The sequence below is a fragment of the Pseudomonas sp. Marseille-Q5117 genome, from assembly GCF_946901175.1.
Lineage (GTDB): Bacteria > Pseudomonadota > Gammaproteobacteria > Pseudomonadales > Pseudomonadaceae > Aquipseudomonas > Aquipseudomonas iranensis.
Genome location: NZ_CAMPPP010000002.1, coordinates 399,775 through 442,500, shown reverse-complemented (window position 1 = coordinate 442,500; position 42,726 = coordinate 399,775). Strand labels below are relative to the sequence as shown.

Genomic DNA, 42,726 nt, shown 5'->3' with positions numbered 1-42,726 from the left:
GCGTGGACGCCAGTTCGCGTGGAGCCATCCTTGAAATACCACCCTGGCAACTTTGAGGTTCTAACTCAGGTCCGTTATCCGGATCGAGGACAGTGTATGGTGGGTAGTTTGACTGGGGCGGTCTCCTCCTAAAGAGTAACGGAGGAGTACGAAGGTGCGCTCAGACCGGTCGGAAATCGGTCGTAGAGTATAAAGGCAAAAGCGCGCTTGACTGCGAGACAGACACGTCGAGCAGGTACGAAAGTAGGTCTTAGTGATCCGGTGGTTCTGTATGGAAGGGCCATCGCTCAACGGATAAAAGGTACTCCGGGGATAACAGGCTGATACCGCCCAAGAGTTCATATCGACGGCGGTGTTTGGCACCTCGATGTCGGCTCATCACATCCTGGGGCTGAAGCCGGTCCCAAGGGTATGGCTGTTCGCCATTTAAAGTGGTACGCGAGCTGGGTTTAGAACGTCGTGAGACAGTTCGGTCCCTATCTGCCGTGGACGTTTGAGATTTGAGAGGGGCTGCTCCTAGTACGAGAGGACCGGAGTGGACGAACCTCTGGTGTTCCGGTTGTCACGCCAGTGGCATTGCCGGGTAGCTATGTTCGGGAAAGATAACCGCTGAAAGCATCTAAGCGGGAAACTTGCCTCAAGATGAGATCTCACTGGAACCTTGAGTTCCCTGAAGGGCCGTCGAAGACTACGACGTTGATAGGTTGGGTGTGTAAGCGCTGTGAGGCGTTGAGCTAACCAATACTAATTGCCCGTGAGGCTTGACCATATAACACCCAAGCAATTTGCTGACCTGAAAAGGCACCAGATTGCGGTGTGTGAAGACGAAACGAACCGAAAGTTCGAAACGCACAAACACCAGCTGTCACATACCCAATTTGCTGAAGCGAGGCCATCTGGTCACGAGTCAGTACCCGAATTTCTTGACGACCATAGAGCGTTGGAACCACCTGATCCCATCCCGAACTCAGCAGTGAAACGATGCATCGCCGATGGTAGTGTGGGGTTTCCCCATGTGAGAGTAGGTCATCGTCAAGATTAAATTCCGAAACCCCAATTGCGAAAGCAGTTGGGGTTTTGTTTTGCCTGCGAGAAATGTGTCCGCTTGATTTCTATGCAACGGCCCGGGGCATGGCTATTATGCGGGCCTCATTGTGAGGCGATACCTGCATGCTGACGTTGTTGAATCTACTGAAGGATGGACGATTCCATTCCGGACAGGACTTGGGCGTTGCCCTGGGAATAAGCCGAAGTGCTGTATGGAAGCAGCTACAACAGCTTGAAGCTGAACTTGGCCTGTCGATCCATAAAGTTCGCGGTCGCGGATATCAATTGTCGACGCCTCTGACGCTCCTTGATCCTCTGGAAATAACCAGGAAGATGCCTCAATGGCCGGTGCGTGTGTTCGACTCTGTTGACTCGACAAATGCCGAAGCTCTGCGCTCCATCAGTGACGGCGCCGCCGCGCCGTTTTTGGTGCTCGCGGAGCGACAATTGGCAGGCCGTGGTCGTCGAGGTCGTAAGTGGGTAAGCCCATTTGCAGAAAATCTTTATTACAGCCTTGTACTCCGCATCGAAGGCGGCATGCGTCAGCTTGAGGGATTGAGCCTTGTTGTTGGCTTGGCGGTGATGCAGGCCTTGCGAAACACCGGTGTGCCCAATGCCGGTTTGAAGTGGCCCAATGATGTTTTGGTGGGTAACAAGAAAATAGCTGGCATTCTGCTCGAGCTCGTCGGCGATCCGGCGGATGTGTGTCATGTTGTATTGGGTATAGGAATCAACGTGAATATGCAGGTTGCCGATGAGGTCGACCAGCAATGGACTTCTATAAAACTGGAGTCAGGCAAAGCCTGCGATCGCAATGCTCTGGTGGTTGAATTGAGTAATCAACTCAAGACTTATATCCATAAACACCAGCTCAACGGGTTCGCAAGTCTGCAGGCAGAATGGGCGGAAAATCATCTGTGGCAGGGGCGCTCCGTGTCGTTGATCGCGGGTAACAGCCGTATCGATGGAGTAGTGCTCGGGATTGATAACCAGGGCGGGTTGCGCTTGATTGTAGATGGTGTCGAAAAGGCTTTTAGTGGCGGAGAGCTCAGCCTGAGGTTGCGTGATGATTCTTGAGCTTGACTGCGGCAATAGCTTTATAAAATGGCGCGTGCTGGATGCGTCGGCGAGCGAGCTGGTCTCGGAAGGAGTTGTAGATTCCAATCAGGCTTTGCTTGAGAGCCTACGCATCATAAAGTCACTCTCGCTGCGCAAGTGTCGTTTGGTAAGCGTCAGGACCAGCGAGGAAACCAGCGCTTTAACCGAAATGCTTGAGCGCGAGTTCAGTATTCCTATCGTGTGTGCGAAGCCCGCTCGCAAGATGTCCGGTGTTCGAAACGGTTATGAAGACTATGAGCGCTTAGGGCTTGATCGGTGGCTGGCGGTGCTTGGTGGATTTCACCTGGCAGCCGGCTACGCTTGCCTGGTTCTGGACTTCGGTACGGCAGTCACTGCTGATTTTGTTGCGGCTGACGGTGAGCATCTTGGTGGGTTCATTTGTCCTGGCATGCCTTTGATGCGAAACCAGCTGCGCACCCATACGCGTAAAATTCGCTATGGTGATGAGGCGGCGGAGTGGGCCCTATCCAGTCATGTGCCGGGACGGACCACCGTTGAAGCGGTGGAGCGCGGTTGTTCTCTGATGCTGAGGGGCTTCGTACTCACTCAATTAGAGCTGGCTCGAGCATATTGGGGCGAAAACTTCATGGTCTTCATTACAGGAGGGGATGCCGAGTTGGTGGATGGCGTCGTGCCTGAGGCCAGGGTTGTGCCCGACCTGGTGTTTGTCGGCCTGGCCATGGCGTGTCCTTTGTCTTGAGGTTTCTATGCGTTGGTTGTTTATCCTGCTCGTCGTTCTCAATGTTTTCTATTATGTCTGGCATCAGCAGGAAGCGCCCTTGCGAGCCAAAGACGTGACGCCTTTGAATTTATATCGTGGTCCGCAGCAGGATATTCGTCTGCTGAGCGAAACAGCCGGTGATGGGCGCAGAGTAGAGGCTGCTCCGCGTCAGCAGTGTCTGTTCCTTGGTGGGTTTTCTGATGAGGATTCGATTGCCAAGTTGCAGCAGCGTCTGTTGGCAATGAAGGTCAATGTGCAATCCGCGCCAAAAGATGCTGCTGGAAGCGGATACTGGCTGGCAGTTGCGCCCGACAGCCAGCGTTTGTTAGGCGATCAGCAGTTGCAAAACCTTTCCAAGGAATTCAATGAGTTAAAACATAAAATAATGCTGTGCGAAGGGGTTGCACCTGCTCAATAGTTTGCATAGAATGGCGCCCGCTCCACAGCGAAGACCTTAAACGGGATTCGAAGTGAAGCGTGTCAACGCAGCTAACCTCAGGTTTTTAAATGAGAAAATGCTTGACAGGGGTTTGGCATGATATAGAATGCCGGCCTGATTAGGAGGGGTTCCCGAGCGGCCAAAGGGATCAGACTGTAAATCTGACGTCTACGACTTCGAAGGTTCGAATCCTTCTCCCTCCACCAGATTTAAGCGTGAGCTGCAGGCTCCGCGGGTATAGTTTAGTGGTAGAACCTCAGCCTTCCAAGCTGATGATGCGGGTTCGATTCCCGCTACCCGCTCCAAGTTTGCAGGTTGTGCAAAAGGGTTTTGCTCTTGTAGCTCAGTTGGTAGAGCACACCCTTGGTAAGGGTGAGGTCAGCGGTTCAAATCCGCTCAAGAGCTCCATATAACAAGGCAGATATGAAAATATCTGCCTTTGTTTTAATGGTTGATATTGTTTGTCTAATTTCTTCTGTAGAGGGTGATATCGATGGCTAAGGAAAAATTTGATCGTTCCCTGCCCCACGTCAACGTTGGGACCATTGGTCACGTTGACCACGGTAAAACCACTCTGACTGCTGCTCTGACTCGCGTCTGCTCCGAAGTTTTCGGTTCGGCCGTCGTTGAATTCGACAAGATCGACAGCGCACCAGAAGAAAAAGCTCGCGGTATCACCATCAACACCGCTCACGTTGAGTACAACTCGACTATTCGTCACTACGCTCACGTTGACTGCCCAGGTCACGCTGACTATGTGAAGAACATGATCACCGGTGCTGCCCAGATGGACGGCGCGATCCTGGTTTGCTCGGCCGCTGATGGTCCGATGCCGCAAACCCGTGAGCACATCCTGCTGTCCCGTCAGGTAGGCGTTCCGTACATCGTGGTTTTCCTGAACAAGGCTGACTTGGTAGACGACGCTGAGCTGCTCGAGCTGGTTGAGATGGAAGTTCGTGACCTGCTGTCGACCTACGACTTCCCGGGCGACGACACTCCGATCATCATCGGTTCGGCTCGTATGGCGCTGGAAGGCAAAGACGACAACGAAATGGGCACCACTGCCGTTCGTAAACTGGTTGAAACTCTGGATACCTACATCCCAGAACCAGTTCGTATGATCGACAAGCCATTCCTGATGCCAATCGAAGACGTATTCTCGATCTCGGGTCGCGGTACTGTTGTGACTGGTCGTATCGAGCGCGGTATCGTTCGCGTTCAGGATGCTCTGGAAATCGTTGGTCTGCGTGACACCACCACCACCACCTGCACCGGTGTTGAGATGTTCCGCAAGCTGCTCGACGAAGGTCGTGCTGGCGAGAACTGCGGCGTTCTGCTGCGTGGTACCAAGCGTGACGACGTTGAGCGTGGCCAGGTTCTGGTCAAGCCAGGTTCGGTCAAGCCGCACACCAAGTTCACCGCAGAAGTTTACGTTCTGAGCAAGGAGGAAGGCGGTCGTCACACTCCGTTCTTCAAAGGCTACCGTCCACAGTTCTACTTCCGTACTACTGACGTGACTGGTAACTGCGAGCTGCCAGAAGGCGTTGAAATGGTAATGCCAGGTGACAACATTCAGATGACTGTTACCCTGATCAAAACCATCGCGATGGAAGATGGTCTGCGTTTCGCTATCCGTGAAGGCGGTCGTACCGTCGGCGCTGGCGTCGTAGCCAAAATCATCGAATAAGCGGTTGTAATGTATTTTTCGGGCCGGCATAATGGTCGGCCTGATTTTGTTTTAGGTCAGTAGCTCAATTGGCAGAGCGACGGTCTCCAAAACCGTAGGTTGGGGGTTCGATTCCCTCCTGACCTGCCAGATTCACTCGGTGTGTCTGGCTTTCTTTTCACAGGATCTTCATAGATGACTCCTAAAGCTGAAGCTCAAGGCTCTCGCTTCGATCTGCTCAAGTGGCTTGTAGTAGTTGCTTTGGTAGTTGTTGGCGTTGTTGGCAATCAGTATTACGCTGCGTCGCCGATCCTGTACCGTGTACTCGCTTTGCTTGCCATTGCTGCTGTAGCTGCCTTTGTAGGTCTGCAGACCGCGAAGGGCAAGTCTTTCTTTGTACTGGTTAAGGAAGCTCGCACCGAGATTCGTAAAGTCGTGTGGCCAACTCGCCAAGAAACCACGCAGACCACGCTGATTGTCGTGGCTGTTGTTCTGGTTATGGCGTTGCTGTTGTGGGGTCTTGATTCCCTGCTCGGCTGGCTTGTTTCCTTGATTGTCGGCTAAGGGTGTCCCGTGGCTAAGCGTTGGTATGTTGTGCATGCTTACTCGGGTTACGAGAAGCATGTGATGCGCTCGCTGATCGAGCGCGTAAAGCTGGCTGGCATGGAAGATGGCTTCGGCGAGATTCTGGTTCCCACTGAAGAAGTGGTAGAGATGCGTAACGGCCAGAAGCGCAAAAGCGAACGGAAGTTCTTCCCAGGCTATGTGCTGGTCCAGATGGATATGAACGAGGGTACTTGGCACTTGGTCAAGGATACTCCTCGGGTGATGGGGTTCATCGGCGGTACCGCTGACAAGCCTGCACCGATCACCGATAAAGAGGCGGAAGCGATTCTGCGTCGCGTTGCTGATGGTAGCGACAAGCCGAAGCCGAAGACGTTGTTCGAGCCAGGCGAGACGGTACGTGTCAATGACGGTCCATTCGCTGATTTCAATGGCGTTGTGGAAGAAGTTAACTACGAAAAGAGCCGGATCCAAGTGGCAGTGCTCATTTTCGGTCGCTCTACTCCGGTGGAGCTCGAGTTCAGTCAGGTCGAGAAGGTCTAACTGGACAAGCAATCCCAACCCCGCAGCCTTAGGCTGTGGGGTTTTGTCGTCACTGGGATAAACGCGCAAGTAACCGGGGAGCCTTTCGAGGCGTTCGAACCCGTAATTGGAGTGCCTCATGGCCAAGAAGATTACCGCTTACATCAAGCTGCAAGTGAAGGCCGCTCAGGCTAACCCAAGTCCACCGGTTGGTCCTGCTCTGGGTCAGCACGGCGTGAACATCATGGAATTCTGCAAGGCTTTCAACGCCCGTACTCAGGGTCTTGAGCCAGGTCTGCCGACTCCAGTGATCATCACTGTCTACAGCGACCGTAGCTTCACTTTCGAAACCAAATCCACCCCTGCTTCGGTTCTGCTGAAGAAGGCGGCCGGTCTGACCAGCGGTTCCGCTCGTCCGAACACCGTTAAGGTTGGCACCGTTACCCGTGCTCAGCTGGAAGAGATCGCGAAAACCAAAAACGCGGATCTGACTGCAGCTGATATGGATGCAGCCGTGCGTACTATCGCCGGTTCTGCTCGTAGCATGGGCCTTAACGTGGAGGGTGTGTAATGGCTAAGCTGACCAAGCGTCAAAAGGCTATCGCCGGCAAAATCGAAGCAGGCAAGGCCTACAACATTGTAGACGCCGCTGCTCTGCTGGCCGAGCTGTCGACTGTCAAGTTCAGCGAGTCGTTCGACGTTGCTGTAAATCTGGGTGTAGACCCGCGTAAATCCGACCAGGTTGTTCGTAGCGCTACTGTGCTGCCACACGGCACTGGTAAGACCGTTCGCGTTGCTGTGTTCACCCAGGGTCCAGCTGCTGAGGCCGCTCTGGCTGCCGGCGCTGACCGTGTAGGTATGGACGACCTGGCTGCCGAAATGAAAGGCGGCGACCTGAATTATGACGTAGTGATCGCATCCCCGGATGCCATGCGCGTTGTAGGTCAGCTGGGTCAGATCCTCGGTCCACGCGGCCTGATGCCTAACCCTAAAGTCGGCACAGTAACTCCAGACGTAGCCAACGCGGTCAAGAACGCCAAGGCTGGTCAGGTTCGTTATCGCACCGACAAAAACGGCATCATCCACACTTCCGTTGGCAAGATGGGCTTCGACGCCGTCAAGCTGAAGGAAAACGTTGAAGCCCTGATCGCTGATCTGAAGCGTATCAAGCCAGCTTCCTCGAAAGGCATTTACGTCAAGCGCGTTACCCTGAGCACCACTATGGGCCCAGGTCTGGTTATCGATCAGAGCTCGCTCGACGCGTAAGACAAAGGTTGGCGCGGATTGTCGCGCCAATTGAAAGATTGGGGTCCCTGCCTGGCGGGGGCTATCCAAGACCGTAGGCGGCGCAAGCCTTAAACCTCAAGCCTACGCAGATGGTGCTCCCGGTTCCTTACCGAATCAGACACCAAAACGACATTCGGTTCCGATCGAATGAAACGGTAACAAGCAGGAGTTAAACCCGTGGCAATTAATCTCGAAGACAAGAAGGCCATCGTCGCTGAAGTCAACGAGGCTGCCAAAGTCGCTCTGTCCGCTGTCGTGGTTGATGCACGTGGCGTAACAGTAGGCGCAATGACCGGACTCCGTAAAGAGGCTCGTGAAGCTGGCGTTTACGTACGTGTTGTACGTAACACCCTGCTCAAGCGCGCTGTTGCTGACACTCAATACAGTGTCCTCAACGACGTGTTCACCGGCCCGACCCTGATTGCATTCTCCAACGAACATCCGGGCGCTGCTGCCCGTATCTTCAAAGAGTTTGCCAAGGGTCAGGACAAGTTCGAGATCAAGGCAGCTGCGTTCGAGGGCAAGTTCCTCGCAGCTAATCAGATCGACGTACTGGCAACTCTGCCGACCCGTGACGAAGCAATTTCCCAGCTGATGAGCGTGATTCAAGGCGCTACCAGCAAATTGGCTCGTACTCTGGCGGCAATTCGCGACCAGAAAGAAGCTGCCGCAGCCTAAGGCTCGTCACTTCTCGCGTTTTTTGTTTATTTCGATGGTCGCGTAGGCCGTCCCCCAATTCAGGAATTGAGTCATGTCTCTGACTAACGAACAAATCATCGAAGCAATCGGCCAGAAATCCGTAGTGGAAATCGTTGAGCTGATCAAAGCGATGGAAGAAACCTTCGGTGTTACCGCTGCTGCCGCTTCGGCTGGCCCAGCTGTAGCTGCTGCTGCTGTTGAAGAGCAAACCGAGTTCAACGTTGTTCTGCTGGAAGCTGGCGAGAAGAAGGTTAACGTGATCAAGGCAGTTCGTGAACTGACCGGTCTGGGCCTGAAAGAAGCCAAAGAGAAAGTAGACGGCGCTCCTCAGGTTGTAGCTGAAGGCGTTTCGAAAGAAGCGGCTGAAGACGCCAAGAAGAAGCTGGAAGAAGCAGGCGCTAAAGTCGAGCTGAAGTAAGCATCGACTTTGCTCCTCCAGCCCGAGCGTCAAGCGACAGGCTGATGGCTGGTGGCTCTTGCCACCGGCCTTTTTCCGTTATTGGCAGCCGACTGGGTCGGTGCCGGTAAAGGCGCTGTAACCACCCGATGCGGTGGCGCAAACCATGGGGTTTGCACGATTTTCTGGCTGCTCCCGTCGGGAGGGGCCAAACAAGCAGGTGACCAAGCTGGGGAACGCTGATGGCTTACTCATATACTGAGAAAAAACGTATCCGCAAGGACTTTAGCAAGTTGCCGGACGTCATGGATGTGCCTTACCTCCTGGCCATCCAGCTGGATTCGTATCGTGAATTCTTGCAAGCGGGAGCGACTAAAGATCAGTTCCGCGACGTGGGCCTGCATGCGGCCTTCAAATCCGTTTTCCCGATCATCAGCTACTCCGGCAATGCTGCGCTGGAGTACGTCGGTTATCGCCTGGGCGAACCGGCATTTGATGTCAAAGAATGCGTATTGCGCGGTGTAACTTTCGCCGTACCTTTGCGGGTAAAAGTGCGCCTGATCATTTTCGACAAAGAATCGTCGAACAAAGCGATCAAGGACATCAAAGAGCAAGAAGTCTACATGGGTGAAATCCCCCTGATGACTGAGAACGGTACCTTCGTAATCAACGGTACCGAGCGTGTTATCGTTTCCCAGCTGCACCGTTCCCCGGGCGTGTTCTTCGACCACGACCGCGGCAAGACGCACAGCTCCGGCAAACTGCTGTACTCGGCTCGCATCATTCCTTACCGCGGTTCGTGGCTGGACTTCGAATTCGACCCGAAAGACTGCGTCTTCGTGCGTATCGACCGTCGTCGCAAACTGCCGGCTTCGGTACTGCTGCGCGCACTCGGTTACACCACCGAAGAAGTGCTGGACGCGTTCTACACCACCAACGTATTCCACCTGAGCGGCGAAACCCTCAGCCTGGAACTGGTGCCATCGCGCCTGCGTGGTGAAGTTGCAGTTCTGGACATCCAGGACGAGAAGGGCAAGGTCATCGTTGAGCAAGGCCGCCGTATTACCGCGCGCCACATCAACCAGATCGAGAAAGCCGGTATCAAGACGCTGGACGTGCCACTGGACTACGTCCTCGGCCGCACCACCGCCAAGGCTATCGTGCACCCGGCTACCGGCGAAATCCTGGCTGAATGCAACACCGAGCTGAACACTGAAGTCCTGGCAAAGATTGCCAAGGCCCAGGTTGTTCGCATCGAGACCCTGTACACCAACGACATCGACTGCGGTCCGTTCGTCTCCGACACGCTGAAGATCGACTCCACCAGCAACCAATTGGAAGCGCTGGTCGAGATCTATCGCATGATGCGTCCAGGCGAGCCGCCAACCAAAGACGCTGCCGAGACCCTGTTCAACAACCTGTTCTTCAGCCCTGAGCGCTATGACCTGTCTGCGGTCGGCCGGATGAAGTTCAACCGTCGTATCGGTCGTACCGAGATCGAAGGTTCGGGCGTGCTGTGCAAGGAAGACATCGTCGCGGTCCTGAAGACTCTGGTCGACATCCGCAACGGTAAAGGCATCGTCGATGACATCGACCACCTGGGTAACCGTCGTGTTCGCTGCGTAGGCGAAATGGCCGAGAACCAGTTCCGCGTTGGCCTGGTACGTGTTGAACGTGCGGTCAAAGAGCGTCTGTCGATGGCTGAAAGCGAAGGCCTGATGCCGCAAGACCTGATCAACGCCAAGCCAGTGGCTGCGGCGGTGAAAGAGTTCTTCGGTTCCAGCCAGCTGTCGCAGTTCATGGACCAGAACAACCCGCTGTCCGAGATCACCCACAAGCGTCGTGTCTCTGCACTCGGCCCTGGCGGTCTGACTCGTGAGCGCGCGGGCTTCGAAGTTCGTGACGTACACCCGACTCACTACGGTCGTGTCTGCCCGATTGAAACGCCGGAAGGTCCGAACATCGGTCTGATCAACTCCCTGGCTGCGTACGCTCGCACCAACCAGTACGGCTTCCTGGAGAGCCCGTACCGCGTGGTGAAAGAGGGTGTCGTCACCGACGAGATCGTGTTCCTGTCCGCTATTGAAGAAGCCGATCACGTGATCGCGCAGGCTTCGGCGACCATGAACGAGCAGAAAGTTCTGATCGACGAACTGGTTGCGGTGCGTCACCTGAACGAATTCACCGTCAAGGCGCCGGAAGACGTCACCCTGATGGACGTCTCGCCGAAGCAGGTTGTGTCGGTTGCAGCGTCGCTGATTCCGTTCCTCGAGCACGACGACGCCAACCGTGCGTTGATGGGTTCGAACATGCAGCGTCAGGCTGTACCGACTCTGCGCGCTGACAAGCCGCTGGTAGGTACCGGCATGGAGCGTAACGTAGCCCGTGACTCCGGCGTTTGCGTCGTGGCTCGTCGTGGTGGCGTGATCGATTCCGTCGATGCCAGCCGTATCGTGGTTCGTGTTGCCGATGACGAAGTTGAAACCGGTGAAGCCGGTGTCGACATCTACAACCTGACCAAATACACCCGCTCGAACCAGAACACCTGCATCAACCAGCGTCCGCTGGTGCGTAAGGGTGATCGTGTTCAGCGTAGCGACATCATGGCCGACGGCCCGTCCACCGACATGGGTGAACTGGCACTGGGTCAGAACATGCGCATCGCGTTCATGGCATGGAACGGCTTCAACTTCGAAGACTCCATCTGCCTGTCCGAGCGTGTGGTTCAGGAAGACCGTTTCACCACGATCCACATTCAGGAACTGACCTGTGTGGCCCGTGACACCAAGCTTGGCCCAGAGGAAATCACTGCGGACATCCCGAACGTGGGTGAAGCTGCACTGAACAAGCTGGACGAAGCCGGTATCGTTTACGTAGGTGCTGAAGTAGGCGCAGGCGACATCCTGGTTGGCAAGGTCACTCCGAAAGGCGAGACCCAACTGACTCCGGAAGAAAAACTGCTGCGTGCAATCTTCGGTGAAAAAGCCAGCGACGTTAAAGACACCTCCCTGCGCGTGCCAACCGGCACCAAAGGTACTGTCATCGACGTACAGGTCTTCACCCGTGACGGCGTTGAGCGTGATGCGCGTGCACTGTCGATCGAGAAGTCCCAGCTGGACGAGATCCGCAAGGATCTGAACGAAGAGTTCCGCATCGTTGAAGGCGCGACTTTCGAGCGTCTGCGTTCCGCACTGGTAGGCCACAAGGCCGAAGGCGGCGCCGGCCTGAAGAAGGGTCAGGACATCACCGACGAAGTACTCGACGGTCTTGAGCACGGCCAGTGGTTCAAACTGCGCATGGCTGAAGATGCTCTGAACGAGCAGCTCGAGAAGGCTCAGGCCTACATCGTTGATCGTCGCCGTCTGCTGGACGACAAGTTCGAAGACAAGAAGCGCAAACTGCAGCAGGGCGATGACCTGGCTCCAGGCGTGCTGAAAATCGTCAAGGTTTACCTGGCAATCCGTCGCCGCATCCAGCCGGGCGACAAGATGGCCGGTCGTCACGGTAACAAGGGTGTGGTCTCCGTGATCATGCCGGTTGAAGACATGCCGCACGATGCCAATGGCACCCCGGTCGACGTGGTCCTCAACCCGCTGGGCGTACCTTCGCGTATGAACGTTGGTCAGATCCTCGAAACCCACCTGGGCCTCGCGGCCAAAGGTCTGGGCGAGAAGATCAACCGGATGGTCGAAGAGCAGCGTAAAGTCGCTGAACTGCGCACTTTCCTGGACGAGATCTACAACCAGATCGGCGGTCGTAACGAAGATCTGGACAGCTTCTCCGATCAGGAAATCCTCGATCTGGCGAACAACCTGCGTGGCGGCGTTCCAATGGCCACTCCAGTGTTCGACGGCGCCAAGGAAAGCGAAATCAAGGCCATGCTGAAACTGGCAGACCTGCCGGAAAGCGGCCAGATGCAGCTGACCGACGGCCGTACCGGCAACAAGTTCGAGCGTCCAGTTACCGTTGGCTACATGTACATGCTGAAGCTGAACCACTTGGTAGACGACAAGATGCACGCGCGTTCTACCGGTTCTTACAGCCTGGTTACCCAGCAGCCGCTGGGTGGTAAGGCGCAGTTCGGTGGTCAGCGTTTCGGGGAGATGGAGGTCTGGGCACTGGAAGCATACGGTGCTGCTTACACTCTGCAAGAAATGCTCACAGTGAAGTCGGACGATGTGAACGGCCGTACCAAGATGTACAAGAACATCGTGGATGGCGATCACCGTATGGAGCCGGGCATGCCCGAGTCCTTCAACGTGTTGATCAAGGAAATTCGTTCCCTCGGCATCGATATCGATCTGGAAACCGAATAACACGTGACGCGAATCGAGAGCGGGGCAGGATTGCCCGCTCTCTGCTCCGCCAGGAGGAAAGGCCTTGAAAGACCTACTGAATTTGCTGAAAAACCAGGGTCAAGTCGAAGAGTTCGACGCCATCCGTATCGGATTGGCCTCGCCGGAGATGATCCGTTCGTGGTCGTTCGGTGAAGTTAAAAAGCCGGAAACCATCAACTACCGTACGTTCAAACCCGAGCGTGACGGCCTGTTCTGCGCCAAGATCTTTGGCCCGGTAAAGGATTACGAGTGCCTGTGCGGTAAGTACAAGCGCTTGAAGCACCGTGGTGTGATCTGCGAGAAGTGCGGCGTTGAAGTTGCACTGGCCAAGGTTCGTCGTGAGCGCATGGCGCACATCGAACTGGCTTCTCCGGTTGCCCACATCTGGTTCCTGAAATCGCTGCCGTCGCGTATCGGCCTGCTGATGGACATGACCCTGCGTGATATCGAGCGCGTTCTCTACTTCGAGAGCTATGTCGTTATCGATCCAGGCATGACCACCCTTGAAAAAGGTCAGCTGCTGAACGACGAGCAGTATTTCGAAGCGCTGGAAGAGTTCGGTGACGATTTCGACGCCCGCATGGGTGCCGAAGCTGTCCGTGAACTGCTGCACGCTATCGACCTGGAACACGAGATTGGCCGTCTGCGCGAAGAGATTCCGCAAACCAACTCGGAAACCAAGATCAAGAAGCTGTCCAAGCGTCTGAAGTTGATGGAAGCCTTCCAGGGTTCCGGCAACCTGCCAGAGTGGATGGTGCTGACCGTTCTGCCGGTTCTGCCGCCAGATCTGCGTCCACTGGTCCCGCTGGATGGCGGTCGTTTCGCGACCTCCGACCTCAACGATCTGTATCGTCGAGTGATCAACCGTAACAACCGTTTGAAGCGCCTGCTGGATCTGTCCGCGCCGGACATCATCGTGCGCAACGAAAAGCGTATGTTGCAGGAAGCGGTCGATGCACTGCTCGACAACGGTCGTCGTGGCCGCGCAATCACTGGTTCCAACAAGCGTCCTCTGAAATCCTTGGCTGACATGATCAAGGGTAAGCAAGGTCGGTTCCGTCAGAACTTGCTCGGTAAGCGTGTTGACTACTCCGGTCGTTCGGTAATTACCGTAGGCCCGACCCTGCGTCTGCACCAGTGCGGTCTGCCGAAGAAGATGGCTCTCGAGCTGTTCAAGCCGTTCATTTTCGGCAAGCTGGAAATGCGTGGTCTGGCGACCACCATCAAAGCGGCCAAGAAAATGGTCGAGCGCGAGTTGCCAGAGGTTTGGGACGTTCTCGCTGAAGTGATTCGCGAACACCCGGTTCTGCTCAACCGTGCGCCGACCCTTCACCGTCTGGGTATCCAGGCGTTTGAACCGGTACTGATCGAAGGTAAGGCTATCCAGCTGCACCCTCTGGTCTGCGCCGCGTACAACGCCGACTTCGACGGCGACCAAATGGCCGTGCACGTACCGCTGACGCTGGAAGCCCAGCTCGAAGCGCGTGCGTTGATGATGTCGACCAACAACATTCTGTCGCCAGCCAACGGTGAGCCAATCATCGTTCCGTCGCAGGACGTTGTATTGGGTCTGTACTACATGACTCGTGAAGCGATCAACGCCAAGGGCGAAGGTCGTGTGTTCGCGGATCTGCAGGAAGTCGACCGTGTGTTCCGTGCCGGCGAAGCCGCACTGCACGCCAAGGTCAAGGTTCGTATCAACGAAACCGTCAACGACCGTGACGGCAACAGCGTGAGCGGTACCCGTATCGTCGACACCACTGTCGGCCGTGCGCTGCTGTTCCAGGTTGTGCCAAAAGGTCTGTCGTTCGACGTCGTCAACCTGCCGATGAAGAAAAAGGCGATCTCCAAGCTGATCAACCAGTGCTACCGCGTGGTTGGTCTGAAAGAGACCGTGATCTTCGCTGACCAGTTGATGTACACCGGTTTCGCTTACTCCACCATCTCCGGCGTTTCCATCGGTGTTAACGACTTCGTTATCCCGGATGAAAAAGCCCGCATCATCGGTGCAGCCACCGACGAAGTGAAAGAGATCGAGAGCCAGTACGCCTCCGGCCTGGTAACCCAGGGCGAGAAGTACAACAAAGTGATCGACCTCTGGTCGAAAGCGAACGACGAAGTTTCCAAGGCGATGATGGCCAACCTCTCGAAAGAGAAAGTCATCGACCGTCACGGCGACGAAGTCGACCAAGAGTCTTTCAACTCGATGTACATGATGGCCGACTCGGGTGCGCGGGGTTCCGCAGCACAGATTCGTCAGCTGGCCGGTATGCGTGGTCTGATGGCCAAGCCGGACGGTTCCATCATTGAAACGCCGATTACTGCGAACTTCCGTGAAGGTCTGAGCGTACTTCAGTACTTCATCTCGACTCACGGTGCTCGTAAAGGTCTGGCGGATACCGCGTTGAAAACCGCTAACTCCGGTTACCTGACTCGTCGTCTGGTAGACGTGGCGCAGGATCTGGTAGTAACCGAGATCGATTGCGGCACCGAACACGGTCTGCTGATGACTCCGCACATTGAAGGCGGTGACGTTGTAGAGCCGTTGGGTGAGCGCGTATTGGGTCGTGTCATTGCCCGTGACGTATTCAAGCCAGGTACCGAGGACGTTATCGTTCCTGCCGGCACTCTCGTTGACGAGAAGTGGGTCGAGTTCATCGAGCTGAACAGCATCGACGAAGTGATCGTGCGTTCGCCGATCAGCTGCGAAACCCGCTACGGCATCTGCGCCAAGTGCTACGGCCGTGATCTGGCTCGTGGTCACCAGGTGAACATCGGTGAAGCGGTCGGCGTTATCGCTGCCCAGTCCATTGGTGAGCCGGGTACTCAGCTGACCATGCGTACGTTCCACATCGGTGGTGCGGCAAGCCGTACTTCCGCAGCCGACAGCGTTCAGGTGAAGAATGGCGGTACCGTCCGTCTGCACAACCTGAAGCACGTTGAGCGAGTGGATGGCCATCTGGTTGCTGTGTCCCGTTCCGGTGAGCTGGCAATCGCGGACGACTTCGGTCGTGAGCGCGAGCGTTACAAGCTGCCGTACGGTGCTGTGATTTCGGTTAAGGAAGGTGACAAGGTCGACGCTGGCGCAATCGTCGCCAAGTGGGATCCGCACACTCACCCGATCGTTACCGAAATGAAAGGTACCGTGACCTACGTGGGCATGGAAGAAGGCATCACGATCAAGCGTCAGACTGACGAATTGACCGGTATGACCAACATTGAAGTACTTGACGCGAAAGATCGTCCAGCTGCCGGTAAGGAAATCCGTCCAGCAGTGAAGATGGTCGACGACAACGGCAAGGATCTGTTGCTGCCAGGCACTGACGTTATCGCTCAGTACTTCCTGCCAGCCAACGCCCTGGTCGGTGTGGCTGACGGTGCGAAGATTGCGATCGGTGACGTTATCGCTCGTATCCCGCAGGAAACTTCGAAGACCCGTGACATCACCGGTGGTCTGCCGCGTGTTGCCGACCTGTTCGAAGCCCGTCGTCCGAAAGAAGCGTCGATTCTGGCTGAAGTCAGCGGCACCATCGCGTTCGGTAAAGAGACCAAAGGCAAGCGCCGTCTGGTCATTACCCCGAACGACGGTAGCGATCCGTACGAAGAGCTGATTCCGAAGTGGCGTCACCTGAACGTCTTCGAAGGCGAACAGGTAAACCGCGGCGAAGTTATCTCCGACGGTCCAAGCGATCCGCACGACATCCTGCGTCTGCTGGGTGTAAGCGCGCTGGCCAAGTACATCGTCAACGAGATCCAGGACGTTTATCGTCTGCAAGGCGTGAAGATCAACGACAAGCACATCGAGACCATCCTGCGTCAGATGCTGCGTAAAGTTGAGATCTCCGAGTCCGGCGATTCCAGCTTCATCAAGGGCGACCAGATGGAACTGACTCACGTTCTGGTAGAGAACGAGCGTCTGAGCGCGGAAGACAAGTTTGTCTCCAAGTTCACTCGCGTTCTGCTGGGTATCACCAAGGCGTCGTTGTCCACCGAATCGTTCATCTCGGCGGCTTCCTTCCAGGAAACCACCCGCGTACTGACCGAAGCGGCAGTCACCGGCAAGCGCGATTACCTGCGCGGCCTGAAAGAAAACGTAGTCGTGGGTCGTCTGATCCCGGCCGGTACCGGTCTTGCCTATCACAGCGAGCGCAAGCGTCGCCGTGATGCCGACAAGCCGTTGCGCGTAAGCGCCAGTGAAGTGGAAGCTGCACTGACCGAAGCGCTGAACTCGAGCGGTAACTGAGTTCTGCGATAAACGAGAGTGAGGCCCTGATCGCTCCGTTCGTCGAATCGAGACATCAAGTCAAGGTTCGATGGGCGGGGAGGTCGGGGCCTTGCCTTGACTGGAATCAAGATCCTCTTTAGACTCTTGATCCCCTAAATTTGGCGGGAATTCGTTCCTGCCATTTTGCTTTTCTTGCAAGACAATAGCGTCGCAAGACAACAGTGGAGCTAGTAGATGGCAACTATCAACCAGCTGGTACGTCAGCCGCGTAAGCGTATCGTCGAGAAATCCGACGTACCTGCGCTGCAGAACTGCCCGCAACGTCGTGGCGTGTGCACCCGTGTGTACACCACCACGCCGAAAAAACCTAACTCGGCACTGCGTAAAGTATGCCGTGTGCGTCTGACCAACGGTTTCGAGGTTTCCTCGTACATCGGCGGTGAAGGCCACAACCTGCAAGAGCACAGCGTGGTACTGATCCGCGGCGGTCGTGTAAAAGACTTGCCAGGTGTTCGTTACCACACCGTTCGCGGCTCCTTGGATACTTCCGGCGTTAAAGGCCGTAACCAGGGTCGTTCGAAGTACGGTACCAAGCGTCCGAAGTAATCGGCCGTTTTGCAGATTTTTATTTTATTGAGTCGATAAGAGTAAGGTCGGGCACGCATCCTCTGGATCTGTCCCGAGCTAACCTGAAGACCGCTTGAGGGCTTATCATGCCAAGACGTCGCGTAGCAGCAAAGCGTGAGATTCTGGACGATCCGAAATACGGAAGCCAGATCCTCGCCAAATTCATGAACCACGTTATGGAAAGCGGCAAGAAAGCCGTTGCCGAGCGTATCGTTTATGGTGCCCTGGAAACCGTTGCGGCCCGTAAGGCTGGCACCGATCCCCTGGAACTCTTCGAAAAAGCACTCGACGCCATCGCTCCGCTGGTCGAAGTGAAGTCGCGCCGCGTTGGTGGTGCTACTTACCAGGTTCCGGTCGAGGTTCGTCCTTCCCGTCGTAACGCTCTGGCAATGCGCTGGTTGGTAGACTTCGCCCGTAAGCGCGGCGAGAAGTCTATGGCTCTGCGTTTGGCTGGCGAACTGCTGGATGCTGCTGAAGGTAAAGGTGCTGCTGTTAAGAAGCGTGAAGACGTGCACCGTATGGCCGAAGCTAACAAAGCTTTCTCGCACTACCGCTTCTAATTTTAGCTTCACTAATTTTGCGAGGGCTTTATGGCTCGTACTACTCCGATTAGCCGCTACCGTAACATCGGTATCGTCGCTCACGTGGATGCTGGTAAAACCACCACCACCGAGCGCGTACTGTTTTACACCGGCAAAAGTCACAAAATGGGCGAGGTGCATGATGGCGCCGCGACCACAGACTGGATGGTTCAGGAGCAGGAGCGTGGTATTACCATTACTTCTGCTGCCATTACCGCCTTCTGGAAAGGTTCCGAGAAGCAGTACTCTCACGAGCACCGTTTCAACGTAATCGATACCCCGGGCCACGTTGACTTCACCATTGAAGTTGAGCGTTCCCTGCGCGTACTCGACGGCGCTGTCGTTGTGTTCTGCGGTACTTCGGGTGTTGAGCCGCAGTCGGAAACCGTATGGCGTCAAGCCAACAAGTACGGCGTTCCACGTCTTGTTTACGTAAACAAGATGGACCGTGCCGGCGCCAACTTCCTGCGCGTGATCGGTCAGATCAAGCAGCGTCTGGGTCACACTCCGGTGCCGATCCAGTTGGCCATCGGTTCCGAAGACAACTTCCAGGGTCAGATCGATCTGATCAACATGCAAGCTGTCTACTGGAACGACTCCGACAAAGGTATGGTCCCTGTTCGCAAGGACATTCCTGCCGAGCTCCAAGAGCTGGCTGAAGAGTGGCGCAACAACATGGTTGAAGCTGCTGCCGAAGCCAACGAAGAGCTGATGAACAAGTACCTGGAAGGCGAAGAGCTGTCGATCGAAGAGATCAAGGCTGCTTTGCGTCAGCGTACTATCGCCGGCGAAATCGTTCTGGCCGTTTGCGGTTCTTCGTTCAAGAACAAGGGCGTTCCCCTGGTTCTCGACGCCGTTATCGACTACCTGCCTGCTCCGACCGACATTCCTGCTATCAAGGGTTCCAACCCTGATAACGAGGAAGAAGAGATGGAGCGTCATGCAGACGACAACGAGCCTTTCGCGGCTCTGGCGTTCAAGATCGCTACCGACCCATTCGTGGGTACCCTGACCTTCGTCCGCGTTTACTCGGGCGTGTTGAACTCCGGCGACGGCGTGATCAACTCGGTCAAGGGCAAGAAAGAGCGCGTGGGTCGTATGGTGCAAATGCACGCAAACGCCCGTGAAGAGATCAAGGAAGTACGCGCTGGTGACATCGCGGCCCTGATCGGCATGAAGGACGTCACCACTGGTGAAACCCTCTGCAACGCTGACAAGCCAATCATCCTGGTTCGCATGGACTTCCCGGAGCCGGTTATTTCGGTTGCCGTAGAGCCTAAGACCAAGGATGACCAGGAAAAAATGGGTATCGCTCTGGGCAAGCTTGCTCAGGAAGACCCGTCTTTCCGCGTTAAAACTGATGAAGAGACTGGTCAGACGATCATCTCCGGCATGGGCGAGCTGCACCTGGACATCCTGGTTGACCGGATGCGCCGTGAGTTCAACGTCGAAGCCAACATCGGCAAGCCTCAGGTTTCGTATCGTGAGCGCATCACGAAGAACTGTGAAATCGAAGGCAAGTTCGTTCGTCAGTCCGGTGGTCGCGGCCAGTTCGGTCACTGCTGGATCCGTTTTGCTCCTGCTGACGAAGGTCAGGAAGGTCTGCAATTCGTGAACGAAGTTGTAGGTGGTGTGGTTCCTAAGGAATACATCCCGGCTATCCAGAAGGGTATCGAAGAGCAGATGAAGAACGGCGTTGTTGCCGGCTATCCGCTGATCGGCCTGAAGGCTACCGTGTTCGATGGTTCTTACCACGACGTCGACTCCAACGAGATGGCGTTCAAGGTGGCTGCTTCCATGGCGACCAAGCAACTGGCCCAGAAGGGCGGTGGTGAGTTGCTCGAGCCGATCATGGCGGTAGAGGTTGTTACGCCTGAAGACTATATGGGTGATGTGATGGGCGACCTTAACCGTCGTCGCGGCATGATCCAGGGTATGGAAGACACAGTGTCCGGCAAGGTTATCCGTGCCGAGGTTCCACTGGGTGAGATGTTCGGTTATGCGACCGACGTTCGTTCCATGTCCCAGGGTCGCGCAAGCTACTCTATGGAATTCAAAAAATACGATACGGCTCCGTCGCACATCGTCGAATCCGTAACCAAAAAACAAGGCTGATTCAGCCCCTTTAGGCTAGGAGTTAATTGTCGTGGCTAAAGAAAAATTTGATCGTTCCCTACCGCACGTCAACGTTGGCACCATTGGTCACGTTGACCACGGTAAAACCACTCTGACTGCTGCTCTGACTCGCGTCTGCTCCGAAGTTTTCGGTTCGGCCGTCGTTGAATTCGACAAGATCGACAGCGCACCAGAAGAAAAAGCTCGCGGTATCACCATCAACACCGCTCACGTTGAGTACAACTCGACTATTCGTCACTACGCTCACGTTGACTGCCCAGGTCACGCTGACTACGTGAAGAACATGATCACCGGTGCTGCCCAGATGGACGGCGCGATCCTGGTTTGCTCGGCCGCTGATGGTCCGATGCCGCAAACCCGTGAGCACATCCTGCTGTCCCGTCAGGTAGGCGTTCCGTACATCGTGGTTTTCCTGAACAAGGCTGACCTGGTAGACGACGCTGAGCTGCTCGAGCTGGTTGAGATGGAAGTTCGTGACCTGCTGTCGACCTACGACTTCCCAGGCGACGACACTCCGATCATCATCGGTTCGGCTCGTATGGCGCTGGAAGGCAAAGACGACAACGAAATGGGCACCACTGCCGTTCGTAAACTGGTTGAAACTCTGGATACCTACATTCCAGAACCAGTTCGTATGATCGACAAGCCATTCCTGATGCCAATCGAAGACGTATTCTCGATCTCGGGTCGCGGTACTGTTGTGACTGGTCGTATCGAGCGCGGTATCGTTCGCGTTCAGGATGCTCTGGAAATCGTTGGTCTGCGTGACACCACCACCACCACCTGCACCGGTGTTGAGATGTTCCGCAAGCTGCTCGACGAAGGTCGTGCTGGCGAGAACTGCGGCGTTCTGCTGCGTGGTACCAAGCGTGACGACGTTGAGCGTGGCCAGGTTCTGGTCAAGCCAGGTTCGGTCAAGCCGCACACCAAGTTCACCGCAGAAGTTTACGTTCTGAGCAAGGAAGAAGGCGGTCGTCACACTCCGTTCTTCAAAGGCTACCGTCCACAGTTCTACTTCCGTACTACTGACGTGACTGGTAACTGCGAGCTGCCAGAAGGCGTTGAAATGGTAATGCCAGGTGACAACATTCAGATGACTGTTACCCTGATCAAAACCATCGCGATGGAAGACGGTCTGCGTTTCGCTATCCGTGAAGGCGGTCGTACCGTCGGCGCCGGCGTCGTAGCCAAAATCATCGAGTAAGACTTTTAAAGTCAGCTTGATGGATTGAAAAAGCCCCCGCTCAGCGGGGGCTTTTTTATTGGGTTGACACCTATCGGGGGCGTCTATAGAATTGCGCCTCCTTTTAACGGGCGTATTGCGCCCGGTGGGAATAGCAGCCGGAGTCTGAAATCCAATGCAAAATCAGCAAATCCGTATCAGGTTGAAGGCTTTTGACCATCGCCTGATCGACCAATCAACCCAGGAAATCGTGGAAACCGCGAAACGTACTGGTGCTCAAGTGCGTGGTCCAATTCCACTGCCTACCCGTAAAGAGCGGTTCACCGTTCTGGTTTCCCCGCACGTCAACAAAGACGCGCGTGACCAGTACGAGATCCGCACTCATAAGCGTGTTCTGGACATCGTCCAGCCAACGGATAAAACCGTTGACGCGCTGATGAAGCTTGATCTTGCGGCCGGTGTGGAAGTGCAGATCAGCCTCGGCTAAGACTCGGTCTTGGTCGTGTAACGCTCTGAAATGGGCGGCCATAGCGGGTGAAAGCCCCGTACACTCATGAGGTTTACAACATGACTATTGGTGTAGTCGGTCGTAAATGCGGTATGACCCGTATTTTCACCGAAGAAGGTGTCTCCATTCCGGTCACGGTCATTGAGATCGAGCCGAATCGCGTCACCCAGTTCAAAACTGAAGAGACCGATGGCTATCGTGCAGTGCAAGTCACTGTCGGCGAGCGTCGCGCTTCGCGTGTAACAGCAGCTCAGGCTGGCCACTTCGCTAAAGCGAACGTTGCTGCTGGTCGCACCACCATGGAATTCCGCCTTGAAGAAGGCGAGTACCAGGCTGGCGATCTGATCAACGCTGAAATCTTCGCCGCTGGTCAACTGGTTGATGTAACCGGTCAGTCCAAGGGTAAAGGCTTCCAGGGTACGATCAAGCGTTGGAATTTCCGCGGGCAAGATAACACCCACGGTAACTCCGTATCCCACCGCGTCCCAGGCTCTATCGGCCAGTGCCAGACTCCTGGTCGTGTATTCAAGGGCAAAAAAATGTCCGGTCATATGGGCGCTGAGCGCGTGACCGTGCAGTCCCTGGAAGTAGTGCGCGTGGACGCTGAACGCAATCTGTTGTTGGTCAAGGGTGCTGTTCCTGGCGCTACTGGCGGCAACCTGGTTGTACGTCCAGCAGCCAAGGCTCGCGGTTAAGGGGAAGCTGACATGCAATTAAATGTAAATGACGCTCAAGCGATCGAAGTTTCCGAACTGACATTTGGCGGCGAATTCAACGAGACGCTGGTTCACCAAGCAGTCGTGGCCTACATGGCCGGCGGCCGTCAAGGTAGCAAGCAGCAGAAGACCCGTTCCGACGTTCGTGGTGGCGGCAAGCGCCCATGGCGTCAGAAAGGTACTGGCCGTGCTCGTGCCGGTACTATCCGTAGCCCAATCTGGCGTGGCGGCGGTACCACTTTCGCAGCTCGTCCACAGGATCACTCCCAGAAGCTGAACAAGAAGATGTATCGCGCAGCAATGCGTTCCATCCTTGCTGAGCTGGTGCGTACTGATCGTCTGGTCGTGGTTCAGGATTTCGCTGTTGAAACTCCGAAAACCAAAGATCTGCTGGGCAAACTGAACAACATGAGCCTGACCGACGTTCTGATCGTGTCGGACGCTGTTGATCAGAACCTGTACCTGGCTGCTCGCAACCTGCCGCACGTAGATGTACGTGACGTGCAAGGTTCCGATCCAGTTAGTCTGATCGCATACGACAAGGTGTTGATCACCGTGTCGGCCGTGAAGAAATTCGAGGAGCTGCTGGGATGAACCAGGAACGCGTATTTAAAGTTCTGCTTGGCCCGCACGTTTCCGAGAAGGCTACGGTTCTGGCAGACAAGAAAGGCCAGTTCGTTTTCAAGGTTGCTACCGATGCAACCAAGCTGGAAATCAAGAAGGCCGTCGAAAGCCTGTTCAGCGTGAAAGTAGAGCGCGTCACTACCCTGAACGTTCTGGGTAAGAGCAAGCGCACTGCTCGCGGTCTGGGCAAGCGTAATGACTGGAAGAAGGCAGTTATCTCCCTTCAGCCAGGCCAAGATCTCGATTTCAGCAGCAGTGCTGAGTAAGGAAGGGGTGCATCATGGCAATCGTTAAATGCAAACCGACTTCCCCTGGCCGCCGTTTTGTGGTCAAGGTGGTCAACCAGGAGCTGCATAAAGGCGCTCCTCACGCACCGCTGCTCGAGAAAAAATCGAAGTCTGGTGGTCGTAACAACAATGGCCGTATTACCACTCGTCACATCGGTGGTGGTCATAAGCAGCATTACCGTATGGTCGATTTCCGTCGCAACGACAAAGATGGCATCGTCGCCACTGTCGAGCGTATCGAATACGATCCAAACCGTACTGCTCACATCGCACTGCTGTGCTACGCAGACGGCGAGCGCCGCTACATCATCGCCCCTAAAGGCGTGAGTGCTGGCGACCAGCTGATCGCAGGCGCTCTGGCTCCAATCAAGCCAGGCAACGCTCTGCAGCTGCGCAACATTCCAGTCGGTTCTACCGTACACGGCATCGAATTGAAGCCAGGTAAAGGTGCACAGATCGCTCGTTCCGCTGGTGCTTCGGCTCAGCTGATCGCTCGTGAAGGTGTCTACGTGACCCTGCGTCTGCGTTCCGGTGAAATGCGTAAAGTCCTGGCTGAATGCCGTGCGACCCTGGGCGAAGTCTCGAACTCCGAGCACAGCCTGCGTTCGCTGGGTAAAGCTGGTGCCAAACGCTGGCGTGGCGTTCGCCCAACCGTTCGTGGTGTTGCCATGAACCCGGTTGACCACCCACATGGTGGTGGTGAAGGTCGTACCTCTGGTGGTCGTCATCCGGTATCGCCATGGGGCTTCCCGACTAAGGGCGCGAAGACTCGTGGTAATAAGCGTACCGACAAAATGATCGTCCGTCGTCGCAAGTAAATAGAGGGATACGACAGTGCCACGTTCTCTGAAAAAAGGTCCTTTTATTGATCTTCACCTACTGAAGAAGATCGAAGTGGCGGCGGAAAAGAACGATCGCAAACCAATTAAAACCTGGTCGCGTCGTTCGATGATCCTGCCACAAATGGTCGGTCTGACCATCGCAGTACACAACGGTCGTCAGCACGTCCCAGTTCTCGTTAACGAAGACATGGTCGGCCACAAACTGGGCGAGTTTGCCGGTACCCGCAACTATCGCGGGCACGTGGCTGACAAGAAAGCCAAGCGTTAAGGGGTAAGGAAATGGAAGTAGCCGCTAAGTTGTCGGGCGCTCGAATCTCCGCCCAGAAAGCCCGCTTGGTCGCCGACCAGATCCGCGGGAAGAAGGTGGGCGAAGCGCTCAACCTGTTGGCTTTCAGCAGTAAGAAAGCCGCCGAGATCATGAAGAAAGTGCTGGAGTCGGCCGTAGCCAACGCCGAGCATAACGAAGGCGCAGACGTTGATGACCTGAAGGTCAGCACCGTTTTCGTCAACGAAGGGCGTTCGCTGAAGCGCATCATGCCACGTGCCAAAGGCCGTGCTGATCGCATCGTCAAGCGGTCTTGCCATATCACTGTCAAGGTTGCTGACAAGTAACGGAGTCGAAGAGATGGGTCAGAAAGTACATCCCATTGGCATTCGCCTGGGAATCGTCAAGGAGCACACCTCCGTCTGGTACGCAGACGGTCGGACTTATGCGGACTACTTGTTCGCAGATCTGAAAGTGCGTGAGTATCTCCAAGACAAACTAAAAAGCGCGTCCGTAAGCCGTATCGATATCCATCGTCCGGCCCAAACTGCACGCATCACCATCCACACCGCTCGTCCAGGTATCGTTATCGGGAAGAAAGGTGAAGATGTTGAGAAACTGCGTCAGGACCTGACCAAGCAAATGGGTGTGCCTGTGCACATCAATATCGAAGAGATCCGCAAGCCGGAGCTCGACGGTATGCTGGTTGCGCAGAGCGTAGCTCAGCAGCTGGAGCGTCGTGTAATGTTCCGTCGCGCTATGAAGCGCGCTGTACAGAACGCCATGCGCATTGGTGCCAAAGGCATCAAAATCCAAGTGAGCGGTCGTCTCGGCGGTGCTGAAATCGCACGTACTGAATGGTATCGCGAAGGTCGTGTGCCACTGCACACCCTGCGTGCCGACATCGACTATGCCAACTACGAAGCTCACACCACTTACGGTGTGATCGGTGTAAAGGTTTGGATCTTCAAAGGCGAAGTTATTGGTGGTCGCCAAGAAGAACTGAAACCACAAGCACCAGCGCCTCGTAAAAAAGCTGCTAAGTAAGGGGTACGCCAAATGTTGCAACCAAAGCGTACGAAGTTCCGCAAGCAGATGACCGGCCACAACCGTGGTCTGGCACTGCGCGGTAGCAAAGTCAGCTTCGGCGAGTTCGCGCTGAAGTCTGTTGCTCGTGGTCGTCTCACCGCTCGTCAGATCGAGTCAGCGCGTCGTGCTCTGACCCGTCACGTAAAACGTGGCGGCAAGATCTGGATCCGTGTATTCCCGGACAAGCCGATCTCCAAGAAACCTCTCGAGGTTCGTATGGGTAAAGGTAAGGGTAACGTGGAGTACTGGGTTGCCCAGATTCAGCCAGGCAAAGTCCTGTATGAAATCGAGGGTGTTTCTGAAGAGCTGGCGCGTGAGGCTTTCGCCCTGGCTGCTGCAAAGCTGCCGCTCGCCACCTCCTTTGTTAAACGGACGGTGATGTGATGAAAGCGAATGAACTTCGTGAAAAATCCGCACAGCAGCTGAACGAGCAACTGCTCGGCTTGCTGCGCGACCAGTTCAATCTGCGCATGCAGAAAGCAACTGGCCAGTTGGGGCAGTCTCATCTGCTCTCGCAAGTTAAGCGTGACATCGCTCGCGTGAAGACTGTGCTCAACCAGCAGGCAGGTAAGTGATCATGGCTGAAGCCGAAAAAACTGTCCGTACGCTGACTGGCCGTGTTGTCAGCGACAAGATGGACAAAACCATCACCGTTCTGATCGAGCGTCGCGTAAAGCACCCGATCTACGGTAAATACGTTAAGCGTTCGACTAAGCTGCACGCGCACGACGAAACCAATCAGTGCCACATCGGCGACAAAGTCACTATTCGTGAAACTCGTCCGATGGCCAAGACAAAGTCTTGGGCGCTGGTTGATGTTCTCGAACGCGCTGTGGAAGTCTAAGGGCTAGGGGTCGGAGAAATTATATGATTCAGACTCAATCCATGCTCGATGTGGCCGATAACAGCGGCGCTCGCCGTGTTATGTGCATCAAGGTGCTGGGTGGCTCCCATCGTCGTTACGCTGGTATCGGTGACATCATCAAAGTTACCGTGAAGGAAGCAATTCCTCGCGGTAAGGTGAAAAAAGGCCAAGTGATGACTGCTGTCGTAGTCCGCACTCGTCACGGCGTACGTCGTGCTGATGGCTCCATTATCCGCTTTGATGGCAACGCTGCTGTTCTTCTGAACAACAAGCAAGAGCCGATCGGCACCCGTATCTTTGGGCCAGTGACCCGTGAACTTCGTACTGAGAAGTTCATGAAGATCGTCTCGCTCGCCCCAGAAGTGCTGTAAGGAGATCCGACATGCAAAAGATTCGTCGTGACGACGAGATCATCGTGATCGCCGGCAAAGACAAAGGTAAGCGCGGTAAGGTGCTGAAGGTTCTTGCTGACAACCGTCTGGTTGTTGGTGGTCTGAACCTGGTCAAGCGTCATACCAAGCCTAACCCGATGTCGGGCGTACAGGGCGGTATCGTCGAGAAAGAAGCGCCACTGCACGCTTCCAACGTCGCCATCTTCAACGGCGAAACCAACAAGGCTGACCGCGTTGGTTTCAAAGTAGAAGACGGTAAGAAAATTCGTGTCTTCAAGTCGACCCAAAAAGCGGTTGATGCTTGAACACTGCTAGGTAGAAGACCATGGCACGACTAAAAGAGATTTACCGGAAGGAAATCGCTCCGAAACTTAAGGAAGAACTTAAGCTTTCGAACGTGATGGAAGTTCCGCGCGTTACCAAAATCACCCTGAACATGGGTCTGGGCGAAGCGATCGGCGACAAAAAAGTCATCGAGCACGCTGTTGCTGACCTGGAAAAGATCACCGGCCAGAAAGTCGTTGTGACCTACGCTCGTAAATCCATCGCTGGCTTCAAAGTCCGCGAAGGATGGCCGATCGGCGTCAAGGTGACCCTGCGCCGTGAGCGTATGTACGAGTTCCTGGATCGTCTGCTGTCGATCTCCCTGCCTCGGGTTCGCGACTTCCGCGGCCTGAATGCCAAGTCCTTCGATGGTCGTGGCAACTACAGCATGGGCGTGAAAGAGCAGATCATCTTCCCGGAAATCGACTACGACAAGATCGATGCTCTCCGCGGTCTGGACATTACCCTGACCACCACTGCCAAGAACGATGATGAAGGCCGCGCTCTGCTGCGTGCTTTCAAATTCCCGTTCCGCAACTGATTGGAGTAGGAAAATGGCCAAGAAGAGCATGAAGAACCGTGAGCTGAAGCGTCAGCTCACCGTTGCCAAGTACGCCACCAAGCGTGCAGCGCTGAAAGCTATCATCGTCGATCTGAACGCAAGTCCAGAAGCGCGTTGGGAAGCTACCGTAGCTCTGCAGAAGCAACCACGTGACGCAAGCGCTTCGCGCATGCGTAACCGTTGCCGCCTGACTGGTCGTCCGCACGGCGTGTACCGCAAGTTCGGCCTCGGCCGTAACATGCTGCGTCAAGCTGCAATGCGTGGTGACGTACCAGGTCTGGTTAAAGCCAGCTGGTAACAGTTGTCAAAGTCTCGATGTTCGGGTTCGCAAGAACCTGACCATCGGTGGCCTTGAATCTGAATCAAGCCCCTTTTGGGGCTTGATTCATTTCTGGGGTGTGTCTAGAATGACCGGCTCGCCTGAGCCCGTGTTTTTCTGCCCGGAAGTTCTCGGCGACAAGTAGTAGCCGCAAGGCTAATTTTTTTGTATTAGGAGCGTCTAGCCCATGAGTATGCAGGACCCGTTAGCGGACATGCTAACTCGAATCCGTAATGCCCAGATGGCTGAAAAGTCTGTCGTAAGCATGCCGTCTTCCACGTTGAAGGCAGCTGTAGCAAAAGTCCTGAAGGACGAAGGTTACATCGCGGATTTTCAGATCACCACCGACGCCAAGCCGTCGCTGTCCATCTCGCTGAAGTACTTCGAAGGCCGTCCGGTTATCGAAGAAGTGAAGCGCGTTAGTCGTCCAGGCCTGCGTCAGTACAAGTCCGTTGAAGATCTGCCGAAAGTTCGTGGCGGTCTTGGCGTGTCTATCGTCTCCACCAACAAAGGTGTGATGACGGATCGTGCTGCGCGCGCTGCCGGTGTCGGCGGCGAAGTTCTTTGCACTGTGTTCTAAGGGGGGATAAGCATGTCTCGCGTCGCTAAGAACCCCGTTAAGCTGCCAGCCGGTGTCGAAGTCAAATTCGCAGGCCAACAGCTTTCGGTGAAGGGTGCCAAGGGTACTCTTGAACTGAACATCCATTCGTCCGTTGAGATCGTTGAAGAAGCTGGTGAGCTGCGTTTCGCTGCTCGCAATGGCGATCAACAAACTCGCGCAATGGCCGGTACCACGCGTGCGTTGGTAAACAACATGGTCCAGGGCGTAAGCCAAGGCTTCGAGCGCAAGCTCCAGCTGGTCGGTGTTGGTTACAAAGCGCAAGCAAAAGGTCAGGTTCTGAACCTGGCTCTTGGCTTCTCGCACCCAGTGGATTACGAACTGCCGGAAGGCATCACCGCTGAGACTCCTAGCCAGACCGATATCCTGATCAAGGGCATCGACAAGCAGCTGGTAGGTCAAGTGGCCGCCGAGATCCGCGACTTCCGTCCACCAGAGCCGTACAAAGGCAAAGGTGTGCGCTACGCGGACGAAGTCGTCCGTCGTAAAGAAGCCAAGAAGAAGTAGGGCATAGCAAATGACCGACAAAAAAGTTACTCGACTGCGTCGCGCTCGCAAAGCACGCCTGAAAATGCACGAACTCGAAGTCGTGCGTCTCTGCGTGTTCCGCTCGTCGCAGCACATCTACGCCCAGGTCATCTCGGCCGACGGCAACAAAGTCCTGGCAAGTGCCTCGACTTTGGATAAAGAACTGCGTGATGGTGCCACTGGCAACATCGACGCGGCCACAAAGGTTGGCCAGCTGGTCGCTACGCGTGCTAAGGCCGCTGGCGTCTCGCAAGTGGCTTTCGACCGCTCTGGCTTCAAGTACCACGGCCGCGTTAAAGCGCTGGCTGATGCTGCTCGTGAAGCTGGGCTGGAGTTCTAAGTTATGTCAAATAACGACCAAAAGCGCGACGAAGGCTACATCGAGAAGCTGGTTCAAGTTAACCGCGTAGCCAAAACCGTTAAAGGCGGCCGTATCTTCACTTTCACCGCGTTGACCGTGGTTGGTGATGGTAAGGGGCGTGTTGGCTTCGGCCGTGGCAAGTCACGTGAAGTGCCTGCTGCGATCCAGAAGGCAATGGAAGCTGCTCGCCGTAACATGATTCAAGTTGACCTGAATGGCACCACTCTGCAGTACGCAATGAAGTCCGCTCACGGCGCTTCGAAGGTGTACATGCAGCCTGCCTCTGAAGGTACCGGTATCATCGCTGGCGGCGCTATGCGTGCTGTCCTCGAAGTTGCTGGCGTTCAGAACGTTCTGGCCAAGTGCTACGGCTCGACTAACCCGGTAAACGTGGTTCACGCCACTTTCAAGGGTCTGAAGGCTATGCAGTCTCCTGAGTCCATCGCTGCCAAGCGTGGCCTGCGTGTTGAGGAGATCAAGTAATCATGGCTACCGTTAAAGTTACGCTGATCAAAAGCATGACCGGCCGCATCCCTAACCACAAACTGTGTGTTAAGGGTCTGGGTCTGCGTCGCATCGGTCACACTGTAGAAGTCCAGGATACTCCCGAGAATCGCGGGATGATCAACAAGGCTTACTACATGCTGCGTGTCGAGGGTTAATCGATGAAACTCAATGATCTGAGTCCAGCGCCGGGTTCCCGTCGCGAAAAGCATCGTCCGGGCCGTGGTATCGGTAGTGGTTTGGGCAAGACTGGTGGCCGTGGTCACAAAGGTCAGACCTCCCGCTCCGGTGGCGCCATCGCTCCAGGCTTTGAAGGCGGTCAACAGCCGCTGCATCGTCGTCTGCCCAAGTTCGGTTTCGTTTCCCTGAAAGCCATGGATCGCGCAGAAGTGCGTTTGTCCGAGCTGGCCAAAGTGGAAGGCGACATCGTTACTGTGCAGTCCCTGAAAGATGCCAACGTGATCAACGTCAACGTACAGCGTGTGAAAATCATGCTGTCCGGTGAAGTGACTCGCGCTGTCACTATCGGCAAGGGAATCGGCGCCACCAAAGGTGCGCGTGCGGCTATCGAAGCAGCTGGCGGCAAGTTCGAGGAATAAATGGCTAAGCAAGGTGCTCTCTCTGCGCTCGGCAAAGGCGGTATGTCTGAACTCTGGGCTCGTCTGCGTTTTCTGTTCCTGGCGATTATCGTCTACCGAATAGGCGCACACATCCCGGTTCCAGGTATCAACCCGGACCGACTCGCAGACCTGTTTCGACAGAATGAGGGGACCATTCTTAGCTTGTTCAACATGTTCTCCGGCGGCGCGCTGGAACGGATGAGCATCTTTGCACTGGGGATCATGCCGTACATTTCGGCATCGATCATCATGCAACTGATGACCGCCGTCAGCCCGCAGCTGGAGCAGTTGAAGAAGGAAGGTGAAGCTGGCCGTCGCAAGATTAGCCAGTACACCCGCTACCTCACCGTCGCTCTCGCTCTGGTCCAGGCTATTGGCATGTCCATTGGTCTGGCCGGGCAGGGCGTCGCGTTCACTGGTGACTTTGGCTTCCATTTCGTCGCGGTAACCACATTTGTGGCTGGTGCGATGTTCATGATGTGGCTGGGTGAGCAGATTACTGAGCGTGGTGTTGGCAACGGTATCTCGATGTTGATTTTTTCGGGTATCGTCGCCGGTCTTCCGAGAGCAATCGGGCAGTCTTTCGAGTCTGCGCGTCAGGGTGATATCAACATCTTCGCCCTGGTTGCCATCGGTTTGCTGGCAGTAGCGATTATCGGTTTCGTGGTGTTCATTGAGCGTGGTCAGCGTCGTATTGCTGTTCACTACGCCAAGCGTCAGCAGGGCCGCAAGGTTTTTGCTGCGCAGACAAGCCACTTGCCGCTGAAGGTGAACATGGCCGGTGTTATTCCGGCTATTTTCGCGAGCAGCATCTTGCTGTTTCCGGCTTCGTTGGGTGCCTGGTTCGGTCAGTCTGAAGGTATGGGCTGGTTGCAGGACATCTCGCAGTCGATCGCTCCTGGTCAGCCGTTGAATATTCTGCTGTTTAGTGCAGGGATTATTTTCTTCTGCTTCTTCTATACGGCGTTGATGTTCAATCCGAAAGACGTAGCGGAAAACCTGAAGAAGTCCGGTGCCTTTATTCCGGGCATCCGTCCAGGTGAGCAGTCTGCGCGCTATATTGATGGCGTTCTGACCCGCTTGACCCTGTTCGGTGCTCTTTACATGACGGCCGTGTGCCTGTTGCCCCAATTCCTGGTGGTTGCAGCAAACGTTCCGTTCTACCTTGGCGGGACCTCGTTGCTGATCGTGGTCGTGGTTGTGATGGACTTCATGTCCCAAGTACAATCGCACCTCGTTTCGCACCAGTACGAATCCCTGATGAAGAAAGCCAACCTGAAGGGTTACGGCAGCGGCATGTTGCGCTGAGTACCCATAAGGTTCGAGGAGTTGGTGATGAAAGTTCGTGCATCGGTGAAAAAGCTGTGCCGTAACTGCAAGATTATTCGCCGCGAAGGTGTTGTTCGAGTAATTTGCAGCGCGGAACCGCGTCACAAACAGCGCCAAGGCTGAGTGTGATTGTGCTTCAAGCCCGGTAGCTAGTGCGCTACCGGGTTGATTATTTGTTATTACAGCGATATTATCTCGCGCCCTATTTCTTGGCTTCCGGGGCGTAGGTAGCTGTCAATTGGAGTCCCACTGAATGGCCCGTATTGCAGGCGTTAACATTCCAGATAACAAGCATACTGTTATCTCGCTGACCTACATCTATGGTGTTGGTCGCACTACTGCGCAGAAGATCTGTGCAGTGACTGGGGTAAACCCAGCAGCAAAGATCAAAGATCTGAGCGACGAGCAAATTGAACAGCTGCGTGGCGAAGTGGCGAAGTTCACCACTGAAGGTGACCTGCGTCGCGAAATCAACATGAAAATCAAGCGCTTGATGGACCTCGGTTGCTATCGCGGTCTGCGTCATCGTCGTGGTCTGCCAGTACGCGGTCAGCGTACCAAGACCAACGCGCGTACCCGTAAAGGTCCGCGTAAGCCGATCCGCAAGTAATCGCCCCAGCGAATCGACAGGAATTTAATCATGGCAAAACCTGCTGCTCGTCCTCGTAAAAAAGTTAAAAAGACAGTGGTTGATGGCATCGCCCACATCCATGCATCTTTTAACAACACCATCGTGACCATCACCGACCGTCAAGGTAACGCTCTTTCCTGGGCTACCTCCGGTGGTTCGGGTTTCCGCGGTTCCCGCAAGTCCACCCCGTTCGCTGCTCAAGTAGCTGCTGAGCGTGCTGGTCAAGCTGCGCTGGAATACGGCCTGAAAAACCTCGACGTCAACGTCAAGGGTCCAGGTCCAGGTCGTGAATCCGCAGTCCGCGCTTTGAACGGCTGTGGCTACAAGATCGCCAGCATCACCGACGTGACGCCAATCCCGCACAACGGGTGCCGTCCGCCGAAGAAGCGCCGCGTGTAATCCAGGAGATTGTAAAGAATGGCTCGTTACATTGGTCCAAAATGCAAACTCGCTCGTCGCGAAGGCACCGATCTCTTCCTGAAGAGCGGCGTGCGCGCGATCGAATCGAAGTGCAACATTGAAGCAGCACCTGGTATCCACGGCCAACGCCGCGGTCGCCAGTCCGACTACGGCACCCAACTGCGTGAAAAGCAGAAGGTCCGTCGTATCTACGGCGTTCTCGAGCGTCAGTTCAGCGGCTACTACAAAGAAGCTGCTGGCAAGAAAGGTGCAACCGGTGAAAACCTGCTGCAACTGCTCGAATGCCGTCTGGACAACGTTGTATACCGTATGGGCTTTGGTTCGACTCGTGCCGAATCCCGCCAGCTGGTATCGCACAAGTCGATCAGCGTAAACGGTCAGACCGTAAACGTTCCGTCGTATCAGGTTCGTGCTGGTGACGTGGTTGCAGTTCGCGAGAAAGCAAAAAACCAACTTCGCATTGTCCAAGCTCTCGATCTGTGTGCCCAACGTGGCCGCGTAGAATGGGTAGAAGTAGACACTGAGAAGAAGTCGGGCGTTTTCAAGAACGTTCCTGCTCGCAGTGATCTGTCCGCCGACATCAACGAAAGCCTGATTGTCGAGCTCTACTCCAAGTAAGGGCTAGAAAATAGGTGCATCCATGCAGATTTCGGTAAATGAGTTCCTGACACCCCGCCACATTGATGTGCAGGTTGTCAGTCCAACCCGCGCCAAGATCACTCTCGAGCCTCTCGAGCGTGGTTTTGGCCACACCCTGGGCAACGCGCTGCGCCGCATCCTGTTGTCCTCAATGCCCGGCTGCGCAGTAGTCGAGGCCGAGATTGACGGTGTGCTCCACGAGTACAGCGCCATCGAAGGTGTACAGGAAGACGTAATTGAAATCCTGTTGAACCTTAAAGGTCTGGCCATCAAGCTGCACGGTCGTGACGAAGTTACGCTGACCTTGTCGAAGAAGGGTTCGGGGGTGGTTACCGCTGCCGATATTCAGCTGGATCATGATGTCGAGATCGTTAATCCCGATCACGTAATCGCTAACCTGGCGTCTAACGGCGCCCTGAACATGAAGCTCACCGTAGCTCGTGGTCGTGGTTATGAACCAGCCGACTCGCGTCAGAGCGATGAAGACGAAAGCCGCAGCATCGGTCGCTTGCAGCTTGACTCTTCGTTCAGCCCGGTTCGCCGTATCGCTTACGTGGTGGAAAACGCCCGTGTCGAACAGCGTACCAACCTGGACAAGCTGGTTATTGATCTGGAAACCAACGGTACCCTGGATCCTGAAGAGGCTATCCGTCGCGCTGCAACCATCCTGCAACAGCAGCTGGCTGCGTTCGTCGACCTCAAAGGTGAAAGTGAGCCGCTGGTTGTCGAGCAGGAAGACGAGATCGATCCGATCCTGCTTCGCCCGGTTGACGATCTGGAACTGACTGTACGTTCGGCTAACTGCCTTAAGGCGGAAAACATCTACTACATCGGCGACCTGATTCAGCGTACCGAAGTAGAGCTGTTGAAGACTCCGAACCTGGGCAAGAAATCCTTGACTGAAATCAAGGACGTTCTGGCCTCCCGCGGTCTGTCCCTCGGCATGCGCCTCGACAACTGGCCGCCTGCAAGTCTTAAGAAGGACGACAAGGCGACTGCCTGATCGTCGTAATCACCGAACGTAGTGTTTGGTAAGGAATGAACCATGCGTCATCGTAAAAGTGGTCGTCACCTGAGCCGCACCAGCTCGCACCGCAAGGCCATGTTCCAAAACATGGCGGTGTCGCTGTTCGAGCACGAGCTGATCAAAACTACTCTGCCAAAAGCCAAAGAACTGCGCCGCGTTGCCGAGCCGCTGATCACTCTGGCCAAGACAGACAGCCTGGCTAACCGCCGTCTGGCTTTCGACCGTACTCGTTCGAAAGCTATCGTTGGTAAGCTCTTCAACGACCTGGGCAAGCGTTACGCTACCCGTGAGGGTGGCTACCTGCGCATCCTCAAGTGCGGTTTCCGCGCTGGCGACAACGCGCCTATGGCGTACGTCGAGTTGGTTGATCGTGCTACTGCTGGCGAAGCTGTATCCGCCGAGTAAGACGTCAGTCTGAAACAAAGAACCGGGCCTAGTGCCCGGTTTTTTGTGCCTGTAAGAAATGCGCCGTCCGTACAAGTTTCTGACATGGTTGAACTGCCACTATGTGCCGGGAAAACATAATTAGTAATTATCTATCGATGTCTGCAAGTTAATGAATTTGTAGCTGTAACGTCGATGATCAATACTTCCCGCCAAGCCCATTAGCCGGCAGTTCAAGACTGACAGAGGAAGAAGACCGCATGAGCCAGACCAAGACGCTTACAACCGCCAGTGGCGCGCCAGTCGCTGACAACCAGAATTCCCGTTCCGCCGGCCCACGCGGTCCGCTGCTTCCCGACGATTTCCATCTGATCGAAAAACTCGCGCACTTTAACCGTGAAAACATTCCTGAGCGCCGTGTCCACGCTAAAGGCTCGGGCGCCTACGGCACGTTCACCGTTACCCGTGACATCACTGAATACACCAGTGCAAAGTTGTTCGAGTCGGTAGGCAAACAAACGCCAACCTTTCTGCGCTTTTCCACCGTAGGTGGCGAGCGTGGTTCGGCCGACACCGAGCGCGATCCGCGCGGCTTCGCCTTGAAGTTCTACACCGAGGAAGGCAATTGGGACATCGTTGGCAACAACACGCCAGTGTTCTTCATCCGTGATCCGCTGAAGTTTCCTGACTTTATCCACACGCAAAAGCGTCTGCCGCAAAGCAACCTGAAAAGCGCGCAGATGATGTGGGATTTCTGGTCGCATTCGCCTGAGGCGCTGCACCAGGTCACCATCCTGTTTTCTGATCGCGGCATCCCTGACGGCTATCGCCATATGCACGGCTTCGGCAGTCACACTTACAGCCTGATCAACGCCAAAGGCGAGCGTCACTGGGTGAAGTGGCACTACAAGACCCAGCAAGGCATCAAGAACCTGGCGCCCGCCGACGCCGCCCGTTTGGCCGGTACCGATCCGGACTACGCGCAGCGTGACCTGTTCGAGGCCATCGAGCGCGGTGAATTCCCGAAATGGCGCGTGTGCATTCAGATCATGACCGAAGCGCAAGCGGCGGCTCATTACGAGAATCCGTTCGACGTGACCAAGACGTGGTCGCAGAAGGAGTTTCCGCTGATCGAAGTCGGTGAGCTGGAGTTGAATCGCAACCCGCTGAACTACTTCGCTGAAGTTGAACAGGCTGCGTTTGGCCCGAGCAACATGGTGCCAGGCGTCGGTCTGTCGCCAGACCGCATGCTGCAAGGCCGTGTATTCGCCTACGCTGACGCGCACCGCTACCGTGTGGGCACCAATCACCAGCAATTGCCGGTGAACGCTCCGCGCAGCCCGGTGAATACTTATCAGCGTGACGGCTCCATGGCGTTCGGCAGCAATGGCGGCGCGGCGCCAAACTACGAACCGAACAGCTACGTTGAGTCGCCGAAACAAGCGCCACATTACGCTGAGCCAGCGCTGGCCTTGAGCGGTGCCGCTGATCGTTATGATCACCGCGAAGACACCGACTACTACAGCCATGCCGGTGCCTTGTTCCGCTTGATGAGCGACGAGCAGAAAGCATTGCTGGTCAGCAACATTGCCGGCGCAATGGCGGGTGTTTCCAGCGACGTCGTCGATCGTCAGTTGCAGCATTTCTACAAAGCCGATCCGGCGTATGGAGAAGCAATCGCAAAGCTGCTCAACTGACAGCTTAACGTAGTCTAAACGAGAAGCAGAACCGCCCTCATTTGGGCGGTTTTTGCGTTATTTGGCCTGCTTTTCTCAGAATATCTTCGCTTTTATTGCGCGAAGCGAGTGACCTTCCGGTCAGGTTGGTTCAAACTACAGACTTTCAGGAAGGGAGATGTAGGGCGATGCAAGGCCACCCAGATGTAATCGATTACCTCAATACGTTGCTGACCGGCGAGCTGGCCGCGCGTGACCAATATTTCGTTCATTCGCGGATGTATGAGGACTGGGGGTTCACCAAGCTCTACGAGCGTATCAACCACGAGATGGAAGAAGAAGCCGGCCACGCCGATGCGTTGATGCGGCGGATTCTGATGCTCGAAGGCACGCCGCGCATGCGTCCGGATGATCTGGATATCGGTACCACCGTGCCTACGATGCTCGAAGCGGATCTGCGCCTCGAATACAAAGTCCGCGCTGCGCTGTGCAAAGGCATCGAACTTTGCGAGCAACACAAGGACTACGTCAGTCGCGAAATTCTGCGGGTTCAGCTCAACGACACCGAAGAAGATCACACCTACTGGCTGGAAAAGCAGCTGGGCCTGATCAAGCTGATCGGTCTCGAGAACTACCTGCAATCCCACGCGTCCTGATTGCAACTGCTACAAAAAAAGCCCCTGTCACTTCAACAGTGACAGGGGCTTTTTCATGCCTGGCAGTTATGCCCGATCACGGATCAGCAGTGGCTTGAGGTAATGGCCCGTGTGAGATTGCTTCATCTCGGCGACTTCCTCCGGCGTACCGGTGGCAATGATCTGCCCGCCCTTGGAACCGCCTTCAGGACCAAGGTCCACCAGCCAGTCAGCGGTCTTGATCACATCGAGGTTGTGCTCGATGACCACCACGGTGTTGCCGTGGTCGCGCAGACGATGGAGCACGTCGAGCAATTGCTGGATATCGGCAAAGTGCAGACCGGTGGTTGGCTCATCGAGGATATACAGGGTTTTGCCCGTATCGCGTTTGGACAGCTCGCGCGACAACTTGACCCGCTGTGCTTCGCCGCCGGACAAGGTCGTCGCCGACTGCCCGAGCTTGATGTAGGACAGGCCGACATCCATCAGCGTTTGCAGCTTGCGCGCCAGTGCCGGCACTGCATCGAAGAACTCCCGAGCTTCCTCGATGGTCATTTCGAGGGTCTCGTGGATGCTCTTGCCCTTGTACTTGATTTCAAGGGTTTCGCGGTTGTAGCGCTTGCTCTTGCACACATCGCAGGGCACGTAGATGTCCGGCAAGAAGTGCATTTCCACCTTGATCAGGCCATCGCCCTGGCACGCTTCGCAGCGACCGCCCTTGACGTTGAACGAGAAACGCCCCGGGCCGTAACCACGGGAGCGTGACTCGGGCACGCCGGCAAACAATTCGCGGATCGGCGTGAACAGCCCGGTGTAGGTCGCCGGGTTGGAGCGCGGCGTGCGGCCGATCGGGCTCTGGTCGATATCGACGACTTTGTCGAGATGTTCCAGACCTTTGATGCTGTCATGTGCAGCCGCTTCCAGCGTGGTCGCGCCATTCAGCGCGGTGGCGCTCAGCGGGAACAGCGTGTTGTTGATCAGTGTCGATTTACCCGAACCGGATACGCCAGTCACGCAAGTCAGCAGACCGATAGGGATGTCCAGATCGACATTGCGCAGATTGTTGCCACGCGCACCTTTGAGCGACAGATTCAGCTTCTTGTTGCGCGGCGTGCGTTTGGCCGGCACTTCGATCTTCACCCGGCCGGACAGGTATTTGCCGGTCAGCGAATCCGGGTGCGCCATGACTTCGTCCGGCGTGCCTTCGGCAACGATCCGCCCGCCGTGCACACCGGCGCCAGGGCCGATATCGACGACATAGTCAGCCAGACGAATCGCGTCTTCATCGTGCTCGACCACAATCACCGTGTTGCCGATATCGCGCAAATGCTTGAGCGTGCCAAGCAGCCGATCGTTGTCGCGCTGATGCAGGCCAATGGATGGTTCATCGAGGATATACAGAACGCCGACCAGGCCGGCGCCAATCTGGCTGGCCAGACGAATCCGCTGCGCCTCGCCACCGGAGAGCGTGTCGGCACTGCGATCCAGCGACAGATAGTCGAGGCCGACGTTGACCAGGAATTGCAGACGCTCGCGGATTTCCTTGAGGATCTTGTCGGCGATTTCGCCACGCCGACCGGTCATCTTCAGCGCACCGAAGTATTCGCAGGCATCGCCAATCGGCAGATTGGTCACTGCCGGCAAGGTTTTTTCGCCGACCCAGACGTGCCGTGCTTCGCGGCGCAGACGCGTGCCACGGCAATCCGGGCAGGCCTGATGGCTGAGGAACTTGGCCAGCTCTTCGCGCACGCTCGCCGATTCGGTTTCGCGGTAACGACGCTCAAGATTCGGCACGATGCCCTCGAAAGGGTGCGAGCGTTTGACGATATCGCCACGATCGTTCAGGTATTTGAAGTCGACGTTTTGCGAGCCGCTGCCGTGCAGGATGAACTTCTGCTGCTCGGCGCTCAGGTCGTTGAAAGGCTTGTCCAGGCTGAACTTGTAGTGCGAGGCGAGTGAGCCGAGCATCTGGAAGTAATAAACGTTGCGCCGGTCCCAGCCGCGTATTGCACCTTCGGCCAGGGTCAGCTCGCCATTGACCAGACGCTTGATGTCGAAGAACTGCTTCACACCCAGGCCATCACAGGTCGGGCAGGCGCCGGCCGGGTTGTTGAAGGAAAACAGCTTGGGTTCCAGTTCGCTGATTGCGTGGCCGCAGATCGGGCAGGCGAAGCGTGCGGAGAAAATCATTTCTTCGCCAGGCTCGTCGTCCATCGGCGCGACCAGGGCAATGCCGTCGGCGAGTTTCAGCGCGGTTTCGAAGGATTCGGCCAGACGTTGCTGCAGATCAGCGCGGACCTTGAAGCGGTCGACGATCACATCGATCGAATGCTTCTTCTGTTTATCCAGCTTCGGCAGCTCGTCGAGCTCGCAAATCCGCCCGTTGACCCGGGCGCGGACGAAACCTTGCGCACGCAATTCTTCGAAGACCGACAGGTGTTCGCCCTTGCGCTCGCGGATCACCGGCGCCAGCAGCATGAGTTTGCTGCCTTCCGGCTGCGCCAGCACCAGATCGACCATCTGGCTGACGGTCTGCGCTTCCAGTGGAATGTCGTGATCCGGGCAACGCGGCGTACCGACGCGGGCATAGAGCAAGCGTAGGTAGTCGTAGATTTCGGTGATGGTGCCGACCGTGGAACGCGGGTTGTGCGAGGTCGACTTCTGTTCGATGGAGATCGCCGGCGACAGGCCTTCGATGGTGTCGACGTCGGGTTTTTCCATCATCGACAGGAACTGCCGGGCATAGGCCGACAGCGATTCGACATAGCGGCGCTGACCTTCGGCATACAGCGTGTCGAACGCCAGGGACGACTTGCCGGATCCGGACAGGCCGGTGATGACGATCAGTTTGTCCCGCGGCAGGGTCAGGTCGATGTTCTTCAGGTTGTGGGTACGGGCCCCACGTATCAGGATCTTGTCCAAAGTGGCCTCGCTTGGCGGGCGTCGAAAACGTAGGAGTATACGGGCAAATACTGGATGGATGCACACTATCAAACGAAGGGCGTTTTGCCGTTCATGAAGAGAGTTTCATCTATACGCGTCATAGCGTCGCGATATACCCCGTCTTCCGATGGGACTGGTAGAATCGCCGCCGGTTCACACGAGGTTTTTCCATGCACGATCCCCACAGCGAACGCATGAGTGGCAGCGAGACCCGCGCGGCGAGCGGTCTGGCCCTGGTGTTCGCCTTCCGTATGCTTGGCATGTTCATGGTGTTGCCGGTGCTGGCGACCTATGGCATGGATCTGGCGGGAGCGACCCCGGCCCTGATCGGGCTGGCGATTGGCGCTTACGGTCTGACCCAGGCAATTTTCCAGATTCCGTTCGGGATCATTTCCGACCGCATCGGTCGCCGGCCGGTGATCTACCTCGGCCTGATCGTCTTCGCTCTTGGCAGTGTTCTGGCTTCCCAGGCCGATTCGATCTGGGGTGTGATCGCCGGGCGGATCCTGCAAGGCGCCGGGGCGATTTCCGCAGCGGTGATGGCGCTGCTTTCCGACCTGACCCGCGAGCAGCATCGGACCAAAGCCATGGCGATGATCGGCATGACCATCGGCCTGTCGTTCGCCGTGGCCATGGTGGTCGGGCCGTTACTGACCAGTGCGTTCGGGCTGTCCGGGCTGTTCCTCGCCACTGGCGCCATGGCGCTGCTCGGCATCCTGATCATCATGTTCATGGTGCCGCAATCCACCGGGCCGTTGCAGCACCGGGAATCCGGAGTGGCCCGGCAGGCGCTGATGCCGACGCTCAAGCACCCGGACCTGCTGCGCCTGGATCTGGGCATCTTTGTGTTACATGCCATGTTGATGTCGAGCTTCGTCGCCTTGCCGCTGGCACTGGTGGAAAAAGCCGGTCTGCCCAAGGAACAGCACTGGTGGGTCTACCTCACCGCGCTGCTGATTTCGTTCTTCGCCATGATCCCGTTCATTATCTACGGCGAGAAGAAACGCAAAATGAAACGAGTTTTGCTCGGCGCCGTCATGACATTGATGCTGACTGAACTATTCTTCTGGCAGTTCGGCGATAGCCTGCGTGCTCTGGTGATCGGTACGGTGGTGTTTTTCACCGCGTTCAATCTGCTCGAGGCATCGTTGCCGTCGCTGATCAGCAAGGTTTCACCGGCAGGCGGCAAGGGCACGGCCATGGGCGTGTACTCCACCAGCCAGTTCCTCGGTTCGGCACTCGGCGGGATACTCGGCGGCTGGTTGTTCCAGCATGGCGGTCTGTCGGTTGTGTTCCTCGGATGCGCCGCGCTGGCTGCACTTTGGCTGGCCTTTGCTGTTACCATGCGCGAACCTCCCTACGTGACGAGCCTGCGCTTGCCGTTGTCGCCCGAAGCGATCCGCGAAGCGGGTCTGGTCGAGCGCCTCAAGGCCCTGGTAGGGGTAACAGATGCAGTGATAGTCGCCGAAGAGGCGGCTGTTTACATCAAACTGGACAAAGAATTAGTGGATCGCAGCACCCTCGAACGCCTGGTCAACAACCCGGCCGGGGCTGCGTGCGACGCTTAGGAGAACGTTATGGCCCGTGGGGTTAACAAAGTCATATTGGTCGGCACTTGCGGCCAGGATCCCGAAGTTCGCTACCTGCCTAACGGTAACGCCGTGACCAACCTGAGTCTGGCCACCAGCGAACAATGGACCGACAAGCAGACCGGTCAGAAGGTCGAGAAGACCGAGTGGCACCGTGTGTCGATGTTCGGCAAGGTGGCCGAGATTGCCGGTGAATACCTGCGCAAGGGTTCGCAGGTCTACATCGAAGGCAAGCTGCAGACCCGCGAGTGGGAAAAGGACGGCATCAAGCGTTACACCACTGAAATCGTGGTCGACATGCAAGGCACCATGCAACTGCTCGGCGGCCGTCCACAACAGGGCGACCAGCAAGGCGGCAACAACTACCAGCAGCAGGCGCCACGTCAGCAGGCTCCACGCCCGCAGCAGTCGGCTCCCCAGCAGCGTTCGGCTCCGGCACCTCAGCAGGCCGCACCGCAACCGGCTCCGGATTTCGACA

At 55.9% G+C, this 42,726-nt stretch carries 49 protein-coding genes, 4 tRNA genes and 2 rRNA genes (2 of these 55 cut by a window edge); 54 read left to right on the top strand and 1 reads right to left on the bottom strand.

Going from position 1 to position 42,726, the window contains the following annotated elements; genetic code table 11:
• From OC605_RS05245 to bfr, 52 genes are all read left to right on the top strand, one after another.
• A 23S ribosomal RNA gene (locus OC605_RS05245) occupies positions 1–769 on the top strand; it begins 2,125 nt to the left of the window's first position.
• Between the two features lie 153 nt (positions 770–922).
• A 5S ribosomal RNA gene (rrf, locus tag OC605_RS05240) occupies positions 923–1,038 on the top strand.
• 132 nt (positions 1,039–1,170) lie between these two features.
• The gene (birA, locus tag OC605_RS05235; protein ID WP_016772932.1) at positions 1,171–2,124 is read left to right on the top strand and encodes a bifunctional biotin--[acetyl-CoA-carboxylase] ligase/biotin operon repressor BirA; all 954 of its coding nucleotides are present in this window, start codon (positions 1,171–1,173) and stop codon (positions 2,122–2,124) included.
• Entirely contained in the window at positions 2,114–2,866 is a 753-nt protein-coding gene (locus OC605_RS05230; RefSeq protein WP_262136438.1) for a pantothenate kinase, read from the top strand. Before birA ends, OC605_RS05230 begins: the two co-directional genes overlap by 11 nt.
• A gap of 7 nt (positions 2,867–2,873) precedes the next feature.
• Positions 2,874–3,305 carry a hypothetical protein gene (locus OC605_RS05225; RefSeq protein ID WP_262136437.1) on the top strand — a complete coding sequence of 144 codons (432 nt, stop codon included), beginning with the start codon at positions 2,874–2,876 and terminating at the stop codon, positions 3,303–3,305.
• Between the two features lie 142 nt (positions 3,306–3,447).
• Positions 3,448–3,532 (top strand) — tRNA-Tyr (locus OC605_RS05220).
• 25 nt (positions 3,533–3,557) lie between these two features.
• Positions 3,558–3,631 (top strand) — tRNA-Gly (locus OC605_RS05215).
• 27 nt (positions 3,632–3,658) lie between these two features.
• Positions 3,659–3,734: transfer RNA gene (locus OC605_RS05210), tRNA-Thr, on the top strand.
• 85 nt (positions 3,735–3,819) lie between these two features.
• On the top strand, positions 3,820–5,013 hold the full coding sequence (gene tuf / locus OC605_RS05205) for an elongation factor Tu (RefSeq protein WP_024014521.1): 1,194 nt from the start codon (positions 3,820–3,822) through the stop codon (positions 5,011–5,013).
• Positions 5,014–5,066: 53 nt separating this feature from the next.
• Positions 5,067–5,142 (top strand) — tRNA-Trp (locus tag OC605_RS05200).
• Between the two features lie 45 nt (positions 5,143–5,187).
• Positions 5,188–5,556, top strand: coding sequence for a preprotein translocase subunit SecE (gene secE, locus OC605_RS05195; protein ID WP_016772937.1), 369 nt, complete (start codon positions 5,188–5,190; stop codon positions 5,554–5,556).
• A gap of 9 nt (positions 5,557–5,565) precedes the next feature.
• Positions 5,566–6,099, top strand: a complete 534-nt coding sequence (gene nusG / locus OC605_RS05190) for a transcription termination/antitermination protein NusG (RefSeq protein WP_007957598.1) — start codon at positions 5,566–5,568, stop codon at positions 6,097–6,099.
• Between the two features lie 118 nt (positions 6,100–6,217).
• Positions 6,218–6,649 carry a 50S ribosomal protein L11 gene (gene rplK / locus OC605_RS05185; RefSeq protein ID WP_003176435.1) on the top strand — a complete coding sequence of 144 codons (432 nt, stop codon included), beginning with the start codon at positions 6,218–6,220 and terminating at the stop codon, positions 6,647–6,649.
• A complete protein-coding gene (rplA, locus tag OC605_RS05180; protein ID WP_016772938.1) occupies positions 6,649–7,344 on the top strand; it encodes a 50S ribosomal protein L1 in 696 nt (231 codons plus the stop codon). The genes rplK and rplA overlap by 1 nt, the downstream gene beginning before the upstream one ends.
• Before the next feature lie 198 nt (positions 7,345–7,542).
• On the top strand, positions 7,543–8,043 hold the full coding sequence (gene rplJ, locus OC605_RS05175) for a 50S ribosomal protein L10 (protein ID WP_008081912.1): 501 nt from the start codon (positions 7,543–7,545) through the stop codon (positions 8,041–8,043).
• A gap of 73 nt (positions 8,044–8,116) precedes the next feature.
• The gene (rplL, locus tag OC605_RS05170; RefSeq protein ID WP_007962228.1) at positions 8,117–8,482 is read left to right on the top strand and encodes a 50S ribosomal protein L7/L12; all 366 of its coding nucleotides are present in this window, start codon (positions 8,117–8,119) and stop codon (positions 8,480–8,482) included.
• 221 nt (positions 8,483–8,703) lie between these two features.
• Positions 8,704–12,777 carry a DNA-directed RNA polymerase subunit beta gene (rpoB, locus tag OC605_RS05165; RefSeq protein WP_016772939.1) on the top strand — a complete coding sequence of 1,358 codons (4,074 nt, stop codon included), beginning with the start codon at positions 8,704–8,706 and terminating at the stop codon, positions 12,775–12,777.
• Between the two features lie 64 nt (positions 12,778–12,841).
• Positions 12,842–17,041, top strand: coding sequence for a DNA-directed RNA polymerase subunit beta' (gene rpoC / locus OC605_RS05160; RefSeq protein ID WP_016772940.1), 4,200 nt, complete (start codon positions 12,842–12,844; stop codon positions 17,039–17,041).
• A gap of 216 nt (positions 17,042–17,257) precedes the next feature.
• Positions 17,258–17,629: a 30S ribosomal protein S12 gene (gene rpsL, locus OC605_RS05155; protein WP_003186084.1), complete on the top strand. Its 372-nt coding sequence runs from the start codon at positions 17,258–17,260 to the stop codon at positions 17,627–17,629.
• A gap of 107 nt (positions 17,630–17,736) precedes the next feature.
• The gene (rpsG, locus tag OC605_RS05150) at positions 17,737–18,210 is read left to right on the top strand and encodes a 30S ribosomal protein S7 (RefSeq protein ID WP_016772941.1); all 474 of its coding nucleotides are present in this window, start codon (positions 17,737–17,739) and stop codon (positions 18,208–18,210) included.
• A gap of 30 nt (positions 18,211–18,240) precedes the next feature.
• Positions 18,241–20,346 (top strand): elongation factor G, encoded by a 2,106-nt coding sequence (fusA, locus tag OC605_RS05145; RefSeq protein ID WP_016772942.1) that lies wholly within the window; start codon positions 18,241–18,243, stop codon positions 20,344–20,346.
• 31 nt (positions 20,347–20,377) lie between these two features.
• Positions 20,378–21,571 carry an elongation factor Tu gene (tuf, locus tag OC605_RS05140; RefSeq protein ID WP_024014521.1) on the top strand — a complete coding sequence of 398 codons (1,194 nt, stop codon included), beginning with the start codon at positions 20,378–20,380 and terminating at the stop codon, positions 21,569–21,571.
• Positions 21,572–21,725: 154 nt separating this feature from the next.
• On the top strand, positions 21,726–22,037 hold the full coding sequence (rpsJ, locus tag OC605_RS05135; protein WP_003186070.1) for a 30S ribosomal protein S10: 312 nt from the start codon (positions 21,726–21,728) through the stop codon (positions 22,035–22,037).
• Between the two features lie 80 nt (positions 22,038–22,117).
• The gene (gene rplC, locus OC605_RS05130) at positions 22,118–22,753 is read left to right on the top strand and encodes a 50S ribosomal protein L3 (protein WP_003228738.1); all 636 of its coding nucleotides are present in this window, start codon (positions 22,118–22,120) and stop codon (positions 22,751–22,753) included.
• 12 nt (positions 22,754–22,765) lie between these two features.
• Positions 22,766–23,368: a 50S ribosomal protein L4 gene (rplD, locus tag OC605_RS05125; protein WP_003228735.1), complete on the top strand. Its 603-nt coding sequence runs from the start codon at positions 22,766–22,768 to the stop codon at positions 23,366–23,368.
• Positions 23,365–23,664, top strand: a complete 300-nt coding sequence (rplW, locus tag OC605_RS05120) for a 50S ribosomal protein L23 (RefSeq protein ID WP_002555488.1) — start codon at positions 23,365–23,367, stop codon at positions 23,662–23,664. The genes rplD and rplW overlap by 4 nt, the downstream gene beginning before the upstream one ends.
• Positions 23,665–23,678: 14 nt before the next feature.
• Positions 23,679–24,503: a 50S ribosomal protein L2 gene (rplB, locus tag OC605_RS05115; protein ID WP_016772943.1), complete on the top strand. Its 825-nt coding sequence runs from the start codon at positions 23,679–23,681 to the stop codon at positions 24,501–24,503.
• 16 nt (positions 24,504–24,519) lie between these two features.
• Entirely contained in the window at positions 24,520–24,795 is a 276-nt protein-coding gene (gene rpsS / locus OC605_RS05110) for a 30S ribosomal protein S19 (protein WP_011336172.1), read from the top strand.
• An 11-nt stretch (positions 24,796–24,806) separates the two neighbouring features.
• A complete protein-coding gene (rplV, locus tag OC605_RS05105; RefSeq protein WP_003103908.1) occupies positions 24,807–25,139 on the top strand; it encodes a 50S ribosomal protein L22 in 333 nt (110 codons plus the stop codon).
• A 13-nt stretch (positions 25,140–25,152) separates the two neighbouring features.
• Positions 25,153–25,839, top strand: a complete 687-nt coding sequence (gene rpsC, locus OC605_RS05100) for a 30S ribosomal protein S3 (RefSeq protein ID WP_003176422.1) — start codon at positions 25,153–25,155, stop codon at positions 25,837–25,839.
• A gap of 12 nt (positions 25,840–25,851) precedes the next feature.
• Complete coding sequence (rplP, locus tag OC605_RS05095) at positions 25,852–26,265, top strand: 50S ribosomal protein L16 (RefSeq protein ID WP_003228729.1); 414 nt, start codon at positions 25,852–25,854, stop codon at positions 26,263–26,265.
• Positions 26,265–26,456 carry a 50S ribosomal protein L29 gene (gene rpmC / locus OC605_RS05090; protein WP_002555481.1) on the top strand — a complete coding sequence of 64 codons (192 nt, stop codon included), beginning with the start codon at positions 26,265–26,267 and terminating at the stop codon, positions 26,454–26,456. The genes rplP and rpmC overlap by 1 nt, the downstream gene beginning before the upstream one ends.
• 2 nt (positions 26,457–26,458) lie before the next feature.
• Positions 26,459–26,725, top strand: coding sequence for a 30S ribosomal protein S17 (gene rpsQ, locus OC605_RS05085; protein WP_003194644.1), 267 nt, complete (start codon positions 26,459–26,461; stop codon positions 26,723–26,725).
• Between the two features lie 23 nt (positions 26,726–26,748).
• The gene (rplN, locus tag OC605_RS05080; RefSeq protein ID WP_002555479.1) at positions 26,749–27,117 is read left to right on the top strand and encodes a 50S ribosomal protein L14; all 369 of its coding nucleotides are present in this window, start codon (positions 26,749–26,751) and stop codon (positions 27,115–27,117) included.
• Between the two features lie 11 nt (positions 27,118–27,128).
• Complete coding sequence (gene rplX, locus OC605_RS05075; RefSeq protein WP_003186046.1) at positions 27,129–27,443, top strand: 50S ribosomal protein L24; 315 nt, start codon at positions 27,129–27,131, stop codon at positions 27,441–27,443.
• Positions 27,444–27,463: 20 nt separating this feature from the next.
• Entirely contained in the window at positions 27,464–28,003 is a 540-nt protein-coding gene (rplE, locus tag OC605_RS05070; protein ID WP_003210069.1) for a 50S ribosomal protein L5, read from the top strand.
• 13 nt (positions 28,004–28,016) lie between these two features.
• Positions 28,017–28,322, top strand: a complete 306-nt coding sequence (rpsN, locus tag OC605_RS05065; RefSeq protein WP_003186042.1) for a 30S ribosomal protein S14 — start codon at positions 28,017–28,019, stop codon at positions 28,320–28,322.
• A gap of 208 nt (positions 28,323–28,530) precedes the next feature.
• Positions 28,531–28,923, top strand: a complete 393-nt coding sequence (rpsH, locus tag OC605_RS05060) for a 30S ribosomal protein S8 (protein ID WP_016772944.1) — start codon at positions 28,531–28,533, stop codon at positions 28,921–28,923.
• A gap of 12 nt (positions 28,924–28,935) precedes the next feature.
• A complete protein-coding gene (rplF, locus tag OC605_RS05055; RefSeq protein WP_003228722.1) occupies positions 28,936–29,469 on the top strand; it encodes a 50S ribosomal protein L6 in 534 nt (177 codons plus the stop codon).
• 10 nt (positions 29,470–29,479) lie between these two features.
• The gene (gene rplR, locus OC605_RS05050) at positions 29,480–29,830 is read left to right on the top strand and encodes a 50S ribosomal protein L18 (protein WP_003186037.1); all 351 of its coding nucleotides are present in this window, start codon (positions 29,480–29,482) and stop codon (positions 29,828–29,830) included.
• 3 nt (positions 29,831–29,833) lie between these two features.
• Positions 29,834–30,334 (top strand): 30S ribosomal protein S5, encoded by a 501-nt coding sequence (gene rpsE, locus OC605_RS05045; protein ID WP_007955637.1) that lies wholly within the window; start codon positions 29,834–29,836, stop codon positions 30,332–30,334.
• 2 nt (positions 30,335–30,336) lie between these two features.
• Positions 30,337–30,513: a 50S ribosomal protein L30 gene (rpmD, locus tag OC605_RS05040; RefSeq protein WP_003176408.1), complete on the top strand. Its 177-nt coding sequence runs from the start codon at positions 30,337–30,339 to the stop codon at positions 30,511–30,513.
• A 3-nt stretch (positions 30,514–30,516) separates the two neighbouring features.
• Positions 30,517–30,954, top strand: coding sequence for a 50S ribosomal protein L15 (rplO, locus tag OC605_RS05035; RefSeq protein WP_262136436.1), 438 nt, complete (start codon positions 30,517–30,519; stop codon positions 30,952–30,954).
• On the top strand, positions 30,955–32,283 hold the full coding sequence (gene secY / locus OC605_RS05030) for a preprotein translocase subunit SecY (RefSeq protein WP_016772945.1): 1,329 nt from the start codon (positions 30,955–30,957) through the stop codon (positions 32,281–32,283).
• A 27-nt stretch (positions 32,284–32,310) separates the two neighbouring features.
• Positions 32,311–32,427, top strand: coding sequence for a 50S ribosomal protein L36 (gene rpmJ / locus OC605_RS05025; protein WP_002555468.1), 117 nt, complete (start codon positions 32,311–32,313; stop codon positions 32,425–32,427).
• A gap of 130 nt (positions 32,428–32,557) precedes the next feature.
• Positions 32,558–32,914, top strand: coding sequence for a 30S ribosomal protein S13 (gene rpsM, locus OC605_RS05020; protein ID WP_003186020.1), 357 nt, complete (start codon positions 32,558–32,560; stop codon positions 32,912–32,914).
• Between the two features lie 30 nt (positions 32,915–32,944).
• Positions 32,945–33,334: a 30S ribosomal protein S11 gene (gene rpsK, locus OC605_RS05015; RefSeq protein WP_002555466.1), complete on the top strand. Its 390-nt coding sequence runs from the start codon at positions 32,945–32,947 to the stop codon at positions 33,332–33,334.
• Between the two features lie 18 nt (positions 33,335–33,352).
• On the top strand, positions 33,353–33,973 hold the full coding sequence (rpsD, locus tag OC605_RS05010; RefSeq protein ID WP_003176404.1) for a 30S ribosomal protein S4: 621 nt from the start codon (positions 33,353–33,355) through the stop codon (positions 33,971–33,973).
• A gap of 22 nt (positions 33,974–33,995) precedes the next feature.
• Complete coding sequence (locus tag OC605_RS05005; RefSeq protein ID WP_016772946.1) at positions 33,996–34,997, top strand: DNA-directed RNA polymerase subunit alpha; 1,002 nt, start codon at positions 33,996–33,998, stop codon at positions 34,995–34,997.
• Between the two features lie 42 nt (positions 34,998–35,039).
• On the top strand, positions 35,040–35,426 hold the full coding sequence (gene rplQ, locus OC605_RS05000) for a 50S ribosomal protein L17 (protein WP_003176402.1): 387 nt from the start codon (positions 35,040–35,042) through the stop codon (positions 35,424–35,426).
• 239 nt (positions 35,427–35,665) lie between these two features.
• On the top strand, positions 35,666–37,102 hold the full coding sequence (locus OC605_RS04995; protein ID WP_262136435.1) for a catalase: 1,437 nt from the start codon (positions 35,666–35,668) through the stop codon (positions 37,100–37,102).
• 167 nt (positions 37,103–37,269) lie between these two features.
• Entirely contained in the window at positions 37,270–37,737 is a 468-nt protein-coding gene (bfr, locus tag OC605_RS04990; protein ID WP_262136434.1) for a bacterioferritin, read from the top strand.
• Between the two features lie 66 nt (positions 37,738–37,803).
• On the opposite strand, the gene uvrA is transcribed toward bfr, so the two are convergent.
• Complete coding sequence (uvrA, locus tag OC605_RS04985) at positions 37,804–40,638, bottom strand: excinuclease ABC subunit UvrA (protein ID WP_024014519.1); 2,835 nt, start codon at positions 40,636–40,638, stop codon at positions 37,804–37,806.
• A gap of 191 nt (positions 40,639–40,829) precedes the next feature.
• On the opposite strand from uvrA, the gene OC605_RS04980 reads away from it, so the two are divergent.
• Both OC605_RS04980 and OC605_RS04975 read left to right on the top strand, forming a co-directional pair.
• Positions 40,830–42,227, top strand: a complete 1,398-nt coding sequence (locus OC605_RS04980) for an MFS transporter (protein ID WP_024014518.1) — start codon at positions 40,830–40,832, stop codon at positions 42,225–42,227.
• A 9-nt stretch (positions 42,228–42,236) separates the two neighbouring features.
• A protein-coding gene (locus tag OC605_RS04975) for a single-stranded DNA-binding protein (protein WP_016772950.1) crosses the window boundary here: on the top strand, positions 42,237–42,726 show its 5' portion. 26 nt of this gene lie beyond the right edge of the window; the window shows 490 of its 516 coding nt (coding positions 1–490); the start codon lies at positions 42,237–42,239; the stop codon falls past the right edge of the window.

Coding starts and splice junctions, on each gene's coding strand:
- rpsK (WP_002555466.1), top strand. CDS start 32,945: ATGGCAAAACCTGCTGCTCGTCCTCGTAAAAAAGTTAAAAAGACAGTG.
- rplA (WP_016772938.1), top strand. CDS start 6,649: ATGGCTAAGCTGACCAAGCGTCAAAAGGCTATCGCCGGCAAAATCGAA.
- bfr (WP_262136434.1), top strand. CDS start 37,270: ATGCAAGGCCACCCAGATGTAATCGATTACCTCAATACGTTGCTGACC.
- rplD (WP_003228735.1), top strand. CDS start 22,766: ATGCAATTAAATGTAAATGACGCTCAAGCGATCGAAGTTTCCGAACTG.
- rpsQ (WP_003194644.1), top strand. CDS start 26,459: ATGGCTGAAGCCGAAAAAACTGTCCGTACGCTGACTGGCCGTGTTGTC.
- rplV (WP_003103908.1), top strand. CDS start 24,807: ATGGAAGTAGCCGCTAAGTTGTCGGGCGCTCGAATCTCCGCCCAGAAA.
- rplN (WP_002555479.1), top strand. CDS start 26,749: ATGATTCAGACTCAATCCATGCTCGATGTGGCCGATAACAGCGGCGCT.
- OC605_RS05005 (WP_016772946.1), top strand. CDS start 33,996: ATGCAGATTTCGGTAAATGAGTTCCTGACACCCCGCCACATTGATGTG.
- birA (WP_016772932.1), top strand. CDS start 1,171: ATGCTGACGTTGTTGAATCTACTGAAGGATGGACGATTCCATTCCGGA.
- rpsH (WP_016772944.1), top strand. CDS start 28,531: ATGAGTATGCAGGACCCGTTAGCGGACATGCTAACTCGAATCCGTAAT.
- rpsC (WP_003176422.1), top strand. CDS start 25,153: ATGGGTCAGAAAGTACATCCCATTGGCATTCGCCTGGGAATCGTCAAG.
- rplC (WP_003228738.1), top strand. CDS start 22,118: ATGACTATTGGTGTAGTCGGTCGTAAATGCGGTATGACCCGTATTTTC.
- rpsE (WP_007955637.1), top strand. CDS start 29,834: ATGTCAAATAACGACCAAAAGCGCGACGAAGGCTACATCGAGAAGCTG.
- rpsG (WP_016772941.1), top strand. CDS start 17,737: ATGCCAAGACGTCGCGTAGCAGCAAAGCGTGAGATTCTGGACGATCCG.
- rplR (WP_003186037.1), top strand. CDS start 29,480: ATGACCGACAAAAAAGTTACTCGACTGCGTCGCGCTCGCAAAGCACGC.
- rplP (WP_003228729.1), top strand. CDS start 25,852: ATGTTGCAACCAAAGCGTACGAAGTTCCGCAAGCAGATGACCGGCCAC.
- tuf (WP_024014521.1), top strand. CDS start 3,820: ATGGCTAAGGAAAAATTTGATCGTTCCCTGCCCCACGTCAACGTTGGG.
- fusA (WP_016772942.1), top strand. CDS start 18,241: ATGGCTCGTACTACTCCGATTAGCCGCTACCGTAACATCGGTATCGTC.
- OC605_RS04995 (WP_262136435.1), top strand. CDS start 35,666: ATGAGCCAGACCAAGACGCTTACAACCGCCAGTGGCGCGCCAGTCGCT.
- OC605_RS05225 (WP_262136437.1), top strand. CDS start 2,874: ATGCGTTGGTTGTTTATCCTGCTCGTCGTTCTCAATGTTTTCTATTAT.
- rplB (WP_016772943.1), top strand. CDS start 23,679: ATGGCAATCGTTAAATGCAAACCGACTTCCCCTGGCCGCCGTTTTGTG.
- rpmJ (WP_002555468.1), top strand. CDS start 32,311: ATGAAAGTTCGTGCATCGGTGAAAAAGCTGTGCCGTAACTGCAAGATT.
- secE (WP_016772937.1), top strand. CDS start 5,188: ATGACTCCTAAAGCTGAAGCTCAAGGCTCTCGCTTCGATCTGCTCAAG.
- rplE (WP_003210069.1), top strand. CDS start 27,464: ATGGCACGACTAAAAGAGATTTACCGGAAGGAAATCGCTCCGAAACTT.
- rpsJ (WP_003186070.1), top strand. CDS start 21,726: ATGCAAAATCAGCAAATCCGTATCAGGTTGAAGGCTTTTGACCATCGC.
- rpsM (WP_003186020.1), top strand. CDS start 32,558: ATGGCCCGTATTGCAGGCGTTAACATTCCAGATAACAAGCATACTGTT.
- rplF (WP_003228722.1), top strand. CDS start 28,936: ATGTCTCGCGTCGCTAAGAACCCCGTTAAGCTGCCAGCCGGTGTCGAA.
- rplW (WP_002555488.1), top strand. CDS start 23,365: ATGAACCAGGAACGCGTATTTAAAGTTCTGCTTGGCCCGCACGTTTCC.
- rplL (WP_007962228.1), top strand. CDS start 8,117: ATGTCTCTGACTAACGAACAAATCATCGAAGCAATCGGCCAGAAATCC.
- rpoB (WP_016772939.1), top strand. CDS start 8,704: ATGGCTTACTCATATACTGAGAAAAAACGTATCCGCAAGGACTTTAGC.
- rpsD (WP_003176404.1), top strand. CDS start 33,353: ATGGCTCGTTACATTGGTCCAAAATGCAAACTCGCTCGTCGCGAAGGC.
- rpsL (WP_003186084.1), top strand. CDS start 17,258: ATGGCAACTATCAACCAGCTGGTACGTCAGCCGCGTAAGCGTATCGTC.
- rpmD (WP_003176408.1), top strand. CDS start 30,337: ATGGCTACCGTTAAAGTTACGCTGATCAAAAGCATGACCGGCCGCATC.
- OC605_RS04980 (WP_024014518.1), top strand. CDS start 40,830: ATGCACGATCCCCACAGCGAACGCATGAGTGGCAGCGAGACCCGCGCG.
- secY (WP_016772945.1), top strand. CDS start 30,955: ATGGCTAAGCAAGGTGCTCTCTCTGCGCTCGGCAAAGGCGGTATGTCT.
- rplK (WP_003176435.1), top strand. CDS start 6,218: ATGGCCAAGAAGATTACCGCTTACATCAAGCTGCAAGTGAAGGCCGCT.
- rpsN (WP_003186042.1), top strand. CDS start 28,017: ATGGCCAAGAAGAGCATGAAGAACCGTGAGCTGAAGCGTCAGCTCACC.
- rpmC (WP_002555481.1), top strand. CDS start 26,265: ATGAAAGCGAATGAACTTCGTGAAAAATCCGCACAGCAGCTGAACGAG.
- rplO (WP_262136436.1), top strand. CDS start 30,517: ATGAAACTCAATGATCTGAGTCCAGCGCCGGGTTCCCGTCGCGAAAAG.
- OC605_RS05230 (WP_262136438.1), top strand. CDS start 2,114: ATGATTCTTGAGCTTGACTGCGGCAATAGCTTTATAAAATGGCGCGTG.
- rplX (WP_003186046.1), top strand. CDS start 27,129: ATGCAAAAGATTCGTCGTGACGACGAGATCATCGTGATCGCCGGCAAA.
- rplQ (WP_003176402.1), top strand. CDS start 35,040: ATGCGTCATCGTAAAAGTGGTCGTCACCTGAGCCGCACCAGCTCGCAC.